The following is a 57,671-nucleotide window of genomic DNA, read 5'->3' on the forward strand; positions in this document are numbered from 1 at the left end:
CGCTTGAGCAGCCGCTGCAGCTTGCGGCCGGACAAACCATGCGGGTATCTTTCAACTATAAGCCGGGAGACAGTATTGAGCGGTTAAATCAGTCAATAAAGGCAGAAGCAGAGTAAGAGCAGAGGCTTCTTCGTGCAGCTGGCACCACAGGCAAAATGCTTGTGTGATAACAAATTCATCCAGGAATGGGGGGAATCGGCATTGTTCGGATCACCCCCATTCCTATTTTTTATTCAACAAAAGAGTCAGGCTGCAAAGTGAACAGCGTTCGTTTGTATTCCTGTCATTGATGTACAAAAGAAGAGCGGCGAATTAACTTGAAAGAGAAACAAGTGACTTTATGGCCACGTATGGTTTTTGGAGCGAGGAGAAACTTCTATGGCCGACTTAACGCGATTAAGCAAACGGAAAGTCCCACTGAATATACTCTGATTATGACCCGATGGGAAATTGGCATTTCCTCAATTAAACAGAGGCTCCAGTGAAGTCCGGTTAAACTTCTCTATGATTTCTCCTGCTGTATATCCTTTTTTTTGACGGAGAAATAGATATATTTTCGGATTCATTGAAGCGATGAGCATATGGGCGGTAAAGTCCGCATCCAGCGGCCGCGCTTCTTCCGTATTTATCGCTTCCTCAAGCAATGAACGGACGATTGTTTGGATGAAAACATAGGGAGAGGCTTCATAAAACGGCTTTTTTGTATTTTCACACATTGTAGAGGAGTGAATCGCTTCAATTAAGTGGGAATGCTTTTCCAGAAAATAGAGCTGTTTTTTGAAGACAGTCTGTAACCTCTCTTTTACGGATTTGGATTTTGAAACCTGTAAATACTTAATTGTCTCATCTTTAAAGGCATGGAAATAATCCTGCATTAAGTCCAGACAAAGATCCCCTTTATTGGTATAGCGGCGATACATGGTCCCCTGCCCGACATTTGCCGTTTTCGCAATCTGATGCATGCTGACATTTTCAACACCGTATTTCGAAAATAATGATTCCGTTGTCTGTAAAATCGAAGCACTGATCTCATTGGCATCCTTTCGCTGCATCCGGTCGGACATACAGGTTCATTCTCCTTCCATAGATCGATGATACGAAACATTTGACAAGCGGACAATTGTCCGATAATATTTCTAGGTAATCGGACAATTGTCCGACAAATTATATTCTTATTGTAAAGCTTTGATTAAACCGGGTCAACAGAAAGGGGCAAAGTATGAAAACAAAAGTAAACGGAGGGTCAGCATGCCATTAAAGACGACGGATGTACAAACAGACCGGGCAGCATCTGTTAAGCAAATTATTGCACCGCTTCTTGCTATTATTGTCGGCATGTTCATGGTTATTTTGGATGGAACGGCAATGAATGTCGCGCTTCCCGGACTGGTCAAAGATTTTCACAGCAAGATCTCTGTGGTTCAATGGGCAGTCACAGGGTACGCACTTGCACAGGCCGCCGTCATTCCTCTGGCAGGCTGGCTTTCGGATCGCTTTGGCGCGAAACGGGTTTTTCTCTTTTCCGTGATGATGTTCACTATTGGATCCGGCCTGTGTGCGACTTCTTCGGGAGTGGAGCAGCTGATTATTTTCAGGATCATTCAGGGGCTTGGCGGAGGAATGGTCGCACCTATCGCGATGGCCTTTATCTACCGGCTCAGTCCTCCGGATAAAGTAGGAGCTGTCATGGGCATGATCGGTATCCCGATGCTGCTCGCACCGGCACTTGGCCCGGTGCTATCCGGCTGGTTAATCGATTATGCCAGCTGGCACTGGATTTTTCTCATTAATTTGCCGATTGGTGTTCTCGCTGTTTTTGCGGGCATTCGCACATTGCCTAATATCGCCCGCCAGACCGTTCCCGCTCTGGATTTTCCGGGTATGCTGCTTGCCCCCGTCGCTTTCGCTTCGATTGCTTATGGTGTCAGCGAAGGAGGAACAAGCTGGACATCTACGGAAACCATTACCGGTTTAACTGTCGGAGGAGCGGCGTTGATCCTTTTTGTGATTGTAGAACTTCGCCGCAGGCAGCCTCTTCTGGAATTACGCGTATTCCGTTCAGGTGATTTTACCCGGGGCATTATTGTTCAGTGGATTACACAAATCGCGTTGTTTGGTACGATGTTCCTTGTGCCGTTATTTCTTCAGCAGGGCAAGGGCTTCAGTGCGTTTGATTCGGGACTGGCAGTCCTTCCGCAGGCAATCGCGGCAGGGATTTTCCTGCCTATTGGCGGTCGTTTGTTCGATCGCCTGGGTGCAAGGCCTGTCGTGCTCACCGGCTTAGTGTTTGTCACGCTTTCGGCTTTCCTTTTATCAGGCATTTCGGCGGCGGACGGGGAGTCGAAACTGATTCTTCCGCTGGCACTTCTTGGCGCGGGAATGGGCCTGTCCATGATGCCGTTAAATACACATATCATTCAGGCCGCGCCGCAAAATATTGTCAGCCGGGTCACCTCACTGACCAACGCGGCTCAGCAGGTTATGATGTCATTCGCAGTGGCCGGATTGTCGACTCTGCTGACCGATCGCTTGAAAGAACATATGAAAGAAGGCACTCAGCCGCTTCAGGCTTTATCTTCTTCTTTCGGAGATACGTTTTTTGTATTAATGGGGATTGCTATTATAGGCCTGATCTTAAGCCTTCTTCTTAAGCGGCCGAAAAAAGAAAAGGACAGAACAGAGAAATCGGAAGTGCCGGCTATGGCCGGGCGTTAAACGATTAAATGCAATGAGATAAAAGGCGCTATAATCTGCAAAGAAAAGAGATACAGGCATACTGAGGTTTTTCATAGAGAAAAATTCATTTAGGATAGAGGCAGCGTTTAATACCAGTGTGTTTACACACTGGTATTAAATTTGAAAATCTTTGGCGGAGATTGGCTGTAACACGTGCAAGCTGATTGTGAGGAGTATTTATACCAAAAAATTATTTTGTGACCCGCCTGATATAGGAATGGCAGGGCAGGCCGTTTTATTGCACAAAAAGCTTTGGAACAAGTATGAGATGTTCCTAGAAGTCCGCCATTTAATAGTGGCATAGTTCACTCATCAAATAAATGAATTCCCGACCGTTCATGCTCGAGGAGCCATTCTTTGCGCCACAAACCGCCCGCGTACCCGGTTAATTTGCCATTTGCGCCGATAACGCGATGGCAGGGCACAATAATGCTGATTTTATTTTTGCCGTTTGTCATGCCAACGGCTCTGACGGCTTTTTCATTACCGATAGAAGCAGCTATATCTTTGTAAGAACATGTTTCGGCGTAAGGTATTTTTGTTAAAGCCGTCCAGACTTTTTTTTGAAAATCGGTGCCTTCGAATAGGAAAGGGACGGAAAATTTACGCCGCGTACCTTTAAAATATTCGTCGAGCTCCTTATAACAATCTGTTAAAACTGCAGGCGTGTCCTTTTTTCTGAGGTTCAGCGGTTTCGTTCGTTCCGAAAACGTAATGGAGCAGACGGCATCTTCTGTGCTGATCAGTTCCATGACGCCGATGGGTGATTCGTAATCCAGCTTATATCGTTGATTCATAAAGAGACCTCCATAAATAAAAAGTTGCGTAGGCCTGCCAGCCGTTCCATGATCTGGCGATGTCTTTAATTTCTTCTATTGTCGGCTTGCGTTCAAGCCCTAATTGAAGCTTTAAGGCATGATGAAGACCGATATCGGCAATAGGGAAGGCGGCGGAATGGTGTAGACATCGCATCAAAACATAATCCGCCGTCCATGCGCCGACTCCGCGAATAGCCATTAAGGAAGCCTGTATCTGATCATAATCCTTTTGAAGCAAAGCTTCTTTTGTCAATTCTCCATTGGTCATCACCCGGGCGACGCCGATCACATACTCAGCTTTCCGTGCAGAAAACTGAAGCTTTTTTAAATCCTCGACATCCAGAGATGCGATTTTTTCGTATGACGGAAACAGCCAAAAGGTGTCTCCCTCGAAAGTCAGGGATTCCCCAAATTGTTCAATCAAGCGTTCTTTAAGCGTGTAGGCAAAGGTCAAATTGATTTGCTGTCCAATAATCGCCCACGTGAGAGCCTCAAATAAATCCGGAATGCCCATCACTCTTAATCCGCAATATCTGCGGATAAGCGGCCTGAGTACTTTATCCTTGCCCGCCATGGCATAAAACGGATTCAAGTCCTGTTCCAGATCAAACCATTCCCATACATAGGCGGCAACTTTTTCACGGGTATCCGGCGGCGGGGGACTGATCGGGAATTCAACATAGATTGAATTTTGTTTGAAGCCTAACTGAAACAAGATTAATGATTCATCAATTTTTACCAGTTTATATAAATAACCCTCTTTTATTCGATGAAGCATTTCCTGGTCGGATCTGCCAAGGTAAACCAGGCACTCTGTAAAACTGAAGGGTTCAGGCAAACGAAGCTCAATAGATGATTCGTGATCGATCCGGTTCATGAACTCAGGCTCCTTCTGCGATATTCAGCGGGCGAACAGTTTTTCAAACGGCGGAACACCCGATAAAAATTAGAAGGGCTCTGGAATCCCACTTCATAGCAAATTTCAAGATTTTTCCGCTCAGTGGTCCTCAGAAAGTGAGCAGCCTTATCCACTCTGATTTTCTCCAGGTAATTCCTTGGCGTTTCGGCCATTTCTTTTTTAAATAGGCGCTCAAGATAATAGGAACTGATCCCAACATAGCTCGCAATATCCCGAAGGACCAATTGCTGTCTGTAATGATTCATCAAAAAAGCAATGGCCGCTCTGATCAGTCCGATGTCAGGCGAATGATCGGCTTCCGGCCGGCATCTTTTGCACGGACGAAAGCCGGCTTTTTCGACTTCAAGAATGTCCTGATAAAATGTGACATTCATTTTTTTCGGTTTTCTCGACCGGCAGGAAGGACGGCAATAGATTTTTGTCGTTTTGACGGCAGTGAAGAACAAACCGTCATAGGCTCGGTCACATGCTGCGAATTTCTCCCACATTTCATCAAAGGTAAGATTAACAAAATCTTCCATTGTATGCCTGTCCTCCCTGATCCGACGGCTGAATACCGATATTTTTGATAGTCCTCCGATCCGGCAGCTGCAAATTGTTATCAAGCAAATAGGCTTGCTTCCACAGGATGTGAACGCCTTTAGTCGAAGATCCTTATTATACTTTTCTTGGCCTGGGCAAAAAATCATTCACCATGTTGATTCGCCATTAAAAGAAATTTTTCTGGTTTCGGCTTTCCTGCGGCATTGCGTTGATACCAGAACTTCATATTTCTTTTCTACTATTTTATCAGGATATATGCTGTGTTTCATCCTCATTCTTGCGCTTTCAGTCTGACAGAACAGGGAGCAAACGTCGTATCTGTTTATTATTCAACTTCAACTCTTCTGAAGGGCGATATAATTCTGCGAGCGGCGATATATTCTTTTGAAGGGCGATATAATTCTGTGAGCGGCGATATATTTTTCTGAAGGGCGATATAATTCTGTGAGCGGCGATAAATTCTTCTGAAGGGCGATATAATTCTGTGAGCGGCGATATATTTTTCTGAAGGGCGATATAATTCTGTGAGCGGCGATAAATTCTTCTGAAGGGCGATATAATTCCGTGAGCGGCGATATATTTTTCTGAAGGGCGATATAATTCTGTGAGCGGCGATAAATTCTTCTGAAGGGCGATATAATTCTGTGAGCGGCGATATATTTTTCTGAAGGGCGATATAATTCTGCGAGCGGCGATAAATTCTTTTGAAGGGCGATATAATTCTGTGAGCGGCGATATATTTTTCTGAAGGGCGATATAATTCTGTGAGCGGCGATATAATCTTCTGAAGGGCGATATGATTTGCGGATTGGCGATAAATTCCGGAAACGCTCGATGTTTTTCTTCGGTCTGCTGCGTATTCAAACGAACGAACTGCGGTTATCTTGACCTAACGGGATAATCGGTTTCTCAATAACGCGTCACAAAGGCAGACTCCTTCTGACTTTCACATACGCAATGATTTCCTTTATTTCATCATTCTTTAACTCAATGCCATCAATATATAACTTGTAATCTCCGCAGTTTACTTCGTCAAGATGGATGTTCGCTGTGTAACGCCGGTTAACCAGCGTATCAAGAGAAACGGTGAAAAAATCCGCAATTTTGATCAGGACATCAATCGGGGGCTGGCGATAGCCTGTTTCATAGCTGGCATACGTGCTTTTCGCGATTCCGAGAGCATCAGCCATGTTTTGAATCGTTAAATTACGGCTTTTTCGAAGTTCAATCAGTTTATCGAGCAAAAAACATAACCCCTTCCAAAAAATACTTTACAGTATTGTACACGTAAAGTGAATTTTTGTGTTGATAATAATCAAATTATAGCTATAATTTGATTGTAAATACACATATAGGGGATAAAAAGTTGGAAAAAATTTTGGTGATCGCTACGGGCGGAACGATCGTTTCGACCTTTCATAAAGACGGGTTGGCACCCGGACTGACGATTGATCAGCTGGCTCACTATTTTACTCACGGTCAGGAGGTATCCGTTGATTTCAAAGTTCTGATGAATAAGGACAGTACCAATATGCAGCCTGAAGACTGGCTGACTATGGCTAAGGTCATTCATGAAAATCAAAATCAATATGATCGTTTCATCATCACACATGGTACAGATACAATGGCTTTTACGGCTTCGGCCCTTTCATACCTGCTCCAAGGCATTAAGAAAACAGTTGTTATCACTGGGTCTCAGATACCGGTAAGTTTCAAAAGGACGGATGCGAAGAAGAATATCAGGGATGCACTGACGTTTGCACAAAAAGCCGATCTTCCCGGTGTTTTTGTTGTTTTTGACGGGAAAGCCATTCAAGGAACACGGGCAGTGAAGATACGAACGAAGAGTTATGATGCGTTTGAAAGCATCAACTATCCTTACATCGCTTTCATTGATGGTCAGACGGTCCGGATCAACTTTCGCCCTGAACCCGAGAAAGCCGTTTTTAAGGCACACATGGGCATTTGTCCTGATGTATTTTTACTGAGAGTATTTCCGGGGCTATCTCCTGTGTTTTTTGATTTCTTAAAAGATCATACAAGAGGGCTGATCATTGAAAGCTTCGGCAACGGCGGACTGCCTTTTGAAAAGAGAAGTCTGATTTCCGGAGTAAAGGAACTGGTTCAGAAGGGTATTCCTGTGATCATCACTACTCAGTGCCTTCAAGAAGGACAGGATATTCAGCTGTATGAAGTGGGAAAAAGAGTTGCTGATGCAGGAGGCATTACGGCAGGTGATATGAATACGGAAGCCATTGTCACAAAACTGATGTGGATCCTATCTCAGGCGTCGGATTTAAAGACCGTTAAGAAAATGATTCAGACACCGCTCGCCCATGATTTGGACTATATTTAATTATAATTATCAGTCTTTCATCTATCTAAGTTGACAAAATGCATCGTGAATTTTTGAAGACGAATCAACCGACTTAATGATCACCATCCTGCTCAGCCAAATTGAGCAGGCAGTGCCGATAAAAAAGCATGGGCTAAGTTCTGACTATTCACGCTTATTGATTCCAGGCGGTTTACTGTTGATTCTTTGAACGTTACTGATGATTTTCTGCAATTTACTGTTGATTTTCAACCATTTACTATTGATTCTCCGCTCTTTACTGACGATTCTCCGGCAGCATGAAATTCGGATTATTTACTTTACTCACTGTTTTTAATACTCCCTTTCGAAATACTATATTAAAGGACGTTGCGAAACATGGCAGATCAGATGGATCGGGATGGCCTGATATGCGCAGCATCCGCACGAGTTCGTTATGTATGATGGAGTTAGGGTGTGAACGTAATTTTACGAGTAAAACAAGGAATGCTCTCGCTAATTACTATTGCCTTCGCGGTCTGCTTTTCGGTTGCGCTGCTGCTCAGTATCCCGTATTCGCTGTTAAGCAAAAGCGACCGGCATATTTTCAGTACGTCGCTCTCGGTGCTGCTCTTCTCCGTTATTGTCCTTCTGTTTTTTATGGCGGCTTACCGTTTTTTCTCCCGATTAACCCGCTTCGGGTTGAATGTCGCGGCCGGCTGTCTGGCCGTAGCTATGATTTTGTTTGAATGGGTGATCATTGCCGGCTTCTCGATCCTTCCGCCGACTCTCGACGGCGGACACACGTACGGTGAAGCGCTTTACCTGCTTGCGCACGGACATGCATCCGGCGACTTTTATTACAAAGTGTATCCGAACAACATTCCGATCACCGTGCTCAGGTACTGGCTCTACCGTCTTTTTTCGATGGTGCATTTTTCAAACTACATGCTTATTGACAAGACGGCCTGTGCCGTTGTACTGAATGTTGGAATTTATTTTTCCTGGAAGCTCGTTAATCGCCTGTTTGATGCGAAAATGGGCAATCTTTTTCTGCTGATGACGCTGACCAGCTTTCCTCTCTTCTTTTATATCACTTATTTTTATACGGATACCGTGACGCTGATGTTTCCCGCTATGTTCCTGTATCTTTGGTATCTGTACCATCGGTCAATGAAAATCAGGTATCTTTTCCTCGCAGGATTGCTTCTCGGAATCGGTTATGAGATCCGGCCGAACCTGATCCTTTTTCTGCCCGCCCTGGCGATTTATATGCTTTTTGTACTCAGACTGAAAAAGGTGCTCCTTAATCTGATTGTGATTGGTGCCATGATGGTCGCCGCAGGCTTTTTCGTTCACGCCTATGATCAGCATCTCGGCTATACCTCAGATCCCTCCCTTTCAATGCCGACAACACATTGGATCATGCTCGGGCTGTCCCGCTACGGTGAATACAACGGCGCCGACTACATGCTGACCCGGAACCAGCATACGCAGCAGGGCAAAATACAGGTGGACGTGCAGCAGATCAAGTCAAGAATCATAGACAAGGGGGTTCCCGGCCTCGTTGACCTCTGGGTGATCAAAACAGCGGAAACATGGAGCATTGGCTCGCGAGGGTTCGACATTTATACGGATGTTTCGGCTCATCCGACGATGGCTTATGAATACGTGTTCGGCCGTCAGAATCAGCTGGTGCTGTATATCGTTCAGATTTTTCATGTCGTTAATCTTTTTCTCCTGGCTTTTTCTGCTCTTAATTATTTTAGAACGAATAAAGTCAGCCTGAATATCCTGATTCAGATCTGTCTCCTTGGGAACTTTGTTTTTTATGTCTTTCTGTGGGAAGCCGAGCCGCGGTACAGTCTGCTCTTTACTCCGTTCATGATCCTCGGAGCCGTTTTCGGTTTTAACGAGTTCTGGCACGCCATTCACGGCCTTAAAGCAGGGCGGTTCCGCAAAGTCATGAAAGGGAAAATGCCTGTATGGATTCTTTCTTCCTTCCTTATGGTCTGTGTCATCGCCTGTGCTTGGATGAACGTTCAGAAATACGCGCGCGATCTGACGGTGCAAAATCAGTACATCGTTGACCAGAAAAAAACCGACGGAATACAAAGTGCTTTTGTCGACGCGCATCATGCCATCCGGCAGACCTTCCGTGCAAGCAGTCCGTTTACCCATGTATCGCTCAGCGTTTACAGCAAAAAAGGACAAGGCGTTTATAATTTTTCAATCGCGAACCTGAGCAGCCACAAAAATATATTCTCAAAAAATTTCACGAGTGCGCAGGTCGGGCCCGGGCAGGATCTGACTTTTTCATTGAAAGAGGACGCGCCGGGAACCGGATCACAGTACCAGATCACTGTCAGGCAGATCAGCGGCGCGCAAGGAGGGAAGCTTGGGTTCTGGCTGTACGGAAATGGCTATGACCGGGGGGATATTTATCCGGACGGTCAATTCATGGAGACCGGTGCACAGATAAAAAATGCGGATTTGAAATTTCAGGTGTACAGTATTCAGGAAAGACCATACCTTAGTATGGAAGCCTACTGCCTGCTCTTTTCAATACCCGTCCTGATGCTGCTGTTCTATGCCTATGTTTTTCTGAAGGGCAGGAGCGGGAAAATCAACATTAAAGGCGCGTCGGACCTTTGAAAGGGGCGTGAAAGGACACTCACGCTCGGTTAATAAGCTGCCGCATAGAAACAATGCGGACGTTAAACAAAGGGGTGTCTTTTGTTCGACGAAAACATCTGCGGTTAGATCCGGTTCAATTTTACAAGACAGGAGCCGCCTCAGAACAGCATATTATGCCGCTCTGGGGCTATTAAGTTTGCAGACGGACGGATTTGGTACAGACGCCGTCCGATTGCCGGAATTTCAAGGCGTGCGAGGAACGTGACAATTGTTGTTTATAATAAATATCATTAGAATATTAATATTGATAATAAACTGTTTTTTAAAGAAAGGATGACTTTTTGTTTCGTTCGTTTATGAAAAAACCCACCTATAAATCATTTTTAAACGCTCAATGAGTGTAATTATCATTATCAATTATAAAAAATAAATGATAACATAACACTTGAAATAGCCATAATACATGTTAGAATGATAGTATAAATTAATAATAATTATAAACAAGAAAGAACCCTTACTTTTTTTCTGAACAGAATGATTGGTGCAGGTAGATAATTTATTAAATGATAATATTTATCGATTACTACGAAAGGAATGATCCATATGCTTCAGGAAACTGATTTGAAAATCGGGACCGGCCGTTCCCCATTTCCGGAAAGAATGCGACGGTTTTTGACAAAACACGGTGAATTGATCGCGGCGCTGATAGGAGGTTTTTTAACTTTACTCGGTTACATCCTTGGGCAGCTGACCGGTCTTAACTTTTGGTACATTTATCTGCTTGCCTACATCATCGGCGGATATTATCAAATCAAAGCGGGTATTTTGGACACGATTAAAAGCAAACAGCTGAATGTCGAACTGCTTATGGGCATTGCGGCGATCGGCGCTGCCGGCATTAACCACTGGATGGAAGGCGCCGTTCTGATTTTCATTTTCGCTCTTAGCGGCGCTCTTGAAACATATTCAATGGCCAAAAGTACTTCCGCTATTTCGTCGCTGATGGATCTGCAGCCGGAAACGGCAAGACTTGTCATTAATAATCAGGAACAGGCGGTTTCGGTCAGCCAGCTGAATCCCGGCGACACGATCCGCATCAAACCGGGCGAAAGAGTCCCGGCGGACGGAACGATTATTAAAGGGGAAACGACGGTTGACGAGTCGTCCATGACGGGTGAGTCGATACCGACGCTGAAAAAAGTAAAAGACGCGGTCATGGCCGGAACGGTCAATATTGACGGCAATCTGCTTGTCAGTGTCACCAAAAGAAGTGAAGATTCTCTTTTCAGCAAAATCGTTGATCTGGTCCAGACGGCGCAAAGTGAAAAAGCCCCTTCCCAGCTCTTCATTGAACGGTTTGAAAGAATTTATGTTAAGGTAGTCATCGGGATTACGTTATTGATGCTCTTCCTGCCGCATTTTGTTTTCGGCTGGTCGTGGAGCGACACGATCTACCGTGCCATGGTCATGCTCGTTGTGGCTTCGCCCTGCGCGCTTGTTGCTTCAACCATGCCGGCCGTTCTGTCCGCCGTGGCCAACGGCGCGCGTAAAGGTATTCTGATTAAAGGCGGCGTGCACTTGGAACAACTGGCCAGTGTCAAAGCTCTCGCTTTTGACAAAACCGGAACGCTGACAAAGGGCAAGCCGGAAGTAACGCATGTACTGAATGCCAGCGGCTTTGATGATGCTGCATTTACAGCTGCCGTCGCCGCTATAGAAAATAACGCTTCACATCCGCTCGGGAAGGCCATTGTTGCCTACACCCAAAAAACGGGGCGGACATTGCCGGAAGCCGAGCACGTCAAAGTGAAACCAGGGTTCGGGGTGACAGGAGAGGTCGATGGCCGTACTTATGCGATCGGGAAAGCGGATATGCTTGATCCCGCGGCCGTGCAAACCTTTATCGACAAGCACAAAAACGAGCTGCCTGAAGGCCACACCATGGTCTACGTGGAATCCGAAGGCGGGGTTATCGGTGCTTTTGCCCTGAAAGACCAAGTCAGGGAATCGTCCGTCGAAGCCATTAAAACCCTGCATCACTACGGAATTCAGACGATTATGCTGACGGGGGATAACGAAAAGACGGCCGAAGCGATACAGAAGGAGACCGGCGTCAGCTCCTTTATCGCCAACTGCCTTCCGGAAAACAAAGTCAATGAGATCAAAAAACTGAGCGAAAAATACGGTTCCGTTGGCATGGTCGGCGACGGCATCAACGATACTCCGGCACTTGCCCAGGCGTCCGTGGGGATTGCCATGGGCGGCGGAAACGATGCGGCGCTGGAAACCGCCGACATCGTCCTGATGAAGAACGATCTGCAAAGAATTGCCGATTCAGTCCGGCTATCCAAAAGAATGAACCGGATTATTAAAGTAAACATTGTCTTTGCTCTTTCGATGATCGGATTGCTGATGTGCGCGAATCTCCTGCAGTTTATCTCTATGCCTCTCGGTGTTGTGGGCCATGAAGGCAGTACGATTCTCGTTATTCTCAACGGGCTTCGTATGCTCAGGGGATAATTCAGAACAATAGATGGAAAGCACCAAATAACGGGGCTGTTTATTAACCCGCTGTTTGGTGCTTTTTTGGATATTTTTTTGTCTGTGATTTTAATGCGGTCAGCCGTTCAGTAAGCGTCTGGAAATCTCAGCCGACATGATCCTGTATCCCGCCTTGTTCATATGGAGTCCATCAACATAATATGCCTTCTTTATTGCAGGATTGAAAGGATTAAGGCCTGTCCAGGTCTGCATATCGATGCACTCGATACCATAATAAGAGGTGACCTTTTTGATAGCCCTGGCATAGTCGGTCTGATTGAGGCCGAAAATATTATGCTGGTAGGTTGATACTGGCGGACGATTTTCAATCAGCGGTGTCATATAAATAATTTTGGACTTAGGGTCATTTCGCAGAAGATATTCGGTAAAGTTCCTTAGTCCGCCGTAAAATGTGGTCCGGCTCCTTATGTTAAAACTGCCAAGCGGAACATTGTGGCGAAAATCATTGATACTGACCAGAACCAAAATGGTATCAGGATGCTTGCTATTACTGTTTATCCAGCTTTCCCGCTCCTGAAAAGAGTCTTTTCGATTGCTTCTCACGGCTACAGCGGAACCGCTGACCCCATAATTGTAAACTTTGGATGCGCCGATTTCATGCGGCAGATAAGTTGTCCATGAATATTTTGTCGTTCCACGATCCGTGTCTGCTTCAGCCCCCCTTGTCATGCTGTCGCCAAAGGCAACAAGAGAGTTTCCTTCAAATGAATCGTCTTGTTCAAAATCACGGTTATTGATGAAGCCCGTTCGTCCGTTTACAGTTACTCTGTCCCAGTTTTCGGTAAAACTCTGCCCGTAAATGACATCGTTTTGATTCAGCATTTTAATAATCGTTTTGTTAATGTCGGAAGTATCGGCATACACATCGGAGTTCGTCTTTAGTGCCCGGTACTGATGATTTTTCAACGGGACGGCAAAATCGAAGCCGCTTCGAGATACATATCCTGTATATTCTTTTCCGTTGATACGGACAAATGTTTTATACCAGTTTTTATCCATTTTCCGGACAATGAATGGTTCAGTACCTTTGATCGTTTCGTATAAAGAATTTTTTCCTTCATAAGGGTAAGGGGTTTTGTAAATATTTGTAGCTTTGCCGATACTATAGACTTTTTGCGAAACACCGGTATCATCTTTCAGAACGTCGCTGCTGTCAACATAACCGTACTGACCGTTGATTTTTGTCGCCGTTCTGTCCCAAACGTCATTAATCGGAAGCACTTTAAGCGTCTGACCCCCGGCTATACTTTTAAGCACCTTGCCGCCATTCTGCAATTGCGGGCTGCGATACACATTAACGGTTCTCTTGTCCGCAAAGATCTGCAAATCGCTCGCTCTGGCCTTGCCGGTAAAAAGTAAATGAACAGTTACAAACACAAGGCTAGCGCCCAGAAACATAAAAAAAATTTTTTTGAAAGACAAAATGGTTTTCCCCCGTCTCATTAAGCTCACTAATCTCTTTGTTTTGCTGTAATCATACAATGTGAATGGAGTAAATGGTGAAAATATGTAAATGTCTATAAAAATTTGGCAAGCATGCAAGGTCTGCACTTTTTCCGGATTGCATTCCTTACTTTGACATTTGAAGCCTTTCATCCGAAGACATAATCTTAGGGATGGCAGCGAAAGCTTACTCTGTACAATCGAAAAGGAGGAAGCTCTCTATGAAAAGAATCTTAGCTGTCCTGCTTGGACTGGCTCTTGTTCTCTCATTGGCAGCTTGCAGCCAGGGAAACCATACACAAAAAAACATTCCGTATAGTAAGTTAAATCAGCGGGAAAAAACGGCGCTCAATTTTACAGAAAACCTTTATAGCGGCAACAAATCCAAACAATACGCAGCGATTGATCGGTTTACTGCAAAACAAACGATCAGCAGTTTAAAGGAAAAAATTTCTGCCGGTAAGTTTCAACAAACGTTTCATGCTGTCGAGGTTCTGAAAGGGGTAAATGTTAAAAGCGGTAAAGGGAATGAATTTCTTGTTCTGCTGGAAATGAAGGATCAGAAAAATGTGACGAACAAACGCATTGTCGTGATGGCGGGAGACAAAGTACTGCATATCCTTTCAGGAAACAGCAAGACGTATGCCAAAGAGCTGGGCAGCTGACGAGGCAATTGAAGCAGCGGGCAGTCCTGAAGTACGCCGCTTCTTAATGCGCAGCGCAATCAATATGGGTGTTGACAATCCAAAGGTTCAGGAGTATTTTGATAAATAGATGAATATGCCCTCGTTAGGTGAGGCTCCTATACAAACAAAGGCCACTGCCCGGAAAGATCGAAAGATGCCAATGGGTAGAACAGGGATTGCCGGACTAAGGCTTTTCTTAAGGTGGCTAAGGGATGACCTTTACGTTGTATAGTGCCAAAACTGGACCAGGGGGAACCGGTTAATATCGTTTTGACTTCACGCCCCCGGGGATTGTCCTGTGGGGCTTTTTATATTTATTTGATAAGGGGGGAAAACTGGAATGGACGGTGGCAGTCGATTATGCAGCTCTTTGAATGATGCGTCTCTCTTAAATTTAAAAATAAGAATAAGAGCAGCAGCGAAAAAAACTAAGCAAGCTGCCCTCATGGCAGGAAACATCGCGTTCCTTCGACGAGACAAAGTCTGTCTGTTTCCGGTTATTCCCGTGCACCGTTACGGATAATCAAAAACAGCCCTTTATTTCGGAAGACGATGCAGAAGGAATATGAACTCTCCCTGTCCCTGACAGTGGGGAGTTCTGTTTTTTTAATCAACAAGAAAGGGAGGATACCGATGCGATGGAATCTTTTCAATAATGTCGACAAAAAAATCCGATTCGGCTGGGCTGATCTGCTGGTCATTTTTCTGTTATTATCTCTTCTTTATTTATTAACACAATTGGGGTCGGGTATGCACGCGCCTTTTTCCCCGCAGCAACAGACGTCCTTGAGTCTGGATCCCAAGTGGCTTCCTTATTATGCCGGGCGTTCGCTGCTTCGCATGTTTATTGCTTTTGCGGCATCCCTGATCTTCACTTTTATTTACGGGCGCATTGCGGCATATAACCGGACAGCGGAAAAAATCATGATTCCGGCGATCGATATTCTGCAATCCGTGCCCGTTCTCGGCTTTCTGTCGGCCACCGTGCTTGCCTTCATGGCCCTGTTTCCCGGCAGTCTGCTCGGTGTGGAGTTCGCCTCGATTTTTGCCATTTTTACCGGTCAGGTATGGAATATGACATTCAGCTTCTATCATTCGCTGACGACGATTCCTCGCGATCTGAATGAAGCGGCCAAAATGAACCGTCTGAACACTTGGCAGCGATTCGGTAAACTGGAAGTGCCGTTTTCCATGATCGGCCTCGTTTGGAATAGCATGATGTCCTTCGGCGGCGGCTGGTTCTTTCTGGCAGCCAGCGAATCGATCAGTGTCCTGAATCAGAATATCCATTTGCCGGGAATCGGCTCCTATATGGCTCAGGCGGCCAGCGAGGGGAATATTAGATACATTATTTATTCGATTGTGACAATGATTGTGGTCATCGTCGTTGTCGATCAATTATTCTGGCGCCCGATCATTGCCTGGAGCCAGAAATTCAAAAATGAACAGACGGAAGCGAAAGAAGTTCCGACTTCCTGGGTGTACGATATTCTGAAAAGGGCGCGATTTGTCCATTGGATCAATCAGAATATCCGGAAGTTTTTTCATGACTTGCTGGTTTATGTCTCTTCAAAAGGTTCCGGGATCGCTCTTCCCAAACCGATGCAGCGCATTAGAAACATTCTGAAATGGTTGATTTTGATTTTGGTCGCAGTGTTTGCCCTGCGCTATGTGTACGCGGGAATCCTCGAAATTGCCAGGCTAAGCTGGGGGGAGCTGGTTCATGCCCTCATCCTTGGCCTTCTGACCACTTTACGCGTGTTTGTTTCAACGCTCCTTGCCGTCCTTTGGACCCTGCCTGTCGGAGTTTACATTGGCACGAACCCGCGAATTGCGCGGATTGCGCAGCCGGTTGTACAGGTGCTGGCGTCTTTTCCTGCTAACATGGTATTCCCGATCGTCACGGTGCTGTATCTGAAGCTCGGCGTTTCGATGGAGATCGGCGCCGTCCCGCTCATGATGCTGGGCACGCAGTGGTACGTGCTGTTCAATGTCATTGCCGGCGCTATGGCCATTCCCTCTGATCTCAGGGAAGCGGCCGCTATTTTAAAACTGACACGCTGGCAGACATGGAAAACGCTGATTTTTCCGGCGGTTTTCCCATTTCTCATAACCGGCTGTATTACGGCAAGCGGAGGCGCCTGGAACGCCAGTATTGTCTCCGAGATTGTATCCTGGAAGACTAATAATCTGCAGGCATCCGGACTGGGTTCGTATATTGCCCAGGCAACAAAACTGGGAAACTGGCCGGAAATCATCTGGGGCATCATCGTCATGTGTCTGCTTGTCGTGGTTATCAATCGCTTATTATGGCGAAGGCTGTACGCATTAGCGGAGAAAAAATATCATCTGGATTAGAGGTGACTTAGATCATGGAAAAAACTTTGATTGAACTGCGGCACATCAGCAAGAGGTATGATCTGCCGAATCAGGGTAACGTCAGGATTCTGGAAGATATCAGCATCAGCATTAAAGAAGGCGAACTCATTTCGATTCTTGGTCCGTCCGGCTCTGGAAAATCGACGCTGCTGAGGATTATTGCCGGACTGGTTTCCCCTTCGGAAGGTTCGGTCCTCTATAATGGAAAACAGATTGTCGGCACGAATCCGGGTGTCGGTATGGTGTTTCAGTCATTTGCTTTATTCCCCTGGCTGACAGTCCTTGAAAATGTGAAACTCGGACTTGACAATCGTCCGCTCCGGGAAGATGAAAAAATGCGCCGGGCGCTTTCCGCCATAGATATGATCGGACTTGACGGGTTTGAAGGAGCCTATCCGAAGGAATTATCAGGGGGCATGCGCCAGCGTGTGGGCATCGGACGCGCTTTAGTCATGGAACCGGATATCCTGCTGATGGATGAACCCTTTTCGGCGCTCGATGTGCTGACTGCGGAAAACTTAAAACGCGATTTGCTTGAACTGTGGATCGAGAAAAAAATCCCGACAAAAAGTATCATCATGGTCACGCACAGCATCGAGGAAGCTGTCTATATGTCCGACCGGGCTATTATCCTGTCGCGAGATCCCGCCCGCGTCATTTCCGATATCTCCATTCCGATGCCGCATTGGCGGGATAAAACAGAATTTCAGTTTACAGAATTCGTTGATCAAATTTACTCGATTATGACGAAACGTGAAGTAAAACCGGTGAACGTGCCTGGTGAAGCCAAAAAGAAAATCGAAAAATTTCCCGAAGTCCCCGCGGGAGCGCTTACCGGCTTTATTGAATTGATTGACGATCTCGGGAACACAGTGGATCTCTACAAGCTTGCCGATCAGTTCAATCTGTATCTGGAAGATTTTCTTCCTATTGTCGAAACGGCCCAGATTTTCGGATTTGCGACCATTCGCCAGGGGGATATCGACTTAACGGATATCGGCCATCAATTTGCGGATGCCAGTGTCCTCGAAAGAAAAGAAATATTTAAAGCACAGGTGCAGAAATATGTGCCCATCATTGAAAAGATTGTCCGTATTTTACGCTCAAAGTCCAATAACAAGATGGAACGTGAATTTTTCGTTGAAATTTTTGAAAAACACTTCGGCACGATAGAAGCCGATCATCAGCTGGACATTTTAATCGACTGGGGGCGCTATGCGGAACTGTTTGCCTACGACGAGGAGGCAAAGGTCCTGTATCTGGAGAGCGAGACCGCGCCTGTATTAGAGTAATTTGTATACCTTGAAAAAGATCTGCAGAAAAAAAGATTGAAAAGGTGAACGTCCGCTTTGAAATTTATTGGTGACATTTCCCAGAAAGTTCTTTAAAATTGAAAAGCGGGCCTTTTTACAACTTATTAAAAAGACACCTATTTTTAAATTAGGAGCTGAGAAGAGGATGAGCAGCAATAGTGTAGAACAGAAAGGCGTGTTCGGAGATTTCGGAGGGAGCTATGTTCCTGATGAACTGCAGCACGTATTATCGATTCTTGCAGATGCATTTGAAAAGTACAAGGATGATCCGGAGTTTCAGGAAGAATTCCGTTACTATTTAAAGGAATATGTCGGACGTGAAAATCCATTGACTTTTGCCAGAAATCTGACTGAAAAGTTAGGCGGGGCAAAAATCTATTTAAAACGTGAAGATTTAAACCATACTGGTGCTCACAAGATTAATAATGCCATCGGACAAATCCTTCTGGCAAAACGCATGGGCGCGAAGAGGATCATAGCGGAAACAGGGGCCGGCCAGCATGGTGTAGCAACGGCGACGGCTTGTGCCTTGTTCGGAATTCCATGTACCATCTATATGGGGAAACTCGACACTGAACGACAGGCGCTTAATGTCTTCCGTATGGAACTGCTGGGCGCCAAAGTCGTCCCTGTTGAAAAAGGACAGGGTCGATTGAAGGATGCTGTCGATGAAGCGTTGAATGATCTGGTGAAAAACTATCAAAATACGTATTATTTATTAGGTTCTGCAGTGGGACCCCATCCCTTTCCGACAATGGTCAAGCATTTCCAATCGATCATCAGTGAAGAATCCAAACGTCAGATCCTTGAGAAGGAAGGCAAGCTGCCTACAGCCGTGGTTGCCTGTGTCGGCGGCGGGAGCAATGCGATTGGCGCATTCGCTCATTATATTGATGAAAAAAGTGTGCGATTAATCGGTGTCGAGCCAGCCGAGGCGGCAACACTGAAAGAGGGTGTGCCTGCGGTTATTCACGGGTTTAAATGCCTGACCCTACTGGATGAAAACAATCAGCCCAGACCGACCTATTCCATTGCGGCGGGTCTGGATTATCCGGGCGTCGGGCCTGAGCACAGCTATTTGAAGACAATTGGCCGGGAAGAAAATGTTACAGTGACCGGACAGGAAGCTCTGGAAGCGTTTCAGGAACTCTCCAGGGTGGAAGGAATCATCCCGGCGCTTGAAAGCTCTCACGCCGTTGCCTATGCGCTTAAGCTGGCTAAAACCTTATCAAAAGAAGACATAATCATCGTCAATCTTTCGGGTAGAGGAGATAAGGACGTTAAACAGATTCATGATATGTTAAAAAGAAAATAAATCGTGCTGTTTTGAGAACAATGCGTCGAGAAGATTAGCGAATCAGTCATAGGGAACTTTAACTTAAATTTCAGGAAAAATCGGAATCACAGCTGATTCCGATTTTTTTATTAAAATTGCTTCTCCTTTCTCAAAGAGGTGCTAAAAATTTTTTTTAGACAGAACAAATAAAATCTGAGCAAAAAGTTGCGGCTTTTTACTCAGATTTACTTTTTCCCGCGTTCAATAGAGATGCTTTTAATGAATTTGTTCCCATCAACCACTGCCAACAAGCATTAATTGTTTGCAGGTCCATGGATTCCAATTCCCGTGTTTGCTTTCACGATAATTTCAGCGAACTTCTTTTCGTCCGCTTTCTTTGCAGAGACGAGTGTGCCGATAATCGCCGCCAGGAACCCTAGCGGAATAGAAATGATGCCGGGATTTGTTAGATGGATGAGCGGCTCACCGATAAAGATCGCAGCTCCAGGTTTTGGTGACCACACGTTCGGGCTCATCGCAACAAGAGTCAGAGCACTGAATAATCCAATCAGCATACCCGAGACGGCGCCAGTTGTATTAAAACGTTTCCAAAAAACAGTGAATAAGATAATGGGCAGGTTTGCGCTGGCTGCAACAGCAAAGGCGAGTGAGACCAGAAAAGCGACATTCATTTTTTGTGCGAAGAGGGCAAGTATAATGGACAGGATCGATACTCCGACAGCTGCCCAGCGTGCTGCAATCACTTGCTCCTTTTCCGTTGCCTTGCCGTGCCGGAGAATATGGCTGTAAAAATCATGGGCGAACGCGGACGCAGCGGAAAGAACGAGCCCGGCCACCACAGCCAATATGGTGGCAAACGCGACTGCCGAGACGAAGGCAAACAGGAAATTACCGCCGAGGGCCTGTGCAAGAAGAGGTGCGGCCATATTGCCTGCTTCATTTGCAGCGACAATTTTATCATGGCCGACAAATGCCGCAGCACCAAAGCCCAAGAAAATCGTCAGAATGTAGAATATGCCGATAATCCATGTCGCATAAACGACGGATTTTCGTGCGGTGATGGCGTCCTTGACAGTGAAGAAACGGGTCAGGATATGAGGCAATCCGGCTGTACCCAGCACAAGTGCCAAATTTAATGAAATCATGTCCAGCGGGTTTGTAAACTTGTTGCCAGGATTCAGAAACGCTGCACCAAGCGGTGTCGCAATTTTCATCTCGGAAAACATCTTTACAAGGTTAAAATCGAATTTGGCAAAGACCATAAAAGAAATGATGAACGTGCCGACCATGAGCAGGATGGCTTTTACAATCTGAACCCAGCTGGTCGCCGTCATGCCCCCGAACACAACATATACCGTCATTAACACACCGACAATAAGCACCGAATAGACATAGTTGAGACCGAGCAATAAATGAATCAGAGCTCCGGCTCCTACAAGCTGGGCTATCATGTAAAAGGTTGAAATCGTGATCGTGTTCAATGCGGCCACGCCCCGCACTTTCTTTGCTTTGAAACGGGCGGCGATCATATCGGCCAGCGTATAGTTTCCCAGGTTGCGGAGCGGTTCTGCGACGAGATACAAGACTACAAGATAAGCAACGAGAAAACCTATGCTGTAAAAGAAACCATCAAAACCTGAAAGCGCTACCATTCCTGCGATCCCTAAAAAGGAAGCGGCCGACATATAGTCTCCGGCTATAGCCATTCCATTTTGAAAACCGCTCAGGCTGCTGTCGGCTGTATAAAAGCTGCTCGTTGTTTTTGTTTTTTTCGAGGCAAGATACGTAATGATGAGAGTTATGCCGACAATCACGAGAAAAATTGAAAAAGCGAGTCCGTTCATTGACTAATCCTCCTTAAGAGCAGCTTCTTTTTTAATGGTTTCAACAAGCCGATCAAATTTGGACGCCCGCCTTGTATAGAAAATACAAAGTGCCCAAGTCATGACAAATTGCGCAAACGCAAAGATCCAGGCCCAGGTCATCGAAGCGAAAGCAGGCTGATTAAGGACGGTGGTATAGGCGGTTAAGATAGGCAATGTGAAGTAGAAAGCCATAAAAAACAGTGAACAGGGCAGAATAAAATTCCGCTTTTGCCGCAGAAGCTGTCTGAATGCTGAAGTTTGAACCAGTTTTGTGTAGTTGATCGAGGCATTCTCAAGTTTTACTTTCTCAGGGGTGTACATACTTTCTTCCAATCCAATTCCTCCTAAATGGAAATGTCATAAAATTTTCAAACTTAGCGAGCATTTCATTATATTGGGATTAACGATTAAAAAGTACCTGAAAGAACTCATCAAATATCCTTTAAGATATTTTCCATGAAATAAGGAGGCTTTGTTCAGCAGTTCCCGTTTGTGATCGGTGCCGCTCAGATCACCTCTCTCATACTTGTGGCAGATAATGGGAGAGCTGCTCAAAGGTACCGGCAAATTCCTGCCGAATCCTGTCCTGGGCATGCGTTATCCGCTTGACGCTTGAAAATGTAAGCGCTACAATTTGATTGTGAGGACATTCACAAACAGATCTGAAGCTCTGCCTTCAGATCATCACATTTGGAAGAAAGAAAGGCCGCGGGCGAACAACAGCGGATTTTCTGCAACGACCGATAGAGGAAAATATTTCTTGTTTTCCGAAAGAGGTCATGATACATTCATGCAAAAGTGAATATCAGCAAACAGAACAATCCAAAACCACCGGTGGTTGGAAAGTCTGACAGACGGGATGTTTTTGTGAATCACTCCTGATGATCGACAACGAAAAAGGGAGGAATTATCATGGATCTCGGGTTAAAGGGTAAGGTAGCGTTTATTACAGGAGCCGCCGGGGGCATCGGCAAACAGACCGCTATCGCTTTGGGTGCCGAGGGAGTGAATCTGGCGCTTTGCGATATTAATAGGGAAGCGCTGGAGAAAACAGCGGCTGAGTTAAGAGAAAAAGGCGTGAAAGTTTTAACGGGACAAGCCGATGTGACAAAGGCTGACCAGACGGTCCCCTTTGAGGAACGGACGGTTGCTGAATTTGGTCGGATTGATATTCTGATCAACGACGCGGGGACCGGCCGTTTAAGTGATCCGATGGAGCTCCCTGAAAAAGAATTTCGGCGCAACATGGATCTCATGCTATACGCCCCAATTCGCCTGATCAAAGAAATTGCACCGTATATGCAAAAGGGAAAATGGGGGCGTATCATTAATGTTTCTTCTATGTTCGGCAAGCAGCCCGGAGGCTTGCTTGATTATGACACCATCAAAGCTTCCGTGATCATGGTTACGAAGGACTTTTCCAATTACTTTGCTAAAGACAATATCCTTGTAAACGCTGTCTGCCCTGGCCCGATCCGCACTCGTCTGTGGGAAGCCCCCGGTCAGCTGGGAGAGCAGCTGGCGAAGATTCTTGGAAAAACAGTGGATGAAGCGATTGATTTTTATGCAGCGAGCAACATTCCGCTTGGACGTTACGGAAAGCCCGAAGAAGTGGCCAGTCTCATTACCTTCCTTGCTTCCGACAAAGCCGAATATATTACCGGGCAGGCCATCAACATCGACGGCGGCATGGTCAAGGCCGTCGTTTGACCGTGTGCTTCCATTAAAAGGATGGGGAAAACGGCTGAATGGTGCGGCTGTGGTTGGCCGGGTATTCTTTATATGAAAAAAGTTAAGAGCAATCAATTTGAGGTATCACGGGACATAAACCGTGATGCCTTTTCTTATACTATAAGAAAGTATAGAATTTTTAAGGATTATAGTATAAGCGCAACTAAGGCAACGCCCGTACCAAGGGCTTGGCGAAGCCAAGTTTTCTAATGGACAAGAACAACAATTTTAAAGGCATGGGACCTGTGAAATAAAGTTAAAAACGGCAACGACCATTCATTTGCAACAGCAACAGATTATATTAACCTTCGTCCGTTAAAAAAAAGGCTTCGGATCTGAGAAGTACCGTATGTCCGGGTTATGGAGAGGTTTTGTCGATAAGAATCAAGAATCTGGAGAACTTGAAATAGAGGCGCAAATCAGAAGTCGCTCTCGTGCAGAAAAAGGATCCGGCCCAAGCCGGATCCCAGTGTCAGTCTGAATAATATCAAATGTGTAAAATTGAATGGACTATTGAATGATTTTACGGCTTTTAAACACTTCTTTTGCGACCGACACGGCATTAAGTACCCTTGGAAAACCAACATAAGGAATGCACTGAATAAATACTTCAATCACTTCCTCAGGTGTGACGCCAACATTTAAAGCACCGTTAATATGGACACGGAGCTGATTCTCGGTTCCCCCCAGTACGGCGAGGCTGCTCAGGGTGACACATTCACGCTGCTTCAGATCGAGAGCAGGTCGTGTATAGATGTCGCCAAAGGCGAATTCAATGATGAACTTGCCCAAGTCAGGGGCAAGTTCCTTTAAGGACTGAATGACTCTGTCCCCTTGCCGGCCGTCCACTTCCGCAAGTTTTTCCAGACCGATTTCATAACGGGTTTTTTCCATATTTCTCATCTCCTGTTTTTGATATAATTGAGCATATATGCTGGAGCTTACTCCATGTCAAGGGAAAGGAGAAATGTGTTGTGTCCTACTCGATCGGTGTTTTTGCGGAACAGACAGGATTAAGTATTGACACATTGCGGTACTATGAGAAAGAAGGATTGATTTTCCCGCAAAGAGACGAAAACAACAGGCGCATGTACACGGAAAACGATAAAACCTGGATCGCTTTTATCCTGAGACTCAAGGAAACAGCGATGCCGATCAGACAGATCAAAGAATATGCCCGGCTGAGATACGCGGGCGATTCAACGACGAAAGAACGATTGGCTCTGCTTCAATCGCACCGGGCATTTATATTAAAAGAAATGGAACGGCTGGAAGAAAATTTAGGACACTTGGACGTGAAAATCGCTTCCTACAAACAATCGATCATTGAGCACGAAAAAGCCGATTCTGCGGCGGTCCAAAGATAGATGATTCATCCTCAGACCGCTTCATAAATACCCACGCTTTACTGGCTCTGCTTCGGTAGAATAATTTTAATCAGGACAAAAGAGTTTAAGCAACTGAACGGCTTTTTTTTAAGCGGCTTGCATTTCAAGCTGTATTTTGACAAAAAATAAAGGGAACATTCGGTTGATAAAAGTCATCTTATTTCATGCAAAATGATGCTATACTTTGGTTGCAAGGACGTTTGACCACTTAAACAGAAGGGATGTGTCACATGCTATGGCTACGATTATCATTATTGCCGTAATCGCGATCATTGTGATTTATTTCATCGTGTCGTACAACGGCCTGGTCAAGTATCGCAACTGGGTTCAGGAATCCTTCAGTCAGATCGATGTTCAGCTGAAACGCCGCCATGATCTGATTCCTAATTTAGTCGAAACGGTTAAAGGCTATGCCAAACATGAAAGAGAGACACTTTCCCGTGTTATTGAAGCGCGCAATCAGCTGATCAGCGGGACACCGCAGCAGCGAATTGAGGCAGACAATCAGATTGAAGGGGCACTGAAATCGATTTTCGCATTGGCGGAGTCCTACCCCGACCTGAAAGCCAATCAGAATTTCCTGCAGCTGCAGGAGGAACTGGCGACGACTGAAAATAAGGTTGCCTACTCGCGTCAGCTCTATAATAAAACGGTTAAGGACTATAACATCAAGCGGGAATCCTTCCCGACCAATCTTCTGGCCGGGATGTTCGGATTTAAAAAAGAGGAGCTGTTAACCATTCCCGAGACCGACCGCGATGTTCCGAAGGTCACCTTTTAATGGAGGCCGGCCATGCTGTATCAGCAAATTCAGCAAAATAAGCGGAAAACCTTCTGGCTCCTCGTGTTTTTCTGCTTACTGGTCCTGGCCATCGGATGGGCGGTCGGTTATTTTGCCGGTGGTGATTCCATCATCGGTATTGTTATAGCGGGAGTGATCCTTGCCTTTTATATTCCAGTGACGTTTGCCAGTGCGAAAGCGCAGGTGCTCGGAATGTCGGGAGCCAGGGAAATAAAAAAAGAAGACAATCCAATGGTGTTCAACATTGTTGAAGAACTGTCAATTGCCGCTAACGTCCCGATGCCGAGAATTTATATTGTGGATGATCCGTCTCCCAATGCTTTTGCCACGGGTATGAAGCCGGAAGCAAGTGTCATCGCTTTTACCACGGGTTTATTGGAAAGGTTAAACCGTGAGGAAATTGCCGGCGTCGCTGCCCACGAGTTTTCGCATATTCGAAACTATGACATCCGGCTGATGACGCTGTGCATCGCCCTGGTCGGCGTGATCGTGATTATTGCCGACTTCGGTCAGCGTATATTTTTCTGGGGCGGGGGCCGCGGCAATAAGCGTGATAACGGGAAGTCCAACCCAGTCATGATGATTGTCGCGCTGGTTCTGATCATACTGGCCCCTCTTGCCGCAAGATTTGTCCAACTGGCTGTTTCCCGCAACCGTGAGTACCTCGCGGATGCTTCGGCAGTCGAGATCACACGTGATCCGCAAGGGCTGATTAACGCCCTGGCCAAGATCAGCAGCGATACGAATGGGTTGAAAGATGTTAAAGAAGCGACGGCATCTATGTACATTGCAAATCCTTTTGGCCAGAAACGGAAAAAAATGAATTGGTTTGCGACCCATCCTCCGATTGAGAGCCGGATCGAACGGTTAAGGAAAATGTAAAGCAACAGCAGATATTGGTTGGCAATAAAAAAATAAAGTCGTTTAAAATGGCAATAAAGTTGTTTTCTTTTGCTTTTGTACAGTAATCACGGAATGCGTCACTTAATCCGAGAAATGGCATAGTTAGAACCGACTTGCGGACAGTTAGAACCAACTTTGCCGTTGTTAGGACCAACTTTAAACTTGTGTTACCGATATTTTTAAACCATTTTATTTAAAAATGGAACAATTTCACAGCGTAGAAATGCGTGTTCATGGCTTCGTTATAAAACAACTTTATTGTCAGTTATCAACAGAGGCAATTTTGCAGTGCAATGCTCTATTTTTTATTGCTCTCTATCCTCAGTTTAGCGGGTCGATAAAAGCGGCCCGCTTTTTTTGCGGTTATGGAATATGCGTGAAAGAAAAGATAAAGGATCCCGCTTTTGATCATTAAGGTTTGAACTGAGTGCGCAGCCAGCGCCGGATATCAATGACTTCATCAGCGGTGACTTCATGACCGGCACGATATTCATGATAGTCGGTTTCAAAGTTCCCTTCTTTCAGGTAAGTATATAATGAACGACCGACTGCCAGAGGAAAAATCGGATCAAATTCGCCCTGAGCGAGAAAAAAAGATGGTTTTCTTTGTCCGTGAGTTTTTTTCTCCGCTTCAGAAATAAATTTCGGCAGACGGCCATTCAGAACGACAGCACCTGCAGTCTTATCCGGATAAAGCAAACTGTAGGATAAGCTCAGAATCGCTCCCTGACTGAATCCGAGAAAAAATAAAGGCTGTTCTGCCGAAAGTCTTTCTTTCTTTAAAGTATCGATCAAAAAACGATCAATGTCCGATAACGTTTTCGTTATGACCTCTTCCTCAGATCTTACCGAAAAGTCGGGAACATAATACGTGAAACCCGAACGAAAAGCAATGTTTCCCTGAATATTAATCTGCACGAAGTCGGCGGGATCATTGCTTGCGATCGAGGTTAAATCGTGATAGTTTGATCCCATGCCGTGCAGTGTGACAAGAATCGGTGTCGCATTCGTGATGGTGTCCGGCCTTTTGATTTTATATAAGCAGCTCATTTTCCCACCTCTTTTTATTTACTATTATTGTATTACTTACATAAAGTAAGTCAAACGATTATTCTTAATCCATGCCGGTATTGAAAAATGTGCAAAAAGAGCCTGAGCAAGAAACGTTTCTTGCTCAGGCTCTTGTATACGTCGGAACTTTCAAAAGGCCGGTCAGGGTAGAAGTTTTTCTCTGAGGGACGATATTTCATCGGAATTCAGGCCGATTTTTTGCAGATAGTTTGTGACATTGCCGTAAGTTTCAAAAAAATGATCGAGCGTTTTTTCCATATATTCCATATCAGAGCGGCCGTCATAGGAAGGGCGTTCCGGATGCTGTCTCAGACCTTCCCGCACTTTTAACCGAATATAGGTGTATGTGACCTGGTAGTCGGCCAGAATATCGCTGACACATACTCCGGCAGTCAGCAGAAGCAGCGCGGAAACCACACCTGTTCGATCTTTGCCTGCCGCACAGTGAATCAGGACCCCGCCTTCCTGTCCGGCGATAATCCGCATAATTTGCTGCATGATCGGAATATCCGAGATAATTTTGGCGTACAAGGGAGGAACACCTGCCTTCGATCCCGGATCGCGATTGCCGATCGCAAACGGACAATGGTAGTAGTCAAAATCCGGTGCATGTTCAAAAGCACTCGGGACGCTTGTGATTTCCTCATCCGAGCGAAAATCGATGGCGGCGGTGACACCCAGCCGCTTCAGAAGTACAAAATCATCTGAAGTTAAGTCAACCGGCGCATCGCTGCGGATAATCCGGCCAAACTGTGTTGCCTTGCCATCAGCGGCGGGATAACCGCCCAGGTCCCGGGTGTTCAGTGTTGAGGATAATGGAATACGTCTTATTGACATCGCAGTACCTCCTTCTAATCCTATTTCCGATAAAAAAGAACGTTCATCTATCCATTATAAATCAATAATATTGAAGAACCTTTTAATTTGGTGTAAAAGGTGATTGAACTGAGATTCAGTGACAACCATAAAAAGCGTGTCGTGCAGTTAACCTACACTTTTGCAGAGAAAACTTAGGAACAAAAAGAAGAGGCGGGTTCGTGTTTAATCGATTATTTAATCCGAAGGATCACGATAAAAGTTTGACCCGTGATTAACAAAGTATCAATAATAAGAATTGAAAAATTATGTTATGATGAATAAGAACAGCTGATTAAAAATGTCCGTATGTGAGAGGGGATGCCGATGGAGAGTATGGTAGTGTCGGAGCAGCTGCTTCCTTTAAAGGGAGCTTATAATTTTCGCGATATGGGCGGACTGAAAACACACGACGGGAGAAAAGTAAAGAAAGGTCTGATCTTTCGGTCGGCCGACTTGACCGGACTCACGGCAGAAGATATTCGGTACTTAAAAACGTTTGATTTCCGGCTGATCTATGATTATCGCGATAAGGCGGAGGCCGATCAGAGGCCGGATCCGCAAATCGGGCGGGAACGCCATGAACGCGTGGCCGTGAATGGTGAAGATAAAGCGACCGCTCACTCGGAATGGGAGCCGGAGACTTTCTATAAAACGTTCACGCGCGAGAAATTTACTCAGGTTTATGAACAAATGCCGATCCGGAATGCGTCCTACCGGAGAATGATGAGTCTGGTGGCGCAGCCGGAAAAAAATATGCCGTTTGTTCATCACTGTGCGGGCGGGCGCGACCGAACGGGTGTCGGAGCCATGCTTATTTTGACGACACTGGGTGTGCCTTTTGAAACGATTATGGATGACTACATGCTTTCGAACCTGACACTCGTCGATTATCACAAGGAGCTTTTCGAAGAGGCTTCGCAATATCTTACGGGCAGGGCGCTTAAACAGTTTGAAGAGGACTTTTCGCTTCATGAAGAATTCCTTGAGGCTTCAATGGATTCAATTATTGCAGCATACGGGACTTTCGATCACTATTTGACAATGGAATTCAGAATCACGTCTGATGTGCGTGAGAGAATAAAAAACTTCTGCCTTGAATAATTTTTGAAAGATTTTCCCGGGATGACGGGAGGGTCTTTTTTTGGATAAGGTCTTGGAAAATGCGGGCAGGGTCTTTGATTAAGCGCGTTTATTTCAGCGGCTTCTACAATCGGTTCAAAGCTCGCTGTTTATGGGTACCATGCGGGCTTCCTGTCGGATCGAGTGCCCGCGGCGTTCCCTGATTGCCGGACATTCCGGTGGTTTTTTCTATTTGAAACATAAGCTTCATTCTTTTTCCTCTTTAAAATCAATAAATGACAAATCATCGAAACTCCTGTCATCAAACGGTTTCCAATCCGAAAGTGACAAATCATTGGCAAGATTGCAGTGAAACCAGATTAAATTCTGTGACAATCCTGGAGTAAAAAGGCACTGTAATCCGGTCCTGTTATCCCGCAGTATCGCCTGAGCTTCCCTGCCCTGCTTTCGGTTCCATCTGAGCAGGGAATAATTTTTCAACTGAATAGGTTTTTCAGCCGGAAGAAGCGGTTTGATGGCCTTGCTGTACTGATTGAATAACTCATCGAGCATGATCGGGCGTTCCGAGACGACCTGCGGGCACGGGTGATAATAATCGCCGTTCTTGTTCATTTTTCCGAACTTCGGAATACCGGACGCTTCGATTTGCTGCAGCCATAAATCTTTAATCTCCCGAAGGTGCCGCCAGCCTCTTCGGTGATTGACTCCCCAACCGAGAAGGATCCACGGATGAACCTGAAGTTCGCCGGGTGTGACCAGGGATTCGGTGACGGTGATTTTATGGCTGTCGACGAGTGATTCGAATGTATCGATCGCCGTTTCTGCGTTCGTTTCCTGCAAATTAAATAAATTAAAAATCTGAAACCGGCCTTCGATCATCGGATGGTCATTGTGGATTTTTTCAATCAGCCGGATTAACTGATCCATAGTGGGATCCGGCTGGATGCGGCCCATTGCCGCCCCTAATGTCTTCAGTCGGGCGTCTAAATCCGGATTCAGTTTGTTCGGGTGTGCTGAACCTGGATTCAACATGAGTGCCGCCCCAAGGGATTTTTTAGATTTCCCCCATTGCATGTATGCCGACGTTCTGAACGTTTTTCCGTGGCGCAGGACAAACGATCCGAAAGCTTTTGCCTGGTTCATTCTGATCACCCCCTTTCATGATTATAGTATGTCCGACTGCTTATACCGCTTCTAATATAATCCTATTCTACCACTTGTTCTCTGATGTTAAGAATTAACCGTTTTCAAAAGCGGCGGATGTGGTCCGGACAAACTCGTCCGCCGGCTTAATAATCAGGATAGTTTTTAGTTTACAAGTTTGGCGAACTGGGCAGTCCGATGTCTGTCAAAAAAGGATGAGGTTCTGATTGTTCGCACTTATTGATTTCGGATTGTTTACTGTCGATACTTTGAATTTTACTGATGATTATCAGCCATTTACCCCTGATTCTCTGCTCTTTACTGTCGATTAACGGGCTGTGTACTCCTGAAAATACATAGAAGCCGGCTTTCCCAGACATTATTTGGTGAAAAAACGGCCGCCTCTTCTGCCGGAATTTATCGGCGGAATTTCTTCACGCAGCATAAAACGGAGCCACGGAAATTGTCCTGAGGCTCCGTTTTATTTCTTTTATTTTAACGATAAGTTGTCATTCAAAAACATTAATGCATTGCCCGAACAGGTCCTTGTTCTTTTTGATTGTCGCTTCGCTGCCGAAGACGCAGATATGATTTTCACCGGCGACGGCATTCAGAAGCGGGGCGAACTGCCGGATATCCTCTTCAGTCGTTGCCAGTACATCGTCACGGACACGCTGGATGTCCGCCTGGGTTACCCGGCGGAAATATTCAGCATCGGACTGGTCGGCTTTGTCTCTCGGAGTCAGCGGTGCGTCGAGACTGGAGATGGTGCCGATAATGTATTTAGTCATTTCGCGGTCGTCCGCGTCGAAGGATTCGGCGTATGCGCCGGCTCGATCGTAAATCTTCAGGGTATCGTCGAGATTCGGGTCGCGATAGGACCAGTAGATGAGGTTGCCGGAGGATTCAATCATTACACCGCAGCCGTACGCGCCGCCCATCACCCGTACATGATTCCACAGGTAGTCGAGAGTCAGGATCCGCTTCAGGACGTGCATTTTTCCGGAGTATTCAAAACCGAGTGTTTTGAAGTTCGCACCCTTGGTCACATACTGAACTTTGCTTGACGTCATTAGTCCCTCATTTTGTGAGGATGGCTCACCGTCCTGTCCGGATTCGACCGTCTTTTCATCCGTGCCGGACGGCGGGATATTCAGGCGTTCGAAATGGTCGCGAACGGCCTGGAGGATCGGCTGATCTCCTGTTATGCTGACAACCAATCGGTCTTCAGTGAATAGTTGCCCGGCAAGCTCGGCGAGAGCCCCGTGAATTTCGTCAAAGCGCCCGTCCAGATCTTTATCCAGTTCGCAAATAAACTGATAAAAGCGGAGCCCTTTAAGCTGCTCCCGGTAGCGGGCGACCCGTGAAAAATACGAGGCTAGTCTCCTTGCGGCGACAGACTGGCCGCCCTGATTGAAGGCCATCTCCAGTCTCGATTTCATTTCTTTGATGATTTCTTTCAGCCGAGATGGGTTATCGAAACGGCTGTGGAACAGAATTTCATGAAGGAGATCAAACGCTTCGGGCAGTTTGTCCGTCAATATTTTCGTCCTGACCGCGAATCGGGGCTTGTAAATCTCATCGCTCTCTTTATCGGCAAAGGACTGATTGTCAAAGCCGACTCCGCCGGTCTGGATATTGATTTCGCTGACAAGATCGCTGTATGTGTATTTATCCGTATCCACTTTCCCCAGAGTTTCCTGAAGCAGCGAGAGGTACGGGATATACGCTTCAGGAACGCCCGAAGCATCAAAATACAGGCTCACATAAGCGATTTTGTTCGTCGCGAGGTCGTGAAACAGCGTTTTGACTCCGTCAATTTCTGTTTCCGATCGCGGGATTTCTTCCGCTTTCTTGTCAACATCGTTCAGCGACAGCAGGGGGATTTTCCTTAAGTCTTCCGGCTGATCCTTGCTGGACTGGCGCTCCTTCAGGTTCTTTGTTTCGGTGACCAACTGATCGAGTGCTTCTTTGCTTAGGCTCTTTTTATAGTCGGCCAGTTTTTCTGCTGTCTGGCTTGCTTCTTCTTCAGCAAGGGTCCGGGACGGTCTGATCGTTACGAATGACTGGTGCCGGCTGTTCAACAGATATTTCTCGATTAAACCCTCGAAATAGTTTGAGGTGAGCGCCTGTTTGATTTTTGACAGAGAATCTTCGAATTTCAGGTGAATGAGCGGATCACCGTCGTACAGCCAGCTGTCCATCACCGCCATGCTGTAGACAAGTCCCTTCGGCATGGAACCGTAATCGGCCTCGCGGAGCTGAAACTCTTTGACGCTGATCGCTGCCTCAATTTGTTTTTTATCGAGACCGCTGCTGACGAACTGACGGAGCGTATCAAAGACGACCTTTTTAAAGGCGTCCTTTTTGTCTTCGTTTGAATTTTTCACGTTAATGGAGAAGTGAGGCTGCAGCGTGCTGTTGTCGTAGGAACCGAAGACGTCCTGACCGATGCCCGCATCCAGAATCGCTTTTTTGAGCGGGGCGGCCGGGCTGTCAAGAAGCAGATAGTCCAGTATGTCGAATGCAAGATAGGTTTCTGCGTCCGTTGCTTTCGAAACGGCAAAGTTGATGCTCATGTATGTTTTATCTTTGGCATCTTCTCCGGGCAGGATCGGATAGTCTTTGACGATTTCAACCGAGTTGCCGATCGGGGGCTGAACAGCGACGGAGGAATCCACCTCGATTTTGTCAAAGGTACTCAAATAGTTCTGATCCAGATAGGCCAGTTTTTCACTGATGTCCATGGCGCCGTACAGATAGATATAGCTGTTGGCAGGACTGTAGTATTTTTTATGTGTGTTGATGAACTGATCGTAAGTCAGATCGGGGATGCTCAGCGGGTCGCCGCCCGATTCAAAACCGTAGGCCGTGTCAGGGAAAAGCGAGTTTTGGTTGGCCCGTTCAAGCAATCCTTCCGGCGAGGAGAAAGCGCCCTTCATCTCATTGTAGACGACACCTTTGTAGTTGATCGCCTCTTTCGTGTCGATCAGTTCATAATGCCAGCCTTCCTGCTCCAGTATTTCCTTGTGCTTATAGATATTCGGATGAAAGACCGCGTCCATGTAGACGTCCATGAGATTCATAAAATCCTTGTCGTTCTTGCTGGCAACGGGATACATGGTTTTATCGCTGAACGTAAACGCGTTCAAAAACGTGTTGAGCGATCCCTTCAGCAGTTCGACGAACGGTTCTTTGACCGGATATTTGTCGGAACCGCAGAGTACGGAGTGTTCAAGAATGTGGAAGACACCTGTATTATCTTCCGGGGGTGTTCGGAAGCTGATCGTAAAAACTTTGTTGTCATCATCATTTTGCAGGTATAAAAGTTTCGCGCCGCTTTTCACATGCTCGAATACATACGCCTTGGACCGGATTTCATGAATGTCGCCGGTATGTACAAGCTGAAAACCATGGGTGATTTCGCCTTGTTTCAATGCACTCATCAATTCGACCTCCTGGAGAATACTGACTGGAAAAACGTGCGCCGCCGGTTGCCTTCTGTTATTGGTTATTTGCAGAAAGCGCCGGCTGCATTTGATCATTATTATACATTATTTGTTAGTAAAAAATGCTTCTGACCACTTTCTGTGTTTCATCGAGAAAAAAATACAACAGCTTCCATGAAGAAAGCGGACGAAACACGCCCAATAGCTGAATGACGTAATTGCCATCCTGAAATCGACAAAAGAATACCGGACATTAAGAAAAGGCAATATTTTTGATTGTGAGCTGCCGCCCGAAGATATGGATAAATCAATGCCCTGAATCAGGATCATCGCACGGATCCAAATAACTTTGCGTTTTATTGAAGAAAATAAAAAAAGCTGGTCAGGGCTAACCCCGAATCAGCTTTGTTAAATGGCGTGTGACAACCGGTATCGGCAGTTGCGCAAATCAAACGCAGGAAATCGTATACCGATTCGATTCCGCCAATGTACGGCCACTAAGGTTCACCGGCAGACACGCGGGGTCTCCCGGATTATTTCATAATTCCCGAGACAGAGACTTTTTCATGATGACGATCTCGATACAGAGGCACAATATTTTAATAGCTGTCGTCAGTTCGGACAGGGATGGGAATGACGGAGCGATCCGGATGTTCCTGTCTCTTGGATCGTTGCCATATGGGAAGGTGGCGCCTGCAGGAGTCAGTGTCACGCCCGCCTCGGCGGCCATGGCCACGACTTCTTTTGCGCATCCGTCCGGAGTGTTCAGGCTGATGAAGTAGCCACCATTAGGTTTATGCCAAGATACTTCTTTTTTATCACCGAGCTCCGACTCGAGAATTTTCAGCACCGTATCGAATTTCGGTTTTAAAATGGCCGCGTGTTTTCTCATGTGCGCTTTGAGTGTGTCCCTATCTTTTAGAAATCGGACGTGTCTGAGCTGATTGAACTTATCCGGTCCAATGGTTTGAACGGAAAGCTGCTTCTTAAAAAAGTTCAGGTTGTTTTCGCTGGAAGCCATCATGGCGACGCCGGCACCCGGAAAAGTCACTTTGGATGTGGAGCTGTACATGAAGACACGGTCGGGATGCCCCGCTGCGCTGCACGCTTTCATGATGTTTTTTAATAGATCCGGCCGGTCTGTTAAATGGTGCACAATATAGGCATTGTCCCAGAAAATTCTGAAGTCCGCTGCCGCGGTTTCCATTCCGGCGAGTCTGTCGACAACCTCATCCGAGTACGTGATGCCGTCCGGATTGCTGTACTTCGGCACACACCAAATACCTTTGATCGATGGGTCGCTGCCTGCCAGCTTTTCCACCTGATCCATATCGGGTCCATCGTCCAGCATGTCAACAACGACCATCCCGATATTCAGCTGTTCACAAATTGCAAAATGCCGGTCGTAGCCGGGACTCGGACATATGAATTTGACCGAAGGCAGCTTGCTCCAAGGCGCGGGGCTTCCGTATACGCCATGGAACATGGCCATGGACAATGTATCGTGCATGATGTTCAGACTGGAGTTGCCGCCGATCAGGATTTCTTTCGGCGAAACCTCAAGCATTTCCGCGAAGAAGGTTTTGGCGTCGGGAATCCCGTCCAGGCCGCCGTAGTTCCGAATATCATTGCCGTTGGAATCTTTTAAATCATCCTTCGTTTTCAACAATCCGAGCATGTCCATGGATAGATCCAGTTGCTCCGGGCAAGGTTTTCCTCTGGCCATGTTTAGAGACAGGTTCTGATGTTTGAAGGCATCGAACTTTTCCTTTAATGATGCCAACCGGGTTTTCAATTCCGCTGCGCCGAGCGTTTCTAAGTCACTCATGAAAGTACGCCTCCCTGTTAAGTCGAACGAAGCCATTTGTTTTTATCCATCATACTGTAATCGTAGCATACTCCGAGTGATTCGTAACGGCAATTTTTCTGTTTGCATCCCAAAAACGTAAACGTTTCCTTTTTATTAAACCATACAGATACCTCCCCCCGCATAACGAGGCATTTTTCGGACGCATCAGGATCATCCGGTCATTTTCTTTTATTTTGCATGACGGAAAGAAGAATGCGAATACTAAAAGCAAATCCGATGTTTCAGGAGACTGCAAATGAATCTGTTCAGACACTTAATTTTTCCTATTGCTGCCATTACCCTGTTATGTTGTACCTTAAGCGGGACAGCCGCGGCCCAAGTCAACCGGCATAAGTATGAAGCCCGGGGAAGCGTTGTTTGGGAGGTCCCCAATGATCAAAAAGTCGTCGCCCTGACTTTTGACGACGGTCCCAATCCGGTTTATACTCCGCAAATATTGGATTTGCTCCGGAAGTATCATGCTAAGGCCACTTTTTTTCTAATCGGGAAGAGGATACAGGCGTATCCGGATCTGGTCAAACGTGAGGTTCGGGAAGGACATGAACTGGGGAATCATACGTTTTCCCATGTGACCCTTTCCAAGGAACCCCGTTCGGTTTTTTTTGATGAAGTCAATAAAACGCAAGCGCTGATCAATCAGTACCAGAAACCGCCGCGCATCAAATTGCTTCGCCCGCCCGGAGGAAGCATTGACCCAAAAACAGTCGATTTGTCCGAAAAAAGCCGTTTTGAAGTGATTCTCTGGTCGTGGCAGCAGGATCCAAGAGACTGGTCAAATCCTGGGGTTAATCATATCGTCAGGCACGTTCTGAAGAACATTAAAACCGGTAATATCATTTTAATGCATGATTCAGGCGGAAATCGAAAACAGACGGTGGCCGCTCTTAAAGTTATCCTTCCTGCTCTGGAAAAGCAGGGATATCGATTTGCCACACTGTATGAATTGTTAAAATACGACAAAAAGTATGAAGGTCTCTATAATACGGAATTGGAGAAAATGTTACCGGAATCCCCCGGGACCAATATGAAAACAGGATCGGCGGTACTTCAGGATGACTAGTTCCCGCTTAAAAACAGTCAGGGCTTGTATCCACCAGCCTGTTCCGAGGTGCGTCATCTGTCTTGTTGATGAAACGATTCCTCAGATCATTTTCCATAATAAATCACGTTAAAAAGGTAGTGGCCCCTCGGGTTTGCTGCCTTTTTTGCGCAGTTTCTTCGCAAGGCAGCTATTTCCGGCATTCGTAATATTTCTATGGTTTTTTTGAAATTCTATGTGTAAATATTTCCAATTTGTTATGTCAAGGTATCCGTCTATCTGCCTATCTTTATAACAATAAGATTACGAAAGGAAACAGCGGAGCAGAAAATATATTACAAAAGAGGATTATAATCGGCCTGATTCTTTCGATGTGCGGAAAGAATAGAAGAAAGTCGGATTAGGCATACCGGAAACATTGCCGCTTAGAACGGAACGGTCATCATCATCTGTGCGGGGAATGGACAAGATTTATAAAGAGCTTACATAAGAAATAAAAGCGAACGTGTACAGCAGAGCTGCCGGTATCGTTCTAATTAAGCGATTATCCTGCCGGTAATAAATGTAATATAAAACGATTCTTTAGTAATGAAACTATAGACCTTATGTAACGAATTCATGTTAGATTTGGTCGAATTGACGGGAATATTGTATCCCAAGTATCCTAGTTTTACAAAGTCACCTGACGTCATGCTGTTTGAAAGACTGTGATGCATCAAGATCGTTTCCAATAGTTTGATACATCAGAGCAAACACATGACAGAGAGGCGGTTTTGCGCTTAACAAAGAGGAGAGAGGGAGGAAGTTTATGAACATCGGAAAGCTCGCCAGACAGGCAACCGCAGCGACCTTTGCCGCAGCTTTGCTCTTGGGAGGAGGATCCCTAGCTTTTGCGAAAGAAAACGGCAGTATGGATTATAAAGAAACGTACGGTTTTTCCCACATTACACGTTTTAATATGGAGAAAATACCCGGACAACAAAACAGTGCACAATTTAAGGTTCCTCAGTTCGATCCATCAACCATAAAAAACATCCCTGCCGCCAAAGGATTGGATGTATGGGACAGCTGGCCGCTGCAAAACGCGGATGGAACAGCGGCAAACTATCACGGATACCATCTCGTCTTTGCGTTGGCGGGGGATCCGAAAAACGGAAACGACACACACATTTATCTGTTCTATCAAAAGGCCGGCGATACGACGCTTGACAGCTGGAAAAATGCGGGAAGAGTGTTTACGGACAGTGATAAACTGGTATCAGGCGACCCCTATCTGAAGTATCAAACGCAGGAATGGTCGGGGTCCGCCACTTTAACTAGCGATGGCAAGGTTCGGCTGTTTTACACAGACTATTCCGGCGCTGCACAAGATGGCGGGAGCGGTTTGGGAAATCAAGTACTTACAACCTCACAAATCAATTTGTCCCAACCGGACGCGGATACACTCAAAGTTGACGGAGTGGAAGACCACAAATCGATCTTTGACGGCGGAGACGGATCGCTTTACCAAAACATCCAGCAGTTCAAAGATGAAGGTCTGTGGGGTTCCGGCGATAACCATACGCTGAGAGATCCTCACTACGTTGAAGACAACGGACATAAGTATCTGGTTTTCGAAGCCAATACCGGAACAGCGGATGGCTACCAGGGCGATAATTCTTTGTACAATAAAGCTTACTACGGCGGAAGTGAAACGTTCTTCCAAAACGATAAAAACAGTCTGCTGCAAAGTCCGAAAAAGCAGCTTGCATCTTTGGCAAACGGCGCTTTGGGTATTGTTGAATTAAATGATGACTACACAGTAAAACAAGTGTTGCCGCCGGTGATTGCATCGAACACCGTGACCGATGAAATCGAACGTGCCAACGTCTTTAAACTGAAAGGCAAATGGTACTTATTCACAGACTCAAGAGGGGCCAAGATGACGATTAACGGCATCGGGAACAAAGATGTTTACATGTTGGGCTATGTGTCCAACTCGTTAACCGGACCATACCATCCATTAAATGGAAGCGGACTTGTGTTAAATATGAATCTTGATCCGAATAATTTGACCTGGAGCTATTCCCACTTTGCTATACCGCAGGCGAATAGTGATAATGTAGTCATTACAAGCTACATGACGAACAGAGGGTTGTTTACAGACCATCAGTCGACCTTTGCACCAAGTTTCTTGCTGAACATTAACGGGCCGAAAACATCTGTTGTACCGAGCAGCATCCTTGAACAAGGGCAGTTAACGGCAGACAAGTAAGAATTAAGCAGAATAACATTGATGATTTCCTGAATAATATGATTTCCAAAAGAAGAAAATGTCGAATGACTGATGGCATTTTCTTCTTTTTTATACAAATAAAAAGTATAAAATATAAAAGATTAGAGGTATCAGTATAAGAGAAACGAAGGCTCAGGCCGTCATCAAAGACCTGGCTTCGCCAAGTTTATCTTTATACACCATGAGTTGCTATCGAAAAGAGTTAAGTGGAGGCGTTTATTTGACACAACGAATGAATAAGAAAACATACAAATGGCTGAGCATTTTCATTATAGGTATCGGACTTATTTTGATTATCGGATTATTAACGGTTCATCCCGTTAAAAAGAAAAAACCAGCTGAGGTGTATCGTCAACCGACTTATCGGGCAGTGTACCATTTTACAACACCTGATAAGTGGATGAATGATCCCCAGCGTCCCTTATTTTTTGACGGGGAATATCATTTCTACTATCTTTACAATCGCGATTATCCAAATGGCAATGGCACGGAATGGCGGCAGGCCATATCTAAAGATCTGGTTCACTGGAAAGATGAGGGGGTAGCCATTCCGAAATATACAACAAAAAACGGAGATGTCTGGACCGGATCTTTTGTTGTGGATAGCAACAATACGGCAGGATTCGGCAAAGGCGCCATTGTTGCGATTTTGACACAGCCTTCCGCAGGGGGCGGCAGGCAGGAACAGTATTTATGGTACAGTACGGATAAGGGAAAGACATTTAAATCCTACCGTGATCAGCCTGTACTGCTTAATCCAGGTGTCAAAGATTTCAGAGATCCGAAAGTGATTTGGGATAGTCAGTCTCACAAATGGGTATTGCTCCTTGCCGAGGGGACGAAGATCGGCTTTTATGAATCACAGAATCTAAAGGATTGGCACTATACCGGCGGTTTCTTTACGCAAAATATCGGTATCGTCGAATGTCCCGATCTATTCATGATGCGGGCTAATGACGGGACATTGAAGTGGGTGCTTGGGGCCAGTGCGAATGGGAAATCAATCGGTCAGCCGAATACCTATGCGTACTGGACTGGCAATTACAATGGAAAAGCATTCACCGCCGATCAAAGTGAACCGCAGTGGCTGGATCACGGTTTTGACTGGTACGCCGGCGTAACGTTTGAGAGCGGCAGCCGGGAAGATGCATTGACACAACGTTATGCCCTGGGCTGGATGAATAATTGGGATTACCCGAATAATACGCCGACGATGCAGGATGGATTCAACGGGACGGATTCAATTGTACGCCAGATCAGTCTGAAGAAGCAGGCGGGCAAGACGTACGGCCTGATCTCCCGACCGGTCGAAACATTGGATCGCCTGACCGGGTCCACAGAGCATTTTAAGCAAATCAAAGTGAACGGCTTAAAAACACTGAAAGCTAAGGGTGATGCGTATGAGCTGGATGCGGATGTCAGCTGGACGGATGCGGCTAATGTTGGACTGAGGCTTCGGGAATCGGCAGACAAGACACGCCACATTGATGCCGGTGTTTTTGTGAGGGGCGGTTACTCGTATGTTAACCGGGCTTTTACAGGACAGCCGGATCAGAGCAACAAGTATCTGGAAAGCAGAGCACCGTTTGATCCAAGTCAGAAACGTGTTCATATCAAAGTCCTTGTGGATAAGACCAGCATTGAAGTATTTATTAATGATGGTCGGATCGTTTATACCAGTGAGGTCTTTCCGCATTTAAATGATCAGGGAATCTCGCTTTTTTCAGATGGGGGGACATCGATTTTTAAAAATGTCGTGATCCGACATTTCCGTCCGATCGACGGATAAAATTGAATAGGATTAAAAGAGAACCGATCATCGCATTCACCGGCGCTTTTGACGGCCGTCATTTATTGAATAATATTTTCATGGACGGTAAGACAACATGCTATACTTAATAGATAGAGTTGGGAGAAATTTACATTAATAAAAATTATCGATAAATTTGAAATGGAGGGATATCGGTGAATCAGGAACAGAGACGGATAAACCGTGACGGTTTTACAATTAGCACGGCCAAAGACTATCTGGACATTGATCTGATTTATGACTTTCTTCATAATGAGTCTTACTGGTCGGAAGGAATGACGAAGGAGCTTGTCGCAACGGCGATTGAGCATTCAACCGTTTGCTACGGCATTTATGACGGAGATCCTGTCACGGGAAATTTTAAACAAGTCGGCTTTGCCCGCGTTGTTTCCGATCTTGTCCGATTTGCCTGGCTTGGTGATGTGTTTGTGATTCCCGAGTACAGAGGGCTCGGGCTCGGTAAATGGCTGATCAGCGTCATCACGAGTCATCCCAAACTGAAAGGGGTCAGTTTTCAACTGGCAACAAAAGACGCGCATGGTCTCTATGCTCAATATGGATTTCGCCCACTTGAAAACGTGCAGAGAAAGATGGAGAGACCGCTTAATTGGGAAGAAATACACAAGGGTAATAGCATAAAAAATAAGTAATCTGAAAAGAATTTTCTATTCCTTCAAAAACATTTTTTGGGAAAAAATTTGATCAAACAAAAAAGCTTTGCGGCTCTTATGGGGCGCAAAGCTTTTTTGGTGCTTTCATCAAAATTCCCTGGCTGTTGACCTACTCAGGAATTCGATGCTTTATCCACTCTTTTTTGGGATACAACCGAACGGCCGTTACCCATGAGCAAGATAAAGATAATGGTTATTGCTATCGGAACGATCGCAATGGCAAATGTCTGCGTAATTGAATCAGACATCACATGGATGACTTTATTTAAGATAAAAGGCGGGATCTCCGTTCGTTTATCGGATTGAAAGATCTGGCTGATGTTATTCAGATTTCCGAGAGCGGCCCGCGGATTTTGGCCGGTCTGCCCTGTGCCTTGCTGCATGGCGGCGAAGGCATCCTTAAGTTTGCCGGTAAAAAAATTATTCTGGATCGAGCCGAATACGGCAACGCCGATGGTCATGCCGAGTGAACGCAGAAAAGTGTTCGTTGAATTCGCCGTGCCCCGGTAGCGGGGCTCAAGATTCTGAATCGATGCCATAGGCAGAAGGGAAAAAGAAAATCCAATGCCGAATCCGGAAATGCTCATGTATAAAATGAGCAGGGCATGCGGCGTATCCGGTGTCATGTTGGCGAGCAGAACAATGCCGATCATATAGGTCAGATAGGAGAGGATCATCAGACTGCGATAGCTTGTTTTGGCCTGGAAAAATCCGGATACCGAACTGCCGAAAACGACGCCAAGCATCATCGGCATTAATACAAACCCTGCATTGGTTGCCGATCCGCCATAGACAGCCTGAACAAAAATAGGAATAAACACCGTCAAGATGACAAACGTTGAACCATACAAAAACGCTATGATTTGGGACGCGGCAAATAAACGGCGCTTGAATAACCAGAATGGTAAAATCGGTTCTGCAGCTCTCAGTTCGGCGATGAAAAATAGGACAAAGAATACCGCGAAACTGCCAAACAAACTGAAAATTTGCCATGATTTCCAGGCGTAGGTGTGCCCGCCCAGCTCAAGGGCGAACATCAGGCTGACGACCGAGATAACGAGGGTGACCGCACCCGCCCAGTCAATGACTTGTTTATGATGATTTCGTGACTCTTTATAAAATGTTGTCATCAAAAAGAATGCGACAATACCGATCGGCACGTTGACATAAAAGACCCAGTGCCAGCTTAAATACTCGGTGATGTAGGCGCCAAGCAGAGGGCCCAGCACACTGGCCGCTCCAAATACGGCGCCGAACAGACCGGTCATTTTTCCGCGTTTTTCAGGCGGAAAAAGATCAAAGACGATCGTAAAGGCGATCGGCATCAGAGCGCCTCCGCCGATCCCCTGAAACGCTCTGAAAAGACTCAGTTCTACCATGTTTTGTGCGAGACCGCATAAGGCTGAACCGATCAGGAAAACGACAAGCCCGAATAAGAAAAAGCGTTTGCGGCCGTACATATCTGAGAGTTTGCCGAATATCGGCATGCCGGCCATGACAGTGACCATGTAAGCGGCCGTCACCCAGACAAATTTATCGAACCCGCCCAGGTCGGAAACAATGGTCCCCATCGCGGTAGCCACAATCGTATTATCCATCGCTGCCATGAGCAGGCCGAGAAGGAGTCCTGTTACAACCAGCTTGAGATGGGTTTGATTACTTTCCATGCGCTTGCTCCTTTTATTTTATTATTTGCACAGTCTCACCTGTTGTACTGAAAAACTTATCATAACATGATTTACTAAAAAAGATAAAGAAAACTTGGCAAAACCAAAAGCAGGCTTTTTGGAGCGGGAACGAATATCTTGTTTTTCGAAAGTTATTTTAGATTTGTAAGTAGGTAGACTGCGTCCACGTATAGTACAATATAAGCAGGGGTGATGATCATGAAAAGAGACTTATCGATCTGTCCTAAGTTTGAGAAAGCTTTTCAAGTGCTGGGGAAAAAGTGGAATGGGATGATTATAGAAGTTTTATTGAGCGGAGAGAGCCATTTCAGTGCGATTGCTGCTGCGATACCTGAACTGAGCGACCGGATGCTGGCCGCACGGCTGCGCGAACTGGAAGAATTTGGGGTTGTTGAGCGCCATGTCGACACGGGATATCCGGTACAGGTCACTTATCGGCTGACGGAAAAAGGAAAAGACATTGAGCCGATATTGGCCGAGGTACATCGCTGGGCGGAAAATTGGTTTGCCGAGAAACCTCGCAGCAAGGATAAGACAGAGACAAGATAGTTTACTTTTTTGTACACCGAAACTATACTTATGTTAGTTAAGGAAAAAACATTAGCTGAGGAGTGTTTCACTCATGTCAAATGCATTTTTGGATTCAATCAAGAAGCGTCGTTCGATCTATGCCCTTGATAAAAATGTCAGCGTCACTAAAGAGGAGATTGTCGGTACAATTGAGGAGGCCGTGAAATATGCGCCGTCCGCCTTCAATTCTCAGTCGGCGCGCGCTGTTATTCTATTCGGCGAAGAAAATGAGAAACTGTGGGGTATTGGCGGTATCGTCGAACAGGCACTCCGCAAAGTTGTTCCTGATGACAAATTTGCGCCGACCGCTGAAAAGCTGGCCTCATTCAATGCAGGATTCGGCACGATTCTTTTTTTCGAGGATACGGGTATTGTTAAAGGTTTGCAAGAACAATTTCCCCTGTATGCCGACAATTTTCCAGTATGGTCGGAACATAGTACGGGAATTACACAGTTTGCTGTCTGGACCGCACTGGCCAACATCGGCATCGGTGCCTCCCTGCAGCATTACAATCCGCTGATTGACGAAGGGGTGCGCAGCGGATTTGATATCCCGGAAAGCTGGAAATTGAGAGCTCAGCAGCCGTTCGGCAACATCGTCGCTCCTGCGGGTGAAAAAGAATTTGCTCCGATCGAATCGCGGGTTAAAGTACGGGGCTGACAGGAATAGCCGGCTGAAAACAGCCGGAGCAGCCAAAGCTCATTGAAACACAATCGTTTCTAATCAAAAGGGGCGGCAAACCGATAAAGTTTGCCGCCCCTTTTATGTTTATTTTGCTGAGTCAGCGAATGCCAAAGGCGCATTTTCATCTTATGTTTTCTATGATTGTTCAAGCATGCGCTTAAGGGCCAGAACGGCGCCATTTGCAACGGTTTTCGGAACTTTAATTATGTTTTCCGGCTCGCCGTCCGCAATCCGGGTCAGCGACCAGACGAAATGCGGCAGGTCGATCCGGTTCATTGTCAGGCAGGAGCACATCACAGGATTCAGCAGACGGATGTCGAGATCCGGGCGGTCGTGTTTCAGGCGATTGACCAGATTCATTTCTGTGCCGATCGCCCAATGGGATCCTTCAGGTGCCTGATTGATCATCTCGATGATGTATTTTGTCGAACCGACATAATCGGCCTGCCGAACCACCTCATAGTCGCATTCCGGATGGACAAGGACGCGTACTTCCGGATCGGCCTTCCGGCAGGCGGCTACGTTCTTTGCCGTAAATTTCTCATGGACGGTACAGAATCCCTTCCACAAAATCACTCGTGTCCGGTTCGTTGCTTCGCCTTCGAAGCGATCCTGGACGGGATTCCAGACGACCATTTCTTCAAGGGGTACTCCCAACTTGACACCCGTGTTGCGGCCGAGATGTTGGTCAGGGAGGAACAGGATTCTTTCTTTTTGTGAAAAAGCCCATTGCATCATCTTATCGGCGTTTGAAGAGGTTACCGTCGCGCCGCCGTGCCGGCCGCAGAATGCTTTGATCTCAGCCGTTGAATTGATGTAAGTCATCGGAATGATCGTATCCCCGAATGTATCCTGTAACTTTTTCCAGGCGCGCTCAAGCTGGTAGATGTTGGCCATATCAGCCATCGCGCAGCCCGCACGCTGATCCGGTAAAATCACTTTCTGGCGGTCGTCTGTTAAAATATCGGCTGTTTCCGCCATGAAATGGACACCGCAAAACACAATATATTCCGCTTCCTTCTTTTGCGCCGACAGTTGGGCAAGCCGGAGGGAGTCCCCGCGGTCGTCGGCAAACCGGATCACTTCATCCCGCTGGTAATGGTGGCCGGGAATGTATACCTGGGCTCCAAGCTCTCTTCTGAGCCGCCAGCCTTCGTTCGTTAATTCTTCATCTGATTTTTTTAGGTAGGCGTCGGGAATCTGCGGCTCTTTCAAAAAATCTTCCATTATATTCATGGTTCACCTGCTCCTTTCGCTTTTTCGCTTAAACTGATTTTACAGCCGTTTTCAGATTAAAACTGATATCGAGTGCCCTGACCGAATGGGTCAGGCAGCCGAGTGAAATATAATCCACACCGCAATCTGCATAGGACTCCAGATTGGTTAAGTCGATGCCTCCCGATGCCTCCGTCACAATTCCGTCCGGCACTTCCGGGATCAACTTCCGGATTTCTTCAGGAGTACAGTTGTCAAACATAATAATATCCGCTTTTGCCTGAACTGCTTCCCGTACTTCGTCAATCGTGGTTGTCTCCACTTCGATTTTTACGGTGTGGCCGACCCGGGCGCGGACCTTTTGCACCGCTTTGCCGATCGAACCGGCGTAAGCGATGTGATTGTCTTTGATCATCACGGCATCATAGAGGCCGAAACGGTGGTTGAATCCGCCGCCGATCGTTACGGCATATTTCTCAAACATACGCAGGCCCGGCGTTGTCTTTCGTGTGTCACAGACACGGGCATGTTGCCCTTTTACAATTTCCGCAGCTTTACCGGTCATCGTCGCAATGCCGCTCATACGCTGGAGCAGATTGAGCAGAACCCTTTCTGCGCCAAGCAGTGAGCGGACCGGACCGGAGACGGTCATAATCCTCTCGCCTGCCCCGACCCGATCACCCTCATGAACATGGGGATGAACCGTAACGGCCGGATCAAACCATTTGTAACCGGCTGTAACAACCGGCAGCCCGCAAACGATTCCGGGTGCTTTTGCCGTATAGGTGCCGGATGTCGATTCTTCAGCAGCGAAAATGGTTTCACTCGTCAGATCGCTATCGCCGATATCTTCATTAAAAAAAGATTCAAGTGCTTGTCGCATCTTAACATTGTTCACACTTCGTCACCTCGCGAATGATGCTTTTTTTACGCCAATGCTCAACTTCCTCAGGAAAATCGGTCCGGGTATGGCCGCCCCGGCTTTCCGTCCTTTCCAAAGCCGAAGAAGCGATCAGCCAGGCTGTGGTCAGCATATTCAGCCGTTCCGCTTCCTCTTTTGTTACATTCTGGGGGCAAGTCCTATCAAAATCAATCCCCCATGATTCACACCATTTGACGGCGCGGGTGAGCGATTCTCCGGTTCGCCAGATCCCGACATTTTGAAACATCATCTGCTGAATTTCCTGCTTGGAAGGCAGGGAAAGGACGGCCTGACTGAGGACAGGCAGTGTAACGGAAGCCGGGTTCCCGTTTTCTTCGAGAATGCTTTCTGCCATCGTCGCCGCATAGGTAACCGCTTCTAACAGTGAATGGCTGGCAATCCTGTTTGCGCCGTGCACACCGGTACACGCCGCTTCCCCAATCGCATAAAGGCCGGGCAGTGTTGTACGTCCATCATGTCCGGTCGCAATTCCGCCCATCATGAAGTGGGCACCGGGTGATACCGGAATCCGTCCTTCCGCCGGATCAATTCCCGCCTCTTGACAAAGACCGGCAATCGTTGGAAAATGCTCGGAAAAATGATCAATCATAGAGATGTCCAGGTAGACTTGCCTGGCGAGTCCCGTTTGCTGCGCCTGAAATAAAGTTCTGGCCACCACATCGCGCGGTGCCAGATCCTCGAGAGGATGCACGCCGGCGAGGAGCCTGCGCCCGTCCTGATTGATCAGTTTGGCCCCTTCGCCGCGCACAGCTTCCGAAACGAGCCCGTAAACCTTTCCGTCCTTAATCAGGAGCGTCGGATGAAATTGAACAAACTCCATATCGCTCAGCGCGGCGCCGGCACGGTAGGCAATCGCCAGACCGTCCCCCGTTATGGCAGGATTGGCCGATGTCGGCGCATAAACATGGCCGCAGCCTCCCGTCGCGATCACCGTATCCTGAGCTTCATACACAACTTTTTCACCGTTTTTATTTTTCGCCCAAACGCCCGTGCAGCGGCTGTTTTTCACAATTAAGTCAAACGCCTGTGTGTGTTCGTGCACCGGTACGCGTTCGTCCAGGCAGGATCTGACGAATTTTGTGAGCTCGCGTCCTGTGGCGTCGCCCGCTGCGTGCAAGACTCTCGCAGCGGAATGGCCGCCTTCTCTGGCAAGAGAGATGCTTCCGTCTTCATTGCGGTCAAATGCCATGCCCATCTGAATAAGCGTTTCAACGGTTTGCTTACTTCTTTGGACCATATAAGACGTTTCCTGTACGTTGTTATGATACCGTCCTGCCCGAATCGCATCGTCAAGCTGGACCCGCCAATCGTCGTTATCATCGTAAGCTGCCGCGATTCCGCCTTGTGCGAGAAAAGAATTGCTTGCCTGCCATTCGTTTTTGGTGAGCAGGATCACTTTTTTCTTATCTGAAAGTTTGACAGCGGCGTAGAGCGCGGCAAGTCCGCTGCCGATGATCATGACATCCGCTTTGAATATCTTCATTTATATACACCCTTATTTACATATGTCTTGACACATATCTTGTCATATTATTAGACTAATAGCAAGTGGCAGACTTGAACTTTTTATGGAAATACAAATAGTGAAATTCGGAGGAACGGATATGATCTATCTGGATTACGCAGCAACAACACCGCTTTCCGCAAATGCCCTGGCGGCTTACGGAGATGTTGCCCGAAACTGTTTTGCCAATACCATGAGTTTGCACGACTGCGGTGCTCGGGCGTCGCGCCTTCTTGATTATTGCCGGGGGAAAGTGGCCGGCCTGCTTCATGCCGATGTCAACGGCATCTTTTTTACTTCCGGAGGATCGGAAAGCAACGATCTGGCGATAGAAGGCCTGGCCCGCGCCCATGCCGGACGGGGAAAACATCTGATCATGGTGGAAGGGGAACATTCTTCCATCGTTTCCGTACATGAAAAACTAAAGGGCGACGGATTCTCAGTCACAGTGCTCAGCAGAAATGACAGCGGTGAGGTCGAACTTGAAACGATCGAAAGAGCGGTCCGAAAAGATACCATTCTTGTCAGTGTCGACCACGTGAATAATGAAGTCGGTTCCATTCAGGATATTGAATCAATCGGCGCATTTCTTAAAAGAAAAAATATTCTTTTCCATTGCGATGCGGTGCAGTCTTATGGAAAACTGCCAATTGATGTCGAAGCGATGCACATTACAAGCCTGGCGGTTTCTGCTCACAAAATCTATGGACCGAAAGGCGTCGGCGTCTGTTATATTGATCCGAAAGTCGCCTATCATCCGCTTCTTCCGGATGTTTCACATGAGAAGGGTGTACGCCAGGGAACGGTAAATCTTCCCGGTATTGCCGCATTTGTCACTGCCTCCGATGATTGTTATCAAAACGCGGATAAGTCGCTTAAACGCATTCATGAAATGAGAAAACTTTTTATCGACGGTCTGAGAGGAAGGGGCATTCCGTTTGTCGTAGAAGGATCAAATGGCCGGCAGCTGCCGCATATTCTGGCGCTCCGGGTGAAGGGCGTCGAAGGCCAGCAGCTGATGCTCGCCGCAAACCGGCTTGGGCTTGCCATTGCCACCGGCAGCGCCTGCCATTCCAGTTTCTACCGGCCTTCACCCACTCTTCTTGCCATGGGGCGATCCGAAGATGAAGCCAGAGAACTGGTCCGGCTGTCTTTCGGAGAGACAACAGCGCAGGAAGAGACCGGTGAAGCCGCCCGGTTGTTTGTGGCTGCCGTTACCGAGGTCAGGGCGTCGATGCTGCAGTAATGGCAGCCGATGTTTGGTGAAATCGATCGAATAGTGATGCCGGGGTACGGATTCCGTTGAGGTGATTGCAGTTCTAGACGGATATACCTTTATACCTTCGGAAATTTGGAAAATTCTTCAGATGGAATTATGGACCATATTCAGTAGGATTTATTCTAACCTTTGCTGATGAGCATGTCATTTTAGTGTGGAAACAAGGCTTTATGCGATTAATGAAGCCTTTTTTTATCAAATTTTCCAATTAAAAAAATAATGTAAACTTTTTTGACATTGTTGCCATAATCCAAAAAATGAGGGTATAATTATTCTTAATTTAAAACCCAAAAAATACTTTTTCAGACAAAACAGGGGGCAATTTTCAGATGAAAAAGAAACTATCCATTTTTTCTTTGGTATTGGCGTTTATTTTAGTTCTTTCCGCCTGTGCATCCGGCAGCGGAAGCAGTTCCGGCAGTTCGGCAAGTTCTTCTTCAGGCACACAAAAAAAGACTTTGAGAGTTGTGGATGATGCCACTTACGCGCCTTTTGAGTACATGGATAAGGGCAAAATCGTCGGTTTTGACGTTGACATCCTCAACGCGCTGTCCAAAGAGACAGGCTATAAAGTTCAGCTTGCCAATGTCGGCTGGGATCCCGTGTTTGTCGAATTGAAAAATAAAACGGCGGACATGAGTATTTCGGCAATAACCATTAATAGTCAAAGAAAACAAACGTATGATTTTTCTGTTCCATACTTTTTGTCAACAAACAAAATTCTGGTCAAGAAAAACAGCAATATCAAGTCCGGCGCTGACTTGAAGGGCAAGGTCATCGCTGTCCAGACAGCGACAACCGGACAGGCCGCCGTTGAAAAAATTGTCGGCCAGAATAATCCGAACGTAAAAAAATTCAAGACAATCAACCTGGCCATCATGGAGCTGCTTAACGGCGGTGCGGACGCTGTAGTAGCCGATAACACGGTCATTGAAGAATATGCAAAGAACAATCCGGGCCAGAATCTGAAAGTGATCATGGATAAAAAAGCTTTTGCCCCTGAATTTTATGGCCTGATGTATCCTAAGGGAAGCAATCTGAGATCGGTCTTTGACAAAGCAATCAACACGTTGTATGCCAACGGTACTTATACAAAGATCTATCAAAAATGGTTTAAAGCCTCACCGGACGTTAACGAATTAAAAGCACAGCAAAAATAAAAGGGCGGTCACAAAGTGAGTGCATGCCGGAAAATTGCGTAACTCGATAGCTGTTACGCAATTTTTTGGGTTATAAGGAGGAAACCGGGTTGGATTTTCGATTTGATCTTATTTGGAACTATGCTCCGTTTTTTCTGAGCGGGACGCTGCTGACCATCGGGCTGTCTTTTGCCGGAATTCTGATAGGAACGCTTCTCGGGTTGGTGATTGCCCTCGGGAAAATGATGAGAAATAAATGGCTGTCTTTACCCTTTGTTTGCTACATCGGCTTTTTTCGGGGCACACCGCTTTTTGTTCAGATTCTAATTGTGCACTTTGGTGTCGTTCCGCTCATACTTGGCCAGTCCAATGGTATCGTCGCCGGGATTATCGCTCTGTCTCTGAATGCAGCGGCATATATCGCCGAGGTGTTCCGGTCAGGCATTCAGTCAATCGACAAAGGACAGATGGAAGCGGCAAGATCACTCGGGATGAGCCACGCGCAGGCGATGAGATATATTATCCTGCCCCAGGCTTTCAAGCGAATCCTGCCTCCTTTGGGTAATGAATTTATTGCTTTACTTAAAGACTCTTCTTTGGTGTCCGCCATTGCGGCACCTGAACTGACCTACTGGGCGCAGCAGATGGGCGCCGAGTACTTTAAGGTGTGGGAGCCCTACCTGACGATTTCCCTAATCTATCTTATTCTCACACTTTCCCTTAGCGCAGTGGTGAATCGATTGGAAAGGAGGATGGCTACAGAATGATTAAAGTGGAAAATCTGAAGAAAACTTTTGGCGATAATGAAGTATTAAAAGATATTAATGTTGAAGTGAAAAAACAGGAAGTGGTTGTCGTCATCGGGCCTTCCGGGGCCGGAAAGTCTACTTTTCTCAGATGCATCAACCTTCTGGACAGCATTACATCCGGACATATCTTTATTGAGAGCGTAGACATCACCGACACGAAAACGGATATTAACAAAATCCGCGCGGAAGTCGGCATGGTCTTCCAGCAATTCAATCTTTTTCCGCATATGAAGGTTCTCGACAATATTATGCTGGCTCCTATGAAAGTAAAGAAAGTGGAAAAAGAGAAGGCGCAGAAAAAAGCGCTTGAACTGCTGAAGAAAGTTGGGCTGGAAGAAAAAGCGGATGCGTATCCGGATTCACTCTCCGGCGGCCAGAAACAGCGAATCGCGATTGCCCGGGCACTGGCGATGGAACCAAAAATGATGCTGTTTGATGAACCGACATCGGCACTTGATCCCGAAATGGTAGGTGAGGTGCTCGACGTCATGAAACAGCTGGCCAAGGATGGAATGACCATGGTCGTTGTCACTCACGAAATGGGTTTTGCCCGGGAAGTCGGCGACCGTGTCCTCTTTATGGACGGCGGCTATATTGTAGAAGAAAACGAGCCGCATGAACTGTTCAGTCATCCACGGGAAGAGCGAACCAAAGCGTTTCTGAGTAAAGTACTTTAACTGTTTTATACAAAGAGACCATCTAAAGTCCCTAAAACCCGTGTACCGGAAAGAAATCATCATCCTTTTTTCTCTCCGGTTCTTTTTGAGCCTGCCGCTGCAATTCGGCAGGCTCTTTGTACATCATCCCATCAGAAATTGCGGTTGTCCCGGCCGTGCTTCATTTTGCATCATATTCGTCTGTCTCAATCCGTTTTCTGCGGGATTTCTGGAAAAGTTGTGACCGAATTTTAGCATTTGTTTGCCAAAAATGCAGAGAGGATTCAAATATTATTAAGTCGACGCTTAATAAATAAGTATATGCTAAATTAATGGCAGGATCGAACAAGTGATACATGCTTTATCAGAACCGAGGCGTCGGGAAATTCTTGATCTTGTCCGTGAAGGAGAACTCGCTTCCGGTGGGATCGCATCACATTTTGAGATATCCGCTTCAGCGATTTCGCAGCATCTCAAAGTACTTGAACAATCCGGATTGCTTTCTATTCGGAGGGAGGGAACAAAACGGTACTACCGAATGAAGGATGGACGCACTACATGACCAGGCTGCAGACCCTTGCTGAAGGCGGGGATCCGGGAATGGATCCCTGGTCCGTCCGGGAATAAGCCCGTCTTCCGGAAGACTTCCGAAAGGAGGTGTGAAAATGGCTTCATTGACATGCAACTGCGGTTTTACAGCAAAGGCTGATGATCGCTATCTTGAGGTTTTTGGATAGAGACGATGAACCGTCAGTAAAATGGTTAGAATGATACAAAAGAATGGATCAATAGATAGAACGTTTCATCGTTCAAAATGATTGACGTACCGTTTTTCCGGCAAAAAACGATGATGCCAGCAATGATGTAAAGAATTCCGGGGACGATTTCCATCAGGCTAGCAACACTTGAAAGGATCAGCAGCCTCTCCGCCCAAATGTACTTACTGCCTCGTTTCAGAAGATTTAACGCAATGACTGCCAGAATAATACTGACGATAGAAAAAGTAATGAAAAAAATACTGATCAAATTTAAGGTATGAATCAGACTGTTGGTATCCTGAATGCTTAAATCACTCCATACCACACCAAGCTGTTGCGCTAAGATCGACGGATCCGCCGAAACAGAATGGACAAACGGCAGCAACATCAGGAGATGAGTCACAACGATTAGAATGGGTAACACGAACTCATCTGCCCCTTTCACTGATAATTATCCCTTAATAAAAATTCTCAAACTAGCTCTGCTTCGATTAGATAATCTTAAACCGTTTCTTTGCCCAGAAACAAATAAGCCAGAGAATGACGCCCGTAATGATTGATGGAATCCAGCCAAATTGAAAAGACGGGCCGAAGTTTGGAATAAGGTGAGGCAAACCAATATTTAATGAAAAAAACAGAACGACAGAAATTCCAACTGCCACTGAGTCCTTTATTTTACTTGAATGTTTGCGAAAAAGGGACTTCCTGATAAGGTAGAAAATGAACTCTATTTCAAACCCGATTGAAGTGAGTAAAACGAGAAATTGTATCAGTGAGTTAAAAGGAAAAACGGTTGAATCCACCTTTTTGAAAAGTGAAGCGACGAAGATTGTGACGCCGTTTATTAAGAGTAACAAGGAAATTAAATTAAAGGTCAGATAACTGACAAAAGGGACGATTTTTTTCACTTTGGCGGGAGGAAGTTCACCAACGATTTCATCAGCATACTTTTTCGGGTCGTCTCCAAAAATTTCTCTTGCGGTCTTTCCTTCGTTCTGTCCCTCAATTAAATGATCAAGCATTTCCATCAGTACTTCTTCCGTTTGCTGTTCGGAGAGTTTCATTTGCAGCCGAATGTAAAGGAGGAGATCATCATAGTATTTCTCATTTTCCTTGGTCAGCAGTTTTCTTTTTTCATTGTTTTCAGAGATTAATTGTTTTGAGCTAATCATTTTTGTCCCCTCTTCTCAAAAGTGAAGTAACAGGTATGGCGATACGCTCCCATTCAAGCGACAATTCGTTCAGAGCCTCTCTCCCATCTTCGGTCAGAAAATAGTACTTTCGATTCGGTCCGGATTCCGAGGGCCGCATGTCCCCGTGGATGTAACCATTTTTCTGAAGGCGCAGGAGGACGGGATAAACCGTGCCCTCGCTCACATCTTCGAGACCCGCATCCTGCAGTTTTTTGGATAATTCATATCCGTATACAGGTTCTTTTTCGATAATCGCAAGAACGCAGCCATCGAGCACCCCTTTGAGTAACTGACTCCTTACTGACATAGATGGGTCCCTTTCTTTTTAGTATTATGCAAAACAAGATAGCTGGCGAAAATAACAGCTACTTGGTTATGCAAAGTAGCTGAGTTCATTATAAAAAAGGATCCATCAATTGTCAACTGATCAAAAAATGTTAACTAATACTTCAATCAGGAGTAGAATCGCCTCGTGTAAGGAGCATCGCCCGGAAAGACTCAGGAATCACCCCGAAAAGAGGCTTCATCGCCCTGAAAAAGAGAAGAATCGCCCCAATCAGGAGTGGAATCGCCTCGTGCAAGGAGCATCGCCCGGAAAGACTCAGGAATCACCCCGAAAAGAGGCTTCATCGCCCTGAAAAAGAGAAGAATCGCCCCAATCGGGAGTGAAATCGCCTCGTGTAAGGAGCGCCCCGATCAGGGCTGGAATTGCTTTAATTAAAAAAGAAAGTTGTTTTGAAGCACAAAATGATATAAGCAAAGTCATTTATCAAAACCGGTCGGTTGATGATATAATCGGCATCGATTGTTTCCTGATACAGGAAGGTTCATATTTTGCAAGAGTTTATAAGCTGTTTTACTGGACTTTAAGTGTGTCCATTTTCGGAATTCTTCATTAGTTATTGCAGGGGAGATAAGCAGAAAGTAGTCGTGCAGTGCCTGCACATGTGCATTTTTCGATTTGCAGCCGCAGGAGGGACAGCGCCAGGTCCCATTGGTTCGATTCATCGGAATTGCACGACAAGAAGGGCAATGGACGCCTGTGATTAAATCATCTTCAGTAATCTGATACATTTTTAGAATATTGATTTCAGAAGGGGTATGATATTTTATTAAATAATGACCGATTTTCTTTAGTTCGGCCAAAGTCATTTTCTCTTCCGAACACGTGGATCTGATCGTTTGAATTCTTTCAGGTACTTGATGTATATGAGCAACTCGCTGAGGGACTGCGAAATTTCCAGGCTCAGTTCTGATAATAGTAGAGGGATTGCTTATGGCAACCATAAATTCAATCGGGATCGGCGGCAACTGGTGCAAATCCATCCAGCGGGTCAGCTGTTTTTTTTGACGCCTGACCTGGGCAATGGGATCGAGAAAACCTTCCTCTCTGCCGTTAAGCGTCCGGATCAGCTGTTCAAAGACCGGATCGAAGTAGAGTGTACCCGCCATGTTCTTCACTTCAATAATTAACAGAAAACGGCGAGTCATAATAAGAGTGTCCATTTGGAAAAAAGTGTTGTTTAAAGGTAGACGGAGGTCGTGATAGATAAAATAATCTTTTTCACTTGCTAGATCAGTGAAAAAATAATCGAGGGATTCTTCGCCCTTAAAACCGCTCGACCTTCTCGTTTCATTTTGGCTGATTTCAGTAAATTGGGGATGATGGCTGGGAATTCGGCTTTTCAAAGCGCGCACCTGCCGGAGAATTCGGGGTGGATTTCTTCTCTTTACAATCAACTGGGGATCACTTCCTGAATTTAGGTTACAATACTCTTTAACAGTACCCTGATTATCAGAAAATCGCGAGAATGGCAAATTTAAAAAAAGTGATATCCAATACGAGAAATCTTTCTGAATGGAGCTGTTTTTAGCGAAAAAGGCCGCTATTTTAAAAAAATAACAAAAGGGGATCCGTCCCGATAAACGTACCGCTTTACTTTGGTGATTGGCACGGCCCATGAGCCGCAGAGGAGAAAGCCCTTTTGCTCTTTCACAGTTTTATGAAAAAACTTCAAGGGCAAAGGATTCTGACCAATGCTATTTTTTTAGAAAAAGGCTGGTGCATGGATGAGCAAGCTTATCGTTTGTTAAATTTCGCATAACGTTTTAGATGACCGAATCCTTAGGGCGTTGCTTGCGACGCATCATTCATTGATTCGCACGGTCCAGTAGTGTTCCAAAACGTGTTAAAGATATGCCTGGAGAAATTCGTATTCTATGGAGGGCGAACATGCCTTGTATACGGGAAGCTGCCCCCGGTTTGGTCGTTACGGCCATTTTATAGCCGGTTTCTCTCGCAAGTTTCAGCGTCTCGGAATCATAGCGGCCGAAGGGATAACTGAGAGACAGCGTTTCCTGAGTGAACATCTGATCAAACAGTGCTTTTGACAGAGCCATTTCCGCTTTCTGCCGGCCGGGGGATAACAAGGTAAGATCCTGATGATTGATGGTATGGCTTTGGATCGATATCCCATGTTTCGTCATCTCCATCATCTCCGAGATCGTCAGATGGTTGTGCGCGCCTATTTTTTTCCCGATCATAAAAATGGTCGCGTGCAGCCCGTATTTCCGGAAGATCGGGTAGGCGGTACGGTAGCTGTCCCGATAGCCGTCATCCAGTGTGATCAGCACACACTTTTTCCCTGGTTTAATGTCTCTTGTCAGAACAAGATAAGCTTCTGCCGGAGTCAATGTCACATATCCATGATCTTTAATCCATTTCATTTCCGCCTGAAAGTCTTGTTCAGGGACATGCAGGCTGTTGTTTCCCTTTGATATGCTGTGGTACATGAGTATCGGGATTCTTGCGGGTCTGTTTAAATGTATCCAATGTGACGTGTTGATTTCATTTGCACGAAGCGCGGCCGTCTCTTCATGGATAACAGCGACGGAAGGTTTTTCAGCTCTTTGATCATCCGGATTCTTGATCGGCCGCGTGTCCACTGTTGTGTTGAAGCAGCCGGCCAATGCAGGAAGAAAACAAATCAGAAGAAGAAAATGGTTTATTTTATGGGCCATGGCTGTGTCTACCCTCCGGTCAATTCAACAATCATTGTTTGAATATGCAAAAAACCGCTAAAATGTACAGCTTTCCTTTGATGAAGCGCAGGATACAGGAGACTAAAATTATTTGTCGTTGAACTTAATATAATATGTCTTGATGGCTGCAGCAATATACCCGGAGATTATTTTTTGTTTAATCACGTCAGGCTCAAGGAGCATACGCCCAATCTGATGAATCTGCCCGGCATACACTAGTACAAAATAGACGGGAAGGTGCACGTTAAAATGAACGACTGCTATTATCACTTCGCGCAGAATGATGATACTTGTCGCAAACAAGAGGCTGATCTGCCTGTATCCATTCAGAAAGAAATCAATCTTGGGAGAACGGGTCATTATTATCGAATAAGACTTGCCAGTTTTGCAGAGACGATGACGATCAGGCTACTGTCTTTTAATCCTTCTACGGGTATGGTCGGCATGAACATCTATAACCCCTGGCAAAGACTATGGGTTTATCGTCGCGCGCGCAACAAAGATATACATGAACTGGCTTACCTCGGGCCTGCAGAGCCGCAGACAGGAACAATGGAAGGTTCGGCAAGAGATGATGTACCTGGGGTA

Annotated in this window: 52 protein-coding genes and 1 riboswitch (2 of these 53 only partly in view); of the genes, 27 read left to right on the forward strand and 25 right to left on the reverse strand. The window is 46.1% G+C overall.

The features are described 5' to 3' along the window. Nucleotides 1–116, forward strand: the 3' end of a protein-coding gene (locus IEX81_RS07230; RefSeq protein WP_188802413.1) for a class I SAM-dependent methyltransferase. Its footprint begins 760 nt before the window's first position; 116 of the gene's 876 nt are visible here — the last part of the coding sequence; its start codon lies off the left edge, out of view; its stop codon occupies nt 114–116. A 345-nt stretch (nt 117–461) separates the two neighbouring features. Here the strand turns inward: IEX81_RS07230 and IEX81_RS07235 are convergent, their stop codons facing one another. Then, nucleotides 462–1,064, reverse strand: coding sequence for a TetR/AcrR family transcriptional regulator (locus IEX81_RS07235; RefSeq protein ID WP_188802414.1), 603 nt, complete (start codon nt 1,062–1,064; stop codon nt 462–464). Nucleotides 1,065–1,248: 184 nt separating this feature from the next. On the opposite strand from IEX81_RS07235, the gene IEX81_RS07240 reads away from it, so the two are divergent. Then, on the forward strand, nt 1,249–2,715 hold the full coding sequence (locus IEX81_RS07240; RefSeq protein WP_188802415.1) for a DHA2 family efflux MFS transporter permease subunit: 1,467 nt from the start codon (nt 1,249–1,251) through the stop codon (nt 2,713–2,715). Between the two features lie 326 nt (nt 2,716–3,041). Here the strand turns inward: IEX81_RS07240 and IEX81_RS07245 are convergent, their stop codons facing one another. From IEX81_RS07245 to IEX81_RS07265, 5 genes are all read right to left on the reverse strand, one after another. After that, nucleotides 3,042–3,533, reverse strand: coding sequence for a methylated-DNA--[protein]-cysteine S-methyltransferase (locus IEX81_RS07245; RefSeq protein ID WP_188802416.1), 492 nt, complete (start codon nt 3,531–3,533; stop codon nt 3,042–3,044). Further along, complete coding sequence (locus IEX81_RS07250; RefSeq protein WP_188802417.1) at nt 3,517–4,431, reverse strand: DNA-3-methyladenine glycosylase family protein; 915 nt, start codon at nt 4,429–4,431, stop codon at nt 3,517–3,519. The genes IEX81_RS07245 and IEX81_RS07250 overlap by 17 nt, the downstream gene beginning before the upstream one ends. Further along, nucleotides 4,428–4,994 (reverse strand): bifunctional transcriptional activator/DNA repair enzyme AdaA, encoded by a 567-nt coding sequence (locus IEX81_RS07255; protein WP_188802418.1) that lies wholly within the window; start codon nt 4,992–4,994, stop codon nt 4,428–4,430. The genes IEX81_RS07250 and IEX81_RS07255 overlap by 4 nt, the downstream gene beginning before the upstream one ends. Before the next feature lie 307 nt (nt 4,995–5,301). After that, complete coding sequence (locus tag IEX81_RS07260) at nt 5,302–5,880, reverse strand: hypothetical protein (protein WP_188802419.1); 579 nt, start codon at nt 5,878–5,880, stop codon at nt 5,302–5,304. Between the two features lie 56 nt (nt 5,881–5,936). After that, the gene (locus IEX81_RS07265) at nt 5,937–6,260 is read right to left on the reverse strand and encodes a helix-turn-helix domain-containing protein (protein ID WP_188802420.1); all 324 of its coding nucleotides are present in this window, start codon (nt 6,258–6,260) and stop codon (nt 5,937–5,939) included. 122 nt (nt 6,261–6,382) lie between these two features. Between IEX81_RS07265 and IEX81_RS07270 the strand changes: the two genes are divergently transcribed. The 3 genes from IEX81_RS07270 (at nt 6,383) to IEX81_RS07280 (ending at nt 12,487) form a co-directional block, all read left to right on the forward strand. Continuing rightward, nucleotides 6,383–7,372 carry an asparaginase gene (locus IEX81_RS07270; protein ID WP_188802421.1) on the forward strand — a complete coding sequence of 330 codons (990 nt, stop codon included), beginning with the start codon at nt 6,383–6,385 and terminating at the stop codon, nt 7,370–7,372. Between the two features lie 435 nt (nt 7,373–7,807). Then, on the forward strand, nt 7,808–9,985 hold the full coding sequence (locus IEX81_RS07275; RefSeq protein WP_188802422.1) for a glycosyltransferase-like membrane protein: 2,178 nt from the start codon (nt 7,808–7,810) through the stop codon (nt 9,983–9,985). 585 nt (nt 9,986–10,570) lie between these two features. Further along, on the forward strand, nt 10,571–12,487 hold the full coding sequence (locus IEX81_RS07280) for a heavy metal translocating P-type ATPase (RefSeq protein ID WP_188802423.1): 1,917 nt from the start codon (nt 10,571–10,573) through the stop codon (nt 12,485–12,487). A 99-nt stretch (nt 12,488–12,586) separates the two neighbouring features. Here IEX81_RS07280 and IEX81_RS07285 read toward each other — a convergent pair whose 3' ends face one another. After that, complete coding sequence (locus IEX81_RS07285) at nt 12,587–13,951, reverse strand: SGNH/GDSL hydrolase family protein (RefSeq protein WP_188802424.1); 1,365 nt, start codon at nt 13,949–13,951, stop codon at nt 12,587–12,589. A 242-nt stretch (nt 13,952–14,193) separates the two neighbouring features. On the opposite strand from IEX81_RS07285, the gene IEX81_RS07290 reads away from it, so the two are divergent. From IEX81_RS07290 to trpB, 5 genes are all read left to right on the forward strand, one after another. Continuing rightward, a complete protein-coding gene (locus IEX81_RS07290; protein ID WP_188802425.1) occupies nt 14,194–14,637 on the forward strand; it encodes a hypothetical protein in 444 nt (147 codons plus the stop codon). Next, entirely contained in the window at nt 14,615–14,746 is a 132-nt protein-coding gene (locus tag IEX81_RS16690; RefSeq protein WP_268239323.1) for a hypothetical protein, read from the forward strand. The genes IEX81_RS07290 and IEX81_RS16690 overlap by 23 nt, the downstream gene beginning before the upstream one ends. Nucleotides 14,747–14,750: 4 nt before the next feature. After that, nucleotides 14,751–14,918: riboswitch (M-box (ykoK) riboswitch) on the forward strand. 373 nt (nt 14,919–15,291) lie between these two features. Further along, complete coding sequence (locus IEX81_RS07295) at nt 15,292–17,016, forward strand: ABC transporter permease (RefSeq protein WP_188802426.1); 1,725 nt, start codon at nt 15,292–15,294, stop codon at nt 17,014–17,016. Between the two features lie 14 nt (nt 17,017–17,030). Continuing rightward, complete coding sequence (locus IEX81_RS07300) at nt 17,031–18,329, forward strand: ABC transporter ATP-binding protein (protein ID WP_188802427.1); 1,299 nt, start codon at nt 17,031–17,033, stop codon at nt 18,327–18,329. Between the two features lie 166 nt (nt 18,330–18,495). Next, nucleotides 18,496–19,665 (forward strand): tryptophan synthase subunit beta, encoded by a 1,170-nt coding sequence (trpB, locus tag IEX81_RS07305; RefSeq protein WP_188802428.1) that lies wholly within the window; start codon nt 18,496–18,498, stop codon nt 19,663–19,665. 275 nt (nt 19,666–19,940) lie between these two features. Here trpB and IEX81_RS07310 read toward each other — a convergent pair whose 3' ends face one another. Together IEX81_RS07310 and IEX81_RS07315 are read right to left on the reverse strand one after the other, a co-directional pair. Next, complete coding sequence (locus IEX81_RS07310; RefSeq protein ID WP_188802429.1) at nt 19,941–21,491, reverse strand: solute symporter family protein; 1,551 nt, start codon at nt 21,489–21,491, stop codon at nt 19,941–19,943. A gap of 3 nt (nt 21,492–21,494) precedes the next feature. After that, on the reverse strand, nt 21,495–21,833 hold the full coding sequence (locus IEX81_RS07315) for a DUF485 domain-containing protein (RefSeq protein WP_188802611.1): 339 nt from the start codon (nt 21,831–21,833) through the stop codon (nt 21,495–21,497). Nucleotides 21,834–22,424: 591 nt separating this feature from the next. Between IEX81_RS07315 and IEX81_RS07320 the strand changes: the two genes are divergently transcribed. Further along, complete coding sequence (locus IEX81_RS07320; protein ID WP_188802430.1) at nt 22,425–23,222, forward strand: SDR family NAD(P)-dependent oxidoreductase; 798 nt, start codon at nt 22,425–22,427, stop codon at nt 23,220–23,222. A gap of 531 nt (nt 23,223–23,753) precedes the next feature. On the opposite strand, the gene IEX81_RS07325 is transcribed toward IEX81_RS07320, so the two are convergent. Next, the gene (locus tag IEX81_RS07325; protein WP_188802431.1) at nt 23,754–24,137 is read right to left on the reverse strand and encodes a carboxymuconolactone decarboxylase family protein; all 384 of its coding nucleotides are present in this window, start codon (nt 24,135–24,137) and stop codon (nt 23,754–23,756) included. A gap of 80 nt (nt 24,138–24,217) precedes the next feature. On the opposite strand from IEX81_RS07325, the gene IEX81_RS07330 reads away from it, so the two are divergent. From IEX81_RS07330 to htpX, 3 genes are all read left to right on the forward strand, one after another. Beyond that, complete coding sequence (locus IEX81_RS07330) at nt 24,218–24,610, forward strand: MerR family transcriptional regulator (protein WP_188802432.1); 393 nt, start codon at nt 24,218–24,220, stop codon at nt 24,608–24,610. Between the two features lie 256 nt (nt 24,611–24,866). Continuing rightward, nucleotides 24,867–25,412 (forward strand): LemA family protein, encoded by a 546-nt coding sequence (locus IEX81_RS07335; protein WP_188802433.1) that lies wholly within the window; start codon nt 24,867–24,869, stop codon nt 25,410–25,412. 12 nt (nt 25,413–25,424) lie between these two features. Further along, nucleotides 25,425–26,315, forward strand: a complete 891-nt coding sequence (htpX, locus tag IEX81_RS07340) for a zinc metalloprotease HtpX (RefSeq protein WP_188802434.1) — start codon at nt 25,425–25,427, stop codon at nt 26,313–26,315. A gap of 432 nt (nt 26,316–26,747) precedes the next feature. Here the strand turns inward: htpX and IEX81_RS07345 are convergent, their stop codons facing one another. Both IEX81_RS07345 and IEX81_RS07350 read right to left on the reverse strand, forming a co-directional pair. Next, on the reverse strand, nt 26,748–27,386 hold the full coding sequence (locus tag IEX81_RS07345; RefSeq protein WP_188802435.1) for an alpha/beta hydrolase: 639 nt from the start codon (nt 27,384–27,386) through the stop codon (nt 26,748–26,750). Nucleotides 27,387–27,548: 162 nt separating this feature from the next. Further along, on the reverse strand, nt 27,549–28,244 hold the full coding sequence (locus IEX81_RS07350) for a tyrosine-protein phosphatase (RefSeq protein ID WP_188802436.1): 696 nt from the start codon (nt 28,242–28,244) through the stop codon (nt 27,549–27,551). Between the two features lie 345 nt (nt 28,245–28,589). On the opposite strand from IEX81_RS07350, the gene IEX81_RS07355 reads away from it, so the two are divergent. After that, on the forward strand, nt 28,590–29,366 hold the full coding sequence (locus tag IEX81_RS07355; protein WP_188802437.1) for a tyrosine-protein phosphatase: 777 nt from the start codon (nt 28,590–28,592) through the stop codon (nt 29,364–29,366). A 103-nt stretch (nt 29,367–29,469) separates the two neighbouring features. Here IEX81_RS07355 and IEX81_RS16695 read toward each other — a convergent pair whose 3' ends face one another. The 4 genes from IEX81_RS16695 to IEX81_RS07370 form a co-directional block, all read right to left on the reverse strand. Continuing rightward, nucleotides 29,470–29,595, reverse strand: a complete 126-nt coding sequence (locus tag IEX81_RS16695; protein ID WP_268239324.1) for a hypothetical protein — start codon at nt 29,593–29,595, stop codon at nt 29,470–29,472. Then, nucleotides 29,592–30,488, reverse strand: coding sequence for a DUF1643 domain-containing protein (locus tag IEX81_RS07360; protein WP_188802438.1), 897 nt, complete (start codon nt 30,486–30,488; stop codon nt 29,592–29,594). The genes IEX81_RS16695 and IEX81_RS07360 overlap by 4 nt, the downstream gene beginning before the upstream one ends. A 509-nt stretch (nt 30,489–30,997) precedes the next feature. Then, nucleotides 30,998–33,934 carry an insulinase family protein gene (locus IEX81_RS07365; RefSeq protein ID WP_188802439.1) on the reverse strand — a complete coding sequence of 979 codons (2,937 nt, stop codon included), beginning with the start codon at nt 33,932–33,934 and terminating at the stop codon, nt 30,998–31,000. A gap of 541 nt (nt 33,935–34,475) precedes the next feature. Continuing rightward, entirely contained in the window at nt 34,476–35,765 is a 1,290-nt protein-coding gene (locus IEX81_RS07370) for an aspartate aminotransferase type Ic (RefSeq protein ID WP_188802440.1), read from the reverse strand. A 277-nt stretch (nt 35,766–36,042) separates the two neighbouring features. Between IEX81_RS07370 and IEX81_RS07375 the strand changes: the two genes are divergently transcribed. From IEX81_RS07375 to IEX81_RS07390, 4 genes are all read left to right on the forward strand, one after another. Next, on the forward strand, nt 36,043–36,867 hold the full coding sequence (locus tag IEX81_RS07375; RefSeq protein ID WP_229727514.1) for a polysaccharide deacetylase family protein: 825 nt from the start codon (nt 36,043–36,045) through the stop codon (nt 36,865–36,867). Nucleotides 36,868–37,654: 787 nt separating this feature from the next. Next, nucleotides 37,655–39,100: a levansucrase gene (gene sacB / locus IEX81_RS07380; protein ID WP_188802441.1), complete on the forward strand. Its 1,446-nt coding sequence runs from the start codon at nt 37,655–37,657 to the stop codon at nt 39,098–39,100. A gap of 253 nt (nt 39,101–39,353) precedes the next feature. After that, nucleotides 39,354–40,910: a 2,6-beta-fructan 6-levanbiohydrolase gene (levB, locus tag IEX81_RS07385; RefSeq protein WP_188802613.1), complete on the forward strand. Its 1,557-nt coding sequence runs from the start codon at nt 39,354–39,356 to the stop codon at nt 40,908–40,910. 176 nt (nt 40,911–41,086) lie between these two features. Continuing rightward, nucleotides 41,087–41,581: a GNAT family N-acetyltransferase gene (locus IEX81_RS07390; RefSeq protein WP_188802442.1), complete on the forward strand. Its 495-nt coding sequence runs from the start codon at nt 41,087–41,089 to the stop codon at nt 41,579–41,581. A gap of 134 nt (nt 41,582–41,715) precedes the next feature. On the opposite strand, the gene IEX81_RS07395 is transcribed toward IEX81_RS07390, so the two are convergent. Further along, a complete protein-coding gene (locus IEX81_RS07395; RefSeq protein ID WP_188802443.1) occupies nt 41,716–43,269 on the reverse strand; it encodes an MDR family MFS transporter in 1,554 nt (517 codons plus the stop codon). Nucleotides 43,270–43,488: 219 nt separating this feature from the next. Between IEX81_RS07395 and IEX81_RS07400 the strand changes: the two genes are divergently transcribed. Both IEX81_RS07400 and IEX81_RS07405 read left to right on the forward strand, forming a co-directional pair. After that, entirely contained in the window at nt 43,489–43,839 is a 351-nt protein-coding gene (locus tag IEX81_RS07400) for a winged helix-turn-helix transcriptional regulator (protein WP_188802444.1), read from the forward strand. Nucleotides 43,840–43,912: 73 nt separating this feature from the next. Next, on the forward strand, nt 43,913–44,521 hold the full coding sequence (locus IEX81_RS07405) for a nitroreductase family protein (RefSeq protein ID WP_188802445.1): 609 nt from the start codon (nt 43,913–43,915) through the stop codon (nt 44,519–44,521). 159 nt (nt 44,522–44,680) lie between these two features. On the opposite strand, the gene nadA is transcribed toward IEX81_RS07405, so the two are convergent. Genes nadA through nadB form a run of 3 tightly spaced genes read right to left on the reverse strand, consistent with a single transcriptional unit; the run spans nt 44,681 to nt 48,186 of the window. Next, the gene (gene nadA / locus IEX81_RS07410; RefSeq protein ID WP_188802446.1) at nt 44,681–45,781 is read right to left on the reverse strand and encodes a quinolinate synthase NadA; all 1,101 of its coding nucleotides are present in this window, start codon (nt 45,779–45,781) and stop codon (nt 44,681–44,683) included. Between the two features lie 28 nt (nt 45,782–45,809). After that, the gene (gene nadC / locus IEX81_RS07415; RefSeq protein ID WP_188802447.1) at nt 45,810–46,658 is read right to left on the reverse strand and encodes a carboxylating nicotinate-nucleotide diphosphorylase; all 849 of its coding nucleotides are present in this window, start codon (nt 46,656–46,658) and stop codon (nt 45,810–45,812) included. After that, nucleotides 46,645–48,186: an L-aspartate oxidase gene (nadB, locus tag IEX81_RS07420; protein WP_229727515.1), complete on the reverse strand. Its 1,542-nt coding sequence runs from the start codon at nt 48,184–48,186 to the stop codon at nt 46,645–46,647. The genes nadC and nadB overlap by 14 nt, the downstream gene beginning before the upstream one ends. 121 nt (nt 48,187–48,307) lie before the next feature. Here nadB and IEX81_RS07425 point away from each other — a divergent pair, with 121 nt between their 5' ends. From IEX81_RS07425 to IEX81_RS16835, 5 genes are all read left to right on the forward strand, one after another. Further along, on the forward strand, nt 48,308–49,453 hold the full coding sequence (locus IEX81_RS07425; RefSeq protein WP_188802448.1) for an IscS subfamily cysteine desulfurase: 1,146 nt from the start codon (nt 48,308–48,310) through the stop codon (nt 49,451–49,453). 362 nt (nt 49,454–49,815) lie between these two features. Next, a complete protein-coding gene (locus tag IEX81_RS07430) occupies nt 49,816–50,646 on the forward strand; it encodes a basic amino acid ABC transporter substrate-binding protein (RefSeq protein ID WP_188802449.1) in 831 nt (276 codons plus the stop codon). An 89-nt stretch (nt 50,647–50,735) separates the two neighbouring features. Next, nucleotides 50,736–51,392: an amino acid ABC transporter permease gene (locus IEX81_RS07435; protein ID WP_188802450.1), complete on the forward strand. Its 657-nt coding sequence runs from the start codon at nt 50,736–50,738 to the stop codon at nt 51,390–51,392. Then, the gene (locus IEX81_RS07440; protein WP_188802451.1) at nt 51,389–52,111 is read left to right on the forward strand and encodes an amino acid ABC transporter ATP-binding protein; all 723 of its coding nucleotides are present in this window, start codon (nt 51,389–51,391) and stop codon (nt 52,109–52,111) included. The genes IEX81_RS07435 and IEX81_RS07440 overlap by 4 nt, the downstream gene beginning before the upstream one ends. Before the next feature lie 328 nt (nt 52,112–52,439). Beyond that, nucleotides 52,440–52,652 (forward strand): metalloregulator ArsR/SmtB family transcription factor, encoded by a 213-nt coding sequence (locus IEX81_RS16835; RefSeq protein WP_188802452.1) that lies wholly within the window; start codon nt 52,440–52,442, stop codon nt 52,650–52,652. 200 nt (nt 52,653–52,852) lie between these two features. Here IEX81_RS16835 and IEX81_RS07450 read toward each other — a convergent pair whose 3' ends face one another. From IEX81_RS07450 to IEX81_RS07470, 5 genes are all read right to left on the reverse strand, one after another. Beyond that, nucleotides 52,853–53,272, reverse strand: coding sequence for a hypothetical protein (locus IEX81_RS07450; RefSeq protein ID WP_188802453.1), 420 nt, complete (start codon nt 53,270–53,272; stop codon nt 52,853–52,855). A gap of 67 nt (nt 53,273–53,339) precedes the next feature. Continuing rightward, nucleotides 53,340–54,020: a DUF1129 family protein gene (locus IEX81_RS07455; RefSeq protein WP_188802454.1), complete on the reverse strand. Its 681-nt coding sequence runs from the start codon at nt 54,018–54,020 to the stop codon at nt 53,340–53,342. Next, complete coding sequence (locus IEX81_RS07460; protein ID WP_188802455.1) at nt 54,013–54,348, reverse strand: PadR family transcriptional regulator; 336 nt, start codon at nt 54,346–54,348, stop codon at nt 54,013–54,015. Before IEX81_RS07460 ends, IEX81_RS07455 begins: the two co-directional genes overlap by 8 nt. A gap of 455 nt (nt 54,349–54,803) precedes the next feature. Beyond that, nucleotides 54,804–56,003 (reverse strand): nuclease-related domain-containing protein, encoded by a 1,200-nt coding sequence (locus tag IEX81_RS07465; RefSeq protein ID WP_188802456.1) that lies wholly within the window; start codon nt 56,001–56,003, stop codon nt 54,804–54,806. A 189-nt stretch (nt 56,004–56,192) separates the two neighbouring features. Then, nucleotides 56,193–57,062, reverse strand: a complete 870-nt coding sequence (locus IEX81_RS07470) for a polysaccharide deacetylase family protein (RefSeq protein ID WP_188802457.1) — start codon at nt 57,060–57,062, stop codon at nt 56,193–56,195. Between the two features lie 270 nt (nt 57,063–57,332). Between IEX81_RS07470 and IEX81_RS07475 the strand changes: the two genes are divergently transcribed. Then, on the forward strand, nt 57,333–57,671 hold the 5' portion of the coding sequence (locus IEX81_RS07475) for a hypothetical protein (protein ID WP_188802458.1). The gene runs 69 nt beyond the window's last position; 339 of the gene's 408 nt are visible here — the first part of the coding sequence; its start codon is at nt 57,333–57,335; the stop codon falls past the right edge of the window.

The organism is Sporolactobacillus putidus, from assembly GCF_014647035.1.
GTDB classification, from domain to species: Bacteria; Bacillota; Bacilli; order Bacillales; family Sporolactobacillaceae; genus Sporolactobacillus; species Sporolactobacillus putidus.

What these genes read in the sequence shown, in the direction of transcription:
- IEX81_RS07235 (WP_188802414.1), bottom strand. Translation starts at nt 1,064, where the DNA reads ATGTCCGACCGGATGCAGCGAAAGGATGCCAATGAGATCAGTGCTTCG.
- IEX81_RS07240 (WP_188802415.1), top strand. Translation starts at nt 1,249, where the DNA reads ATGCCATTAAAGACGACGGATGTACAAACAGACCGGGCAGCATCTGTT.
- IEX81_RS07245 (WP_188802416.1), bottom strand. Translation starts at nt 3,533, where the DNA reads ATGAATCAACGATATAAGCTGGATTACGAATCACCCATCGGCGTCATG.
- IEX81_RS07250 (WP_188802417.1), bottom strand. Translation starts at nt 4,431, where the DNA reads ATGAACCGGATCGATCACGAATCATCTATTGAGCTTCGTTTGCCTGAA.
- IEX81_RS07255 (WP_188802418.1), bottom strand. Translation starts at nt 4,994, where the DNA reads ATGGAAGATTTTGTTAATCTTACCTTTGATGAAATGTGGGAGAAATTC.
- IEX81_RS07280 (WP_188802423.1), top strand. Translation starts at nt 10,571, where the DNA reads ATGCTTCAGGAAACTGATTTGAAAATCGGGACCGGCCGTTCCCCATTT.
- IEX81_RS07290 (WP_188802425.1), top strand. Translation starts at nt 14,194, where the DNA reads ATGAAAAGAATCTTAGCTGTCCTGCTTGGACTGGCTCTTGTTCTCTCA.
- IEX81_RS16690 (WP_268239323.1), top strand. Translation starts at nt 14,615, where the DNA reads ATGCCAAAGAGCTGGGCAGCTGACGAGGCAATTGAAGCAGCGGGCAGT.
- IEX81_RS07295 (WP_188802426.1), top strand. Translation starts at nt 15,292, where the DNA reads ATGCGATGGAATCTTTTCAATAATGTCGACAAAAAAATCCGATTCGGC.
- IEX81_RS07300 (WP_188802427.1), top strand. Translation starts at nt 17,031, where the DNA reads ATGGAAAAAACTTTGATTGAACTGCGGCACATCAGCAAGAGGTATGAT.
- trpB (WP_188802428.1), top strand. Translation starts at nt 18,496, where the DNA reads ATGAGCAGCAATAGTGTAGAACAGAAAGGCGTGTTCGGAGATTTCGGA.
- IEX81_RS07310 (WP_188802429.1), bottom strand. Translation starts at nt 21,491, where the DNA reads ATGAACGGACTCGCTTTTTCAATTTTTCTCGTGATTGTCGGCATAACT.
- IEX81_RS07315 (WP_188802611.1), bottom strand. Translation starts at nt 21,833, where the DNA reads ATGTACACCCCTGAGAAAGTAAAACTTGAGAATGCCTCGATCAACTAC.
- IEX81_RS07320 (WP_188802430.1), top strand. Translation starts at nt 22,425, where the DNA reads ATGGATCTCGGGTTAAAGGGTAAGGTAGCGTTTATTACAGGAGCCGCC.
- IEX81_RS07325 (WP_188802431.1), bottom strand. Translation starts at nt 24,137, where the DNA reads ATGGAAAAAACCCGTTATGAAATCGGTCTGGAAAAACTTGCGGAAGTG.
- IEX81_RS07335 (WP_188802433.1), top strand. Translation starts at nt 24,867, where the DNA reads ATGGCTACGATTATCATTATTGCCGTAATCGCGATCATTGTGATTTAT.
- htpX (WP_188802434.1), top strand. Translation starts at nt 25,425, where the DNA reads ATGCTGTATCAGCAAATTCAGCAAAATAAGCGGAAAACCTTCTGGCTC.
- IEX81_RS07345 (WP_188802435.1), bottom strand. Translation starts at nt 27,386, where the DNA reads ATGAGCTGCTTATATAAAATCAAAAGGCCGGACACCATCACGAATGCG.
- IEX81_RS07350 (WP_188802436.1), bottom strand. Translation starts at nt 28,244, where the DNA reads ATGTCAATAAGACGTATTCCATTATCCTCAACACTGAACACCCGGGAC.
- IEX81_RS07355 (WP_188802437.1), top strand. Translation starts at nt 28,590, where the DNA reads ATGGAGAGTATGGTAGTGTCGGAGCAGCTGCTTCCTTTAAAGGGAGCT.
- IEX81_RS16695 (WP_268239324.1), bottom strand. Translation starts at nt 29,595, where the DNA reads ATGAAGCTTATGTTTCAAATAGAAAAAACCACCGGAATGTCCGGCAAT.
- IEX81_RS07360 (WP_188802438.1), bottom strand. Translation starts at nt 30,488, where the DNA reads ATGAACCAGGCAAAAGCTTTCGGATCGTTTGTCCTGCGCCACGGAAAA.
- IEX81_RS07365 (WP_188802439.1), bottom strand. Translation starts at nt 33,934, where the DNA reads ATGAGTGCATTGAAACAAGGCGAAATCACCCATGGTTTTCAGCTTGTA.
- IEX81_RS07370 (WP_188802440.1), bottom strand. Translation starts at nt 35,765, where the DNA reads ATGAGTGACTTAGAAACGCTCGGCGCAGCGGAATTGAAAACCCGGTTG.
- IEX81_RS07375 (WP_229727514.1), top strand. Translation starts at nt 36,043, where the DNA reads ATGAATCTGTTCAGACACTTAATTTTTCCTATTGCTGCCATTACCCTG.
- sacB (WP_188802441.1), top strand. Translation starts at nt 37,655, where the DNA reads ATGAACATCGGAAAGCTCGCCAGACAGGCAACCGCAGCGACCTTTGCC.
- levB (WP_188802613.1), top strand. Translation starts at nt 39,354, where the DNA reads ATGAATAAGAAAACATACAAATGGCTGAGCATTTTCATTATAGGTATC.
- IEX81_RS07395 (WP_188802443.1), bottom strand. Translation starts at nt 43,269, where the DNA reads ATGGAAAGTAATCAAACCCATCTCAAGCTGGTTGTAACAGGACTCCTT.
- IEX81_RS07400 (WP_188802444.1), top strand. Translation starts at nt 43,489, where the DNA reads ATGAAAAGAGACTTATCGATCTGTCCTAAGTTTGAGAAAGCTTTTCAA.
- IEX81_RS07405 (WP_188802445.1), top strand. Translation starts at nt 43,913, where the DNA reads ATGTCAAATGCATTTTTGGATTCAATCAAGAAGCGTCGTTCGATCTAT.
- nadA (WP_188802446.1), bottom strand. Translation starts at nt 45,781, where the DNA reads ATGAATATAATGGAAGATTTTTTGAAAGAGCCGCAGATTCCCGACGCC.
- nadB (WP_229727515.1), bottom strand. Translation starts at nt 48,186, where the DNA reads ATGAAGATATTCAAAGCGGATGTCATGATCATCGGCAGCGGACTTGCC.
- IEX81_RS07425 (WP_188802448.1), top strand. Translation starts at nt 48,308, where the DNA reads ATGATCTATCTGGATTACGCAGCAACAACACCGCTTTCCGCAAATGCC.
- IEX81_RS07430 (WP_188802449.1), top strand. Translation starts at nt 49,816, where the DNA reads ATGAAAAAGAAACTATCCATTTTTTCTTTGGTATTGGCGTTTATTTTA.
- IEX81_RS07440 (WP_188802451.1), top strand. Translation starts at nt 51,389, where the DNA reads ATGATTAAAGTGGAAAATCTGAAGAAAACTTTTGGCGATAATGAAGTA.
- IEX81_RS07455 (WP_188802454.1), bottom strand. Translation starts at nt 54,020, where the DNA reads ATGATTAGCTCAAAACAATTAATCTCTGAAAACAATGAAAAAAGAAAA.
- IEX81_RS07460 (WP_188802455.1), bottom strand. Translation starts at nt 54,348, where the DNA reads ATGTCAGTAAGGAGTCAGTTACTCAAAGGGGTGCTCGATGGCTGCGTT.
- IEX81_RS07465 (WP_188802456.1), bottom strand. Translation starts at nt 56,003, where the DNA reads ATGGGCCGTGCCAATCACCAAAGTAAAGCGGTACGTTTATCGGGACGG.
- IEX81_RS07470 (WP_188802457.1), bottom strand. Translation starts at nt 57,062, where the DNA reads ATGGCCCATAAAATAAACCATTTTCTTCTTCTGATTTGTTTTCTTCCT.